Here is a 45,242-nt window from a genome sequence, read left to right as displayed (position 1 = left end):
CGTCGAGGGCCTGGAGAACGTCATCGTCATCGGCGCCTCCAACCGCGAGGACATGATCGACCCCGCGATCCTCCGGCCCGGCCGGCTGGACGTGAAGATCAAGATCGAGCGGCCGGACGCCGAGGCGGCGCAGGACATCTTCTCGAAGTACCTCACCGAGACGCTGCCCGTGCACGAGGACGACATGGCGGAGTTCGGCGGCAACCGCAAGGCCTGCATGGACGCGATGATCCAGCGGGTCGTCGAGCGGATGTACGACGAGTCCGAGGAGAACAGGTTCCTCGAGGTCACCTACGCCAACGGTGACAAGGAGACCCTGTACTTCAAGGACTTCAACTCCGGCGCGATGATCCAGAACATCGTCGACCGGGGGAAGAAGTCCGCGATCAAGTCGGTCCTGGAGACGGGGCAGGGCGGCCTGCGGGTCCAGCACCTGCTCACCGCCATCATCGACGAGTTCGCCGAGAACGAGGACCTGCCCAACACGACCAACCCGGACGACTGGGCACGGATCTCGGGCAAGAAGGGGGAGCGGATCGTCTACATCCGCACCCTGGTCACCGGCAAGAACGACGCCACCGGCCGCGCGATCGACACCGCGTCGAACACCGGCCAGTACCTGTAGGCACCCGCACCACCCCGGAAGGTCCCGCCGACACCGTCGGCGGGGCCTTCCGTCGTTCCGGAGACCCGGCGAGGGTGGCCGCCGGGACGCCCCTCCGTTTCGCCGTGTCGTCGCACCTACGCCGGGCGCAGCAGGTTCACGATCGCGAGCAGGCCGACCACGACGATGACCGCCCGCAGCACCGGTTGCGGGAGTCTGCGCCCGATCCTGGACCCGATCAGGCCACCCACGGTCGACCCCACCGCGATCAGCGCCACCACCCGCCAGTCCACCTGGCCCGGCGCCACCACGAGGAACGTCACGGCGGCCACGGTGTTCACCGCCGTGACGAGTCCGTTCTTGAGCGCGTTGAGCCGCTGCAGCGACTCGGTCATCAGCGTGCCCAGCACGCCGACGAGCAGGATGCCCTGCGCGCCACCGAAGTAGCCGCCGTAGACGCCGACCAGCGCGGTCGCGACCATCGCGCCGGGCCCGATGTCGGCGCGGGCCTGGCGTCCGTCGCGCCGCCGGGCCAGCCTTCGCTGGATCCACGGCTGCAGCGCGACCAGGACGACCGCCACCGCGATCAGCACCGGCACCACCGACCGGAACGCCGACGCAGGCAGTACGAGTAGCAGCACCGCGCCGACGACGCCACCGAGCACCGACATCGACCCGAGCACCAGCAGCCGTCGCCGCTGGTCGGCGAGCTCCCGGCGGTACCCCCATACGCTGGCGACCCCCCCGGGCACCAGCCCGATGTTGTTCGAGATGTTCGCCGTCACCGGCGGGATCCCGAACGCCAGCAGCGTCGGGAACGTGATGAGCGACCCGGAGCCGACCGCGGCGTTGATCGTGCCCGCCGCGGTACCGGCCACCAGGATCAGCGCAGCTTCGAGCGGATCCATCCCTGCACCCTCCCCCGCGGAGGGGGTGATCGGGCTATGGGGTGCGCCACGCGAGCAACCTTTCCGACGGGCCCGGGCGTCGTCGTCCCCACGCGATCGATTCGATGATCGGACGGCAGGAGCAGAAGATCCTGCGCCACGAGGGCGCCGTACAGCGGCTGAGTACGGCGTCAGGCCTGCTGCAACCCCGCCTTCCGGTCCTCGATCACGAAGCTCGCCCGCGTCTCGGCCGGGGCGCCGGGCGTCTTCACATAGGGCACGACGCGGAAGTCGGCCTTGACCTCCGACGCCGAGAACCGCGTGCGGACGTAGCCGCGGCGGTTGTTGTAGAAGCGGATGTGCGGGTTCTCGGCCAGGGTCGTGGCCGTGCCGGACTGGGTCTCCGAGCCGTCGCCGCCGGAGGTGATGGAGCTCGACACCAGTTCCGAGCCGACCACGGGTGATGCCGGGTCGTCGAAGCGCTGCTTGATGTCGGCGGCCCAGTGCGCGTGCACGTCACCGGTGAGGACGACGAGGTTGCGGGCCTCGGCCTCGACCCACGAGTCGACGACGCGGTTGCGCGAGCCGGGGTAGCCGTCCCACGCGTCAGGGTTGAAGCCCCGGCCCGCGCCCGGGGTGAAGTCGACCTGGGAGAAGAACACCTGCTGGCCCAGCACGTCCCAGCGGGCGCGGGAGCGTCGGAAGCCGTCGGCGACCCAGCGCTCCTGGTCCGAGCCGGGCAGCGACCGCTTCTCGTCCGAGCGGGCGGTGCAGTCGGTGTTGAACTTGTCGTCGCACGGCTGGTCGCCGCGGTACTGGCGAGTGTCGAGCATGTGGAAGGTGGTGAGCCGGCCCCAGCCGACGCGCCGGTAGAGCTGCATGTCCTGGCCCTTGGGACGCTGGGCACGGCGCAGCGGCATGTTCTCCCAGTACGCCTGCAGGCCCGCGGCGCGGCGGGTCGGGAAGTCGCCGGACGGGGCGAGCGGCACCTCGCGGACGTCGTCGGCCCAGTTGTTCTCGATCTCGTGGTCGTCGAACACCACGAGCCACGGCGCGGAGGCGTGCGCGGCCTGCAGGTCGGCGTCGGTCTTGTACTGGGCGTAGCGCTGCCGGTAGTTCGCCAGCGTCGTGGTCTCGGGGCCGACGTGGTCGCGCACGTTGCCGCCGGGCGCCACGTACTTCCCGGCCGCGTACTCGTACTGGTAGTCCCCGACGTGCAGGATCAGGTCGGACTCCTCCTCGGCCATCCGCTTGTAGGCCGTGAAGTAGCCGTGCTCGTACTGCGAGCAGGACGTGAAGCACATGGTGAACGGCGCCATCGAGGAGCCGCCGGGCGTGGTGCGGGTGCGCCCGACGGGCGAGACCTGGTTGCCGGCCCTGAACCGGTAGAAGTACTCCCGGCCCGAGGACAACCCGGCGAGCTCGGCGTGCACGCTGTGGCCCAGCTCGGGGCCGGTGGTCTCCCGGCCGCGGCGCACGATCTTGCGGAACCGCTCGTCGGACGCCAGTTCCCACTCGACCTCGGTCCTGCCCTTGCCCATACCGCCGAGACCGTCCTCGGCCAGCGGGTCGCGGGCCAGGCGGGTCCACAGGACCATGCCGTCCGGAGCGGGCTCGCCCGAGGCGACGCCGAGGGTGAAGGGGCTGCCCTTCGGGGCGGCCGGGGCGGCGGAGGCGGAACCGGTCAGGCCGAGCAGTGCGGGGCCGGGCACGGCGAGCAGGGCCGAGGCGGTGAGGCCGGCGCGCAGCACCGCGCGCCTGCTGTGGGCGGAGCTCAGCACGTCGGAGGTCACGCAGCGCAGCGTCCGTCACCCGTTGGAGCAGGATGTGGCGTCGGCGGCATTCACGGTGAACAGCGAGCGTCCGTTCGGACGTACTGACGTGCCCCGCGTGCGGGACTTCGCGGCGTTCTGGCCTGTCCGATTCGTTCACGACCGGTCGGCGGGCCCTGGCTACGGTCCGGGCATGGGAATCCGCGCATCGTCCACCGTGATCGAGACCGTCACCTCCGACCTGGCGAAGGCCCTCGCCTTCTACCGGACCCTGGGTCTCGACATCCCCGAGGGCGCCGACGGCGAGCCGCACGTCGAGGTGCCCCTGCCCGGCGGCGGGAAGCTCGCCTTCGACACCGAGGCGACCCTCCGCAGCTTCATGCCGGACTGGACCCCGCCCACCGGGTCCGGGCGGCTGGCACTGGCGTTCGGTTTCGACTCGCCCGCCGAGGTCGACGCCGCGTACTCCGCGATCGTCGGGGCGGGGCACCGCAGCGAGCTGAAGCCCTTCGACACGCCCTGGGGCCAGCGCTACGCGACGGTGCTGGATCCGGACGGCAACGGCGTCGACCTGTTCGCACCGCTGGCCTGAGGGCCGGCGAGCGGGGCCGGAGCGAGGCGCGAGGGGCTGAGCCCCGCGAAGGACCGGACCTCGCGGCTGAGGTGCGGCTGGTCCGCGTACCCGGCCCGGGCCGCCACCTCCGCCGGTGGGAGGCCCGCGCGTAGCAGGGCCACGGCCCGTCGGAACCTCAGGACCCGGCGGAGCACGGCCGGCCCGTACCCGAAGACGGCCCCGCTGTGCCGGTTCAGCGAGCGGGTGGTGACTCCGAGGGCGTCCGCCACCTCGGACACCGGCGCCCCCGCGGCGAGCCGCCGGGTGACCTGGTGGACGGCCGCAGGGGTCCACGGCGCGGTCTCCGCGGCCCGGTCCCCGGCGGCCATTCCGGCGGCGAGCCACCGGAGGGTCGGAAGAGGATCGGCGCCGCCGCCCAGCCGCGCGGCCGCCTCGCGCCCCGGCCCGGGCCGGAGATCCGCCAGCGGGACCCGGTCGCCGCGCAGCTCCGCGGCCGGCACGCCCAGCAGCCCGGGCAGCGTGCCGGGCCGGAAACGCAGGCCGCTCGCGGATCCCGCGTCGCTGGTGAACGCCTGGACGTCCGGCCCCGCGACCAGCAACTCCGTCCCCGTCCACACGAGGTCCATGCAGCCGTCGGGCAGGACCTGGCGCCGGTACCCGGCGGGGGCCGACGTCGTCCAGCCGCACTCCACCAGCTCGCCCAGCGACGGCGGGGGAGGGCACTCGCGGTACACGCCGGCCACGGTAGCGGCCGACCCCGACGGTTCCGGCGAACACGACGGAGCCCGAACACGACGGAGCCCCGTCCACGCGAGGTGGGCGGGGCTCCGGTGTCCGGTCCGCGAGGGAGGTCGGCTCCGCGGACCGTGCAGGATCAGGCCGCGCGCAGGACGCCCTCGATCTCGAGGGTGATCGCGATCTTCTCGGAGACGACCACGCCGCCGCCGTCGAGCGGCATGGCGATGTCGACGCCGAAGTCGTTGCGGTTGATCGTGGTGGTGGCGGTGAAGCCGCAGCGGGTGCCGCCCCACGCGTCCGGCCCGAAGCCGCCGAGCTCCAGGTTCAGGGAGACGGGCTTGGTGACACCCTTGATCGTGAGGTCGCCGTTGACCTTGTAGTCGGCGCCGTCGGCCTCGATGCCGGTGGAGACGAAGGTCCACTCCGGGTGGGTCTCGACCTCGAAGAAGTCCGCGGACTTGATGTGGCCGTCGCGCTGCTCGCTGTTGGTGTCGATCGAGGTGGCGTCGATCTTCGCGGTGACCGAGGAGCCCTCGAAGGTCTCACCGGTGACGATCTCGCCGGAGAAGTTCGCGAAGCGGCCCTTCACCTTGCTGACCATCATGTGCCGGACGGAGAAGGAGATGTCCGAGTGGGACAGGTCGATGTCCCACGTGCCCACGACGTAGCCGGGGATCTGGGTGGTGGTCATGCGGGTGCCTCCAGAAGATAGTTGAACTCTCAGGTGTTCGTTGACCAAGTTAGCTATAGTGGGTTGAGCGCTCAACCATAATGGAGGTGACATGGAGCACACTCGCTGGCTCGACGACGCCGAGCAGCGCACCTGGCGTGGCTTCCTCACCGCGAATCGTCTGCTGTTCGAGCGCGTCGAGCGCCAGCTGCAGAACGAGGCACGGATGCCGCACGCGTACTTCGAGATCCTCGTCCGGCTGTCCGAGGCTCCCGACCGCACCCTACGCATGAGCCGGCTGGCCGAGACGTCCCTGTCCTCCCGCAGCAGGCTCTCGCACGCCGTCGCCCGCCTGGAGCAGGCCGGATGGGTGCGCCGCATCGCGTGCCCGACCGATCGGCGCGGCTCCTTCGCGGAGCTGACGGACGCCGGGATGGCGGCCCTGGAGGAGGCGGCGCCGGGCCACGTCGAGACCGTCCGGTCGTTGCTCTTCGACGCCCTGACCCCGGAGCAGCAGGCCTCGCTGCGGGAGATCAGCGAGGCCGTCGTGGCCCACCTGACGGACTCGCCGGTGTGGCCCGCGGACGGCGACGAGGAGTGCGCGGGGGACACCCCCGCGGACGAGGCGGACGAGGCGGACTGCCCGGAACGATCCGGGTGACGCCGCGCCGGGTGAGGCTCGACACGCCCGGGGGTACTCCCGGGCGCCTGCGGGCGCCGGGTCCTCACCAGGCGCAACACGTGCCGGCGCGGCGTCCTAGGCTGAGCCCATGCCTCATTTCGACGTCGTCGTTCTCGGAGCCGGTCCCGGTGGTTACGTGGCAGCGATCCGCGCTGCTCAGCTCGGCAAGAGCGTGGCCGTCGTCGAGGAGAAGTACTGGGGCGGGGTGTGCCTGAACGTGGGCTGCATCCCGTCGAAGGCGCTCCTGCGCAACGCCGAGCTCGCCCACCTGGTGACCAAGGAGGCGAAGACCTTCGGCATCTCGGGAGACGTCTCCTTCGACTTCGGGGCGGCGTTCGACCGCAGCCGCACGGTCGCGGACGGCCGGGTCAAGGGCGTCCACTTCCTGATGAAGAAGAACAAGATCACCGAGTTCGACGGGCGGGGTTCCTTCACCGACCCGAACACCCTCGAGGTCGCGCTCACCAAGGGCGGCTCGGAGACCGTGACGTTCGACAACGCGATCATCGCGACCGGCGCCACGACCAAGCTGCTGCCCGGCACGTCCCTCTCGGAGCGGGTCGTGACCTACGAGGAGCAGATCACCACGCGGGACCTCCCCGGCAGCATCATCATCGCGGGCGCCGGGGCGATCGGCGTCGAGTTCGCGTACGTGCTGTCGAACTACGGCGTGAAGGTCACGATCGTCGAGTTCCTGGACCGGCTGCTGCCGCTCGAGGACGCCGACGTGTCCAAGGAGCTCGGCAAGCGCTACAAGAAGCTGGGTGTCGAGGTCCTGACCTCCACCCGCGTCGAGAAGATCGACGACTCGGGCGAGCAGGTCACCGTCACGGTCACCGACGCCAAGGGCACCCGGGACCTCAAGGCGGACAAGGTCATGCAGGCCATCGGCTTCCAGCCGCGGGTCGAGGGCTTCGGCCTGGACAAGACCGGTGTGGAGCTCACCGAGCGCGGCGCCATCGCGATCGACGACCGCATGCGCACGTCGGTCCCGCACATCTTCGCGATCGGCGACGTCACCGCGAAGCTGATGCTGGCGCACGTCGGCGAGGCGCAGGGTGTCGTGGCCGCGGAGACGATCGCGGACGCGGAGACCCAGGAGCTCGACTACGTGATGATGCCGCGGGCCACCTTCTGCCAGCCGCAGGTCGCGAGCTTCGGCTACACCGAGGCCCAGGCCAGGGAGCTCGCGGAGGACAAGGGCTGGAAGGTCAAGGTCGCCCAGTTCCCGTTCACCGCGAACGGCAAGGCGCAGGGGCTGGGCGAGCCCGGCGGGTTCGTCAAGCTGATCGCGGACGAGACCTACGGCGAGCTGCTCGGCGGGCACCTCATCGGCCCGGAGGTCACCGAGCTGCTGCCGGAGCTGACCCTGGCTCAGAAGTGGGACCTCACGGCCACGGAGCTGGCCCGCAACGTGCACGCCCACCCGACGCTGAGCGAGGCCCTGCAGGAGGCGATCCACGGCCTCGCCGGGCACATGATCAATTTCTGACCCTGCGGGGCCACTGACGCTGGAGTGGCTCAAGCAGCGTTGCGTGGCGCTTGAGCCACTCCAGCGGCGGTCCGGGGCTACGGCAGCTCCGCGAGGCGGCGCTCGGCCAGGACCCGGCTGTCCGGGGCGAAGGGGCGGCTCCGGTCCGCCAGGAGGGCGCGGAGCTCGTCGAGGGCCATCCATCTGCCCTCCGCCACCTCGCTCTCCTGCAGCGTCACCGGGCCGTCCCAGAACGCCTCGTAGGCGAACAGGTGCGCCCGCAGCCCGGCCGGCCCGGAGCCCAGCCCGGTGCCCGGGCCGGACTCCCAGGCCGTCGAGAACAGCGGCGTCAGCGCGACGCCCGTGACCCCGAGCTCCTCGGCGAGCTCGCGGCGCGCGGTCTCGGCGGGAGTCTCCCCGGGATCGACGACCCCGCCCGCCACGCAGTCCCACATCCCGGCCATGACGAGCTTGTCGTCCGAACGCCGGTGCACGAAGATCCGCTCGCCGTCGCCGCTGCGCAGCAGGACCCCCGCGCTCCCGTGCCACAGCGAACGCGCGTAGACCACCCGCCGGGACTCCGCGCCGATCTGCGCACCTGACGCGTCGTACAGGGCGATCCGCTCGTCTCCAGGCTCGGGCACGCCGCAATCCTCGCAACGTCGGCGTCGTCGGCGCGTGCCGGGCCGGGCCCGCGAGTTAGGCTCTGGCCATGTACTTCGATGGTGGGCACTCCCACGCCGGCGAGACGTCGTGACCGCTCGCAGGATCATGGGCACCGAGGTCGAGTACGGCATCTCCGTGCCCGGCGACTCGACCGCCAACCCGGTCATCACGTCCACACAGATCGTGCTGGCCTACGCGGCCGCGCAGGACATCCCCCGTTCCCGGCGCGCGCGCTGGGACTACGAGGTCGAGTCCCCGCTGCGCGACGCCCGCGGGTTCGACCTGTCCGCGCCCACCCTGGCCAGCCAGGGCGAGTCGGAGCTGGACGACCTCGGCGCCGCCAACGTGATCCTCACCAACGGCGCCCGGCTCTACGTCGACCACGCGCACCCCGAGTTCTCCACCCCCGAGGTCCTCACGCCGCGGGACGTCGTGATCTGGGACAAGGCGGGGGAGCGGGTGATGGAGGAGGCCGCGATGCGCGCCGCCACCGTCCCCGGCGCGCCGCGCATCCAGCTCTACAAGAACAACGTGGACGGCAAGGGGGCGAGCTACGGCTCGCACGAGAACTACCTGATGGCCCGGCAGACGACGTTCCCGTCGATCGTCGGCGGCCTCACGCCGTTCTTCGTGTCCCGCCAGGTCGTGACCGGTGCCGGCCGGGTCGGCATCGGCCCGCAGGGCGACGAGGAGGGCTACCAGCTCTCCCAGCGCGCGGACTACATCGAGGTCGAGGTCGGCCTGGAGACCACCCTCAAGCGCGGAATCATCAACACCCGCGACGAGCCGCACGCGGACGCGGACAAGTACCGCCGGCTGCACGTCATCATCGGCGACGCCAACATGAGCGAGTACTCCACGCTGCTCAAGGTCGGCACCGCCGCGCTGGTCCTGGACATGATCGAGGCCGGGGTCCGGTTCGACGAGCTGCGCCTGGCCGAGCCGGTCCGCGCGGTCCACCAGATCAGCCACGACCCGTCGCTGAAGCAGACCGTCGAGCTGGCGGACGGGCGCAAGCTGACGGGCGTCGAGCTGCAGTGGGCCTACCACGAGAAGGCCCTCAAGCACGTCGAGAACATTCAGGGCGCGGACGTGGACCCGGACACCGCCGAGGTCCTGCAGCTGTGGGGCGAGGTCCTCGACGACCTGTCCACGGACCCGATGAGGACCGCGGACCGCCTGGACTGGACGGCCAAGCTGCGCCTGCTCAACGGGTACCGGGAGCGGGACAACCTGGCCTGGAGCTCGGGCCGGCTCGCGCTCGTCGACCTGCAGTACACCGACGTCAGGCTGGCGAAGGGCCTGTACAACCGGCTCGTCACCCGCGGCTCGATGAAGCGGCTGATCAGCGAGGATCAGGTCGAGAACGCGATCCAGAACCCGCCGGAGGACACCCGCGCGTACTTCCGCGGCCGGTGTCTGGAGCGGTACCCGTCCGAGGTCGCCGCGGCGTCCTGGGACTCGGTGATCTTCGACCTGGGCCGGGAGTCCCTCGTCCGCATCCCGACGCTGGAGCCGCTGCGCGGGACCCGCCGGCACGTGGGCGAGCTGATCGACGCCTCGCGCACGGCCGAGGAGCTCGTCACCGCCCTCACCAAGGGCTGACGGGCCCGGCGAGGACCGAGGTAGTCGGGCTCACCCTGCCCGCGAGGTGGGGGAAGATCGCGACGCGCCCGCCGTAACCGTCGCGTTCGCGGGCGTGTCGGTCATCCGCTAGGTAGTGTCTGGTCACCGGACCCCATACCGGCGCGGCGCCGAGGTCACGACGCCGCGGTGGTGGGGCCTAGGCGCGAGGAGGAAGCGTCATGTCGCAGGAGCAGACGAAACGTCAGGGCGGTGGCGGCGGCGACGACGAGGACGGCGCGGACGCGTCGGCCGCGGGCCAGGAACGTCGGGAGAAGCTGGGCGAGGACGTGGACACGATCCTCGACGAGATCGACGACGTTCTCGAGGAGAACGCCGAGGACTTCGTCCGAGCCTACGTGCAGAAGGGCGGCGAATAGCCGCACCTGCTCCGGACGGGCCGGGTTCCGCTGGTGCACAGCGGGGCCCGGCCCGTCCCGGATGCACCGCCGTCTCCTTCCCGGAGCCCCTCATCCGAGAGCTACGCACGACGAAAGGCACCCAACCGACCATGGAGTTCCGCCAGCAGGGCACCCCCGGCCTGTTCTCCGGACAGCCGCCCGTCGGCCCCGGGCCCGTCGGCCACGAGAGTGCGTTCCGGGCGCTCGGTGAGACGTCCTTCACGAACTACCTCGCGGCCACCCAGCCGCACCTGCTCCCCGGCCGGCTGCCCGAGCACGCGACGCGCGCGCAGGCGTCCGGGCCCGAGGCGCTGGGCGTCCCGCACGGCACCACGATCGTCGCGCTGCAGTTCGCCGAGGGCGTGGTCATCGCCGGTGACCGCCGGGCCACCGCCGGGAACGTCATCGCGCAGCGGGACATCGAGAAGATCTTCATCACGGACTCGCACTCGGCCGTGGGCATCGCGGGCTCCGCGGGCATCGCGATCGAGATGGTGCGGCTCTACAGCGTCGAGCTGGAGCACTACGAGAAGATCGAGGGCGTCGTCATGTCCCTCGACGGCAAGGCCAACCGGCTCGCGGGGATGGTGCGCGGGAACCTCGGCGCGGCCATGCAGGGATTCGTCGTCGTCCCGCTGTTCGCCGGGTACGACCTGGACCAGCCGGACCCGGCCAAGGCCGGCCGGATCATCACCTACGACGCCACCGGCGGGCGGTACGAGGAGCACCTCGGCTACCACTCCGTCGGCTCGGGCTCGGTCTTCGCGAAGTCCTCGATGAAGAAGCTGCACAGCACCTCGGCGGACCTCGCGACGACGGTGCGGACCGCTATCGAGGCGCTCTACGACGCCGCGGACGACGACACCGCCACCGGCGGCCCGGACACGATCCGCAAGATCTACCCCATCGTCGTCAGCATCACCGGTCCCGAGGGCGCCGTGCGGCGGCCCAAGGACGAGATCGCCGCCGTCGTCGACCAGGTCGTCGCCGGGCGGACGGAGAAGCCGGCCGGCTGAGCCGCCCCGCTGACGAGCCGGCCGCATGATCATGATCAGGAGCGCTCCCCGATGACGATGCCGTTCTACTCCTCCGTCGACCAGCTGCTGCGCGACCGCTCGGAGCTCGCCCGCAAGGGCATCTCCCGCGGCCGCAGCGTCGTGGTCATGACCTATGCCGACGGCGTGCTGTTCGTCGCCGAGAACCACTCGACGGCCCTGCACAAGGTCTCCGAGATCTACGACCGGATCGGCTTCGCCGCGGTCGGACGCTACAACGAGTTCGAGGGGCTGCGCACCGCCGGCATCCGGCTCGCGGACTCCCGCGGCTACTCCTACGACCGGGTCGACGTGACCGGGCGCTGGCTCGCGAACACCTACGCCCAGTTCATGGGGACGGCGTTCATCGAGCAGCAGAAGCCGTTCGAGGCCGAGATCTGCGTGGCCGAGGTCGGCGACACGGCCGCGGGGGACCAGCTCTACCGGATCACCTACGACGGTTCGATCACCGACGAGCCCGAGTTCGTGGTCATGGGCGGGACGACCGAACCGATCAGCACGAAGCTCAAGGACACCTACTCGACGGGACTGGAGCTCGCCGCGGCGATCGGCGTCGCCGTCGAGGGGTTGCAGGCCGCACCCGCTCCCGGCAGCGGCAACGGGAGCGCCGGCGAGGCGCGCACCCTCGGGGTGAGCGCGCTGGAGATTGCGATCCTGGACCGGAGTCGTTCGCGGCGCACGTTCCGCCGGCTCGAGGGCCCGGTGCTCCGCGAGCTGCTGCCCGCGGCGAACCGCGCTTCGGACGAGCCGACCCCGGGCGGCGAGGTCGCGGGCGGGGACGAGGCACCGGCGGGCGGCGTCGCGAGCTGAGAGTCCGGCGCGGAACGGTGCGCAGCGCGCTCTGCGCACCGATACGCCCGGGTCACGGGTGGACGCAGGGTTTCACGGGTAGCTGCGCAGCTCCACGCCGTTCCCGTCCGGGTCCCGCAGATAGATGCCTCGGCCCTGGCCCCGGGCCCCGAACAGGTCCTTCGGGCCCGCCACGCCGTGTCCCGCGGCCAGCGCGGTAAGCCCCGCGTCGTCGAGGTCCACGACGAACGCCGTGTGCTCCAGGTTCGTCCCGGTCCGCTCGCCCCGCAGCACATCGATGATCGTGGTGGGGGAGACGCGCAGCGACGCGAACGGCACCTCGCCGCGCCGCCACTGCTCCAGCCGCTCGGGTCGCAGGCCGAGCACGGTGCGGTACCAGTCGATCAGCCGCTCCGGTTCGGGCGTGACGAGCACGATGTGGTCAAGGGCCTCGATGCGCACGCCCCGAGACTAGGGTCTGTCCTGCCGATCTTCGCCGAGCGCGCGGCGTTCCAGGTCCGTCAGGGCCGGCCACGAGCCGATCAGACCTCGATCCGCTGGGACCCCGTGTACACGTTCCCGGCCCCGTCCCGGAGGAAGCCGACCAGCGTCATCCCGGCCTCGGCGGCCAGCTCGGCCGCCAGCGACGACGGTGCGGACACCGCCGCGAGCACCGGCACCCCGGCCATCACGGCCTTCTGTACCAGCTCGAACGACGCCCTCCCGGACACCATCAGCACCGTTCCCGCGACGGGGACGCCGCCGGCGAGCAACGCGTGCCCGAGGACCTTGTCGACGGCGTTGTGCCGCCCGACGTCCTCCCGGGCGACGATCAGCTCGCCGTCCGCCCGGAACAGCCCGGCCGCGTGCAGTCCGCCGGTGGAGTCGAAGACCCGCTGGGCCTCGCGCAGCCGGTCCGGGAGCGTCCCGATCGTCGACCAGGGGACGCGGACGGGGTCCCCGGCGGGGGAGAAGCGGGACTTGAGCTTCACGGCGTCGAGCGAGGCCTTGCCGCACACGCCGCAGGACGACGTCGTGTAGAAGTTGCGCTCCAGCGAGCTGTCCGGGGGTTCGACGCCCGGGGCGAGCGCCACGTCGAGGACGTTGTAGGTGTTGCGGCCCTCGGCGTCGACGGAGTCGCAGTAGCGGGCCGCGGCGAGGTCCTCCGCGGAACCGATGACGCCCTCGGTGAGCAGGAAGCCGTGGGCGAGCTCGACGTCGTGGCCCGGGGTCCGCATCGTGACGCTCAGGGGCTTCCCGTCGACCCGCAGCTCCAGGGGTTCCTCGACGGCCAGGCTGTCCGGCCGCCGCCGCTGCGTCCCGTCCGCGCCCAGGCGGAGCACCGGTCGTCTCGCCGTCAGCCGTCCCATGGCCTCAAGCCTACGAGGTAAGGGCCCGTCCTCCGGACCCTAGCCATGGAAGGGCCGGTCGCGGCCGGTCCACTTGGACTCGTCGCGGCGGTAGACCGGGATCGGCTCCTTCGCGACCCGGAACGTGTACCGGCCCGCCTCCTCGACGACCTCGCCGTCCGTCGCGAGCGAGCTCGGCACCTGCAGCTCGACGTCCAGCTCGGGGGTCTCGAGCTGGGTGTAGACCCGGCTGTGCCCGAGCGCGCCGAGGATCAGCGCGCCGACGACCCGGAGCCGGGAGAACCGGACGTCCGCGCGCAGCCACCGGACGTCGAGCAGGCCCGAGTCCAGCGTCGGACGCCAGGCCGGGACGAAGCCGCGCGGGTGGTACGGGCCGTTGCCGACGAAGATGAACCAGACCTGGTGCCAGCGGCCCTCCACCTTGACGTCGACCTTCTCGGACCTGCGCAGCACCTGCACCAGCGCGACCGCGAACGCCGGCCACTTGCCCAGCCGCGGCTGCAGCTTCTCCCGCAGCCGGACGAGCTCGGGGTAGGAGCCGATCGAGGCGGTGTTGAGGAAGTAGCGGGTCCGGATGACCTCCTCGCTCGCCGGCTCGGCGCCCCGGCCGGGGTGCGCCTCCACGAGCGCGAGGTCCACGGCGACGGCCTCGCCCGCCTGCGTGGCGTCGACGGCCTCCTGCAGGTCGTAGATGCCGACGTCCCGGGCGAAGTGGTTCAGCGTCCCCGCCGGGATGACGACCAGCGGCAGGTGGTGGCGGAGCGCGACCGCGGCGACCGTGGCCACGGTGCCGTCGCCGCCCGCGGCGCCCAGGGCCTTGACCCAGCTGCAGCGCTCGGCGATCGCGGATTCGAGCTCCTCGATCAGGTCGACCCCCTCGCGCACGCGCAGCAGGTGGGCGGCGGGCAGCGCCTCGGCGATGTCGTCGGTGATGTCGTACTCGGGCGGGCCGGAGTACGGGTTGGCGACGATCACCAGGCCCTCGCCCTGCGGGAGCGCGGGAACGGAGTCGACGGGCCGGGCGCGCGCCTCGTCGGTGACCCGGGCCGGCCACCAGCGGCGGGTGGCCAGTGCGATCCCGGAGCCGACGGCCGCGCCCGCCAGCACGTCCGAGGTCCAGTGCACACCCACGTGCACCCGCGAGTACGCGACGGCCGCGGCCAGCGGGACCACCGCCGGGGCCAGCCGGGGGCTCTCGATGGCGACGGCCGTCGCGAACGCCGCCGCGGACGCCGCGTGCCCGGACGGGAACGACGAGGACGTCGGCGGGTTCGCGATCTTCTGGTAGGCGGGCAGCTCCGAGGCGGCCGGGCGGCGCCGGGGCAGCAGCGGCTTGAGGATCGCGTTGGCCGTGCCGCTGGCGCCGGCGATGGCGAGCACCCCGCGGAACGCGGCCTTGCGGGAGGCGCCGCGGCGCAGCGCCATGAGCGCGGCCAGGCCGAGCCAGAGCGTGCTGTGGTCCGCGGCCTTCGACAGGGTCTTCATGGCGTCGTCGAGGGAGCTCGGCGGGCGCTGGGCCACGGCCCGGGAGATCGCCAGGTCGAGCGCGTTGACGTCGACGGCGCGCCGGGACACGACACGCCCGACAGCGTGGACCGGACGGGTGATCCGGGCGGGCGTGTTGACACCGGCGACGCGCCGGATCCAGTCGGTCACAGGCCTGACAGTAGAGGCGTTCCTGCGCTTAGTCTGAACGGCATGCAGCGTCGGATCTTCGGGGTCGAGACCGAGTTCGGGGTCACGTGCACCTTCCACGGCCAGCGACGGTTGTCGCCGGACGAGGTGGCGCGATACCTGTTCCGCCGCGTCGTGTCGTGGGGGCGGTCGTCGAACGTCTTCCTGCGCAACGGTGCCCGCCTCTACCTGGACGTCGGTTCCCACCCGGAGTACGCGACCGCCGAGTGCGACTCCCTGAACCAGCTCGTCGCCCACGACAAGGCGGGCGAACGCATCCTCGAGGACCTCCTGGTCGACGCGGAGCGCAGGCTCGTCGACGAGGGGATCGGTGGGGACATCTACCTGTTCAAGAACAACACCGACTCCGCGGGGAACTCCTACGGCTGCCACGAGAACTACCTCGTGGCGCGGCAGGGCGAGTTCTCCCGGATCGCGGACGTGCTGCTGCCGTTCCTGGTGACGCGCCAGCTCATCTGCGGCGCGGGCAAGGTCCTGCAGACCCCGCGCGGCGCCGTGTACTGCCTCAGCCAGCGCGCCGAGCACATCTGGGAGGGCGTCTCGAGCGCCACCACCCGCTCACGCCCGATCATCAACACCCGCGACGAGCCGCACGCGGACGCCGAGCGGTACCGCCGGCTGCACGTCATCGTCGGCGACTCGAACATGAGCGAGGTGACGACCCTGCTCAAGGTCGGGTCGGCGCACCTCGTGCTCGAGATGATCGAGGCGGGCGTCCAGTTCCGGGACTTCACCCTGGACAACCCGATCCGCGCGATCCGGGAGATCAGCCACGACCTCACCGGCCGGCGCGCCGTGCGTCTGGCCGGAGGCCGCGAGGCCAGCGCGTTGGACATCCAGCGCGAGTACCACGCGCGTGCGGTCGAGCACCTGCAGGCGCGGGGCAGCGAGGACCGGACGATGGAGCGCGTCGTCGAGCTGTGGGGGCGCACGCTCGACGCGGTCGAGTCGCAGAACCTGTCGCTGATCGACCGCGAGATCGACTGGGCGATCAAGCACCGGCTCGTCGAGCGCTACCAGGCCAAGCACGACATGGACCTGGCCAGCGCCCGGGTCGCCCAGCTGGACCTCGCCTACCACGACATCCGGCGCGGCCGCGGGCTGTTCGACCTGCTGCAGCGCAAGGGCCTGGTCGAGCGGGTGACGGACGACGGCGAGATCGAGGTCGCGAAGGACACCCCGCCGCAGACCACGCGGGCCAAGCTGCGCGGGGACTTCATCGCCGCCGCGCAGGCCGCCGGCCGGGACTTCACCGTGGACTGGGTGCACCTCAAGCTGAACGACCAGGCGCAGCGCACCGTGCTGTGCAAGGACCCGTTCCGCGCGGTCGACGAGCGGGTGGACCGGCTCATCGCCTCGCTGTAGGTCGGCTCGTGCGCGGAAATCGTCGCCTGGCCACGATTTCCGCGCACGGCCTTCATTCGATCCCGGGCATCATCTGCTTCCGCAGTTCGGCGAGCATGTCCTGCACCGGCGCGGCGGCGGGCCCCGCGTGGTCCGGGGCGGAGGCGATCCCCAGAGCCGTGAGCAGGGCGGACGCGGCCTCCGCCGGGTCTCCGGTCTCGCCGAGCACCGGGTGCAGACCCTGCTCGGCGAGGTGGTGGAAGACCAGGTTGACGACACTCCACGGGTTGAAGGTCTCGACGGTGCTGTCGACCTCGCTCATGGCCCCTGCCTTCCGTTCGTTTCGCGTACCAGCCGTGTCCGGCGTCACAACCGAGCCTTGATCCGGAGCGGGTGCGCGTCAAGGTGGGCGGGCGTCCCAGGATGAGACACCGGCCCGCCCGCGGTTCAGGGTTCGGTATCGCGGCGCGTTACCCCGGTCGGCCCCGCACGCTCAGGTGTCGGCCGTACGATGCCCGCGTGTCGTCCGCTCGCGCCGAGAGACTGGTCAACCTGGTCCTCTGCCTGCTGTCGACCCGCCAGTTCCTGACGGCGGAGCGGATCCGCGCCACCGTCCCCGGTTACGCGGACGCGACGAGCGACGAGGCCTTCTTCCGGATGTTCGAGCGGGACAAGACCGAGCTGCGCGAGCTGGGCGTCCCGCTGGAGACCGGCCGGCGCTCGGCCTTCGACACCGTGGAGGGCTACCGGATCGCCCGCGGCGACTACGAGCTCGGCGACGTGGACCTCGACGCCGAGGAGGCCGCCGCCGTGGCGCTGGCCGGAAGCCTGTGGGACTCCCCGGAGCTCTCGGGCGCCGCCCACGGCGCCCTGGTCAAGCTGCGGGCCGCCGGCGTCGAGGTCGACGAGACCCGCGGCTCCGTGCAGCCCCGGGTCCGGGCGGCCGAGCCCGCGTTCGCGCCCCTGCTGGCCGCGGTCCAGGCCGGTCAGGTGGTCCGGTTCGACCACCGCCGCGGCGGGCCGACCGGGGACGTCGTGCGCCGGACCGTCGAGCCGTGGGGGGTCGTCTCGTGGCGGGGCCGCTGGTACCTCGTCGGGCACGACCGGGACCGGGCGGACGTCCGGTCGTTCCGGCTGTCGCGGGTCATCCCGCCGGTCACGGCGCTGGGGGAGCCGGGTGCGGTCACGGTCCCGCCCGGCACGGACCTCATGGCCTACGTCCGCAGCACCTTCGAGTCCGGACCGGTCACCGGGACCGCGCGGCTCTGGGTGGCCGAGGGGCAGGCGCACGGGCTGCGCCGGCTCGGCCGGGTCGTCGGGCCCCGGGAGCACGGCGGGCATCCCGGCGACGAGCTGGAGATCGACCTGCGCAGCGAGCGCACGGTGGCGCGCTGGCTGGCCGGTCACGGCCCGGACGTCGTCGTGCTGCGGCCGCCGGAGCTCGCGAAGCTCGTCCGGGACAACTGGATCGGCGTCCTCGCCGCCCACACCCCGCCGGACGGGGCGGCGCCGTGACCGGGGGCGGCGTCACGGACCGGCTGCCACGGCTGCTCAACCTCGTGCCCTACCTGCTGGCCCGCCCGGGCATCCCGATCACGGAGGCCGCCGCGGACTTCGGCATCAGCGAGCGCCAGCTGCGCCGGGACCTCGAACTGTTGTGGATGTGCGGGCTGCCCGGCTACGGGCCCGGTGACCTGGTCGACCTCTCCTTCGCCGGGGACACCGTCACCGTCACCGAGGACGCGGGGATGCGCCGGCCGCTGCGGCTCACCACGGCGGAGGCAACGGCGTTGCTGGTCGCCCTGCGCACGCTCGGCGAGGCTCCGGGCATCGTCGACACGGCCGCGGTCCGGCGCGCCACCGCCAAGATCGAGCGGGCGGTCGGGGACGCGGGACTGACGACCGTCGCCGTCGACCTGACGCGGGAGGAGGAGGCCACCACGGCCGCCGTCCGCACCGCGCTCGAGCAGCGCCGCGCCCTGCGCATCCGCTACTACACTGCGGGCCGGGACGCGGTCTCGCAGCGCGTCATCGACCCGATGCGGCTGCTGCTCGTCGAGGGCCGGGGGTACCTCGAGGCGTGGTGCCGCCGCGCCGAGGGCGTCCGGCTGTTCCGGCTGGACCGGGTGGAGGACGTCGAGAGGCTCGACGAGCCGGCCGCCCCGCCCCCGGACGCGGAACCCACCGACGTCTCGGCCGGGCTGTTCCGGCCCAGAGCGGAGCACCGGACCGCCGTGCTCGAGGTGGCCCCGGAGGCGCGGTGGATCGCCGAGTACTACCCGGTGGACGAGGTCGTCGAGCTGGACGGCGCCGCGAACGCCCCCGGGACGGCCCGGGTGCTGCTGCGCTACGCGGATCCGGGTTGGCTGGTCAGGCTCGTGCTGGGGCTCGGCGGTGGGGCCCGGGTGCTGGAACCGCCGGAGGTCGCGGCCGCGGTGGCCGAGCGGGCGCGCACCGCGCTCGCCGGACTGGACGAGGCGGCATCGCCTCAGGTGGGGAGTACGACGTGAGCGGGTTCGTGGCACCGATCCTCGTGGCGGCGGTCGGGCTGCTGGCCCTGCTGCTGCTCCTGGTGTTGCTGCTGGGGCATCTGAGGCGGCTCACCCGCAGCCTGGGTCGCCTCCGCCGCTCGACGATGTCCGGAATCGCCCCGCTTGCGGCGTCCGCGGCCGCGATCAGGGCCCGCGGGGAGCGCTGACCTCACCGTTCGAGCCGGGCTCCCTGGCGCGCCGAACACCGATGCGTACTATCGGCAACGTCTCTTGCTCCGTCGGAAGGATCAGGTCATGCCGAACCTCGGTGGCTGGGAGTTCGTCATCCTGGTGGTGGTGGTGCTCTTGCTCTTTGGCGCCAAGAAGCTTCCGGACATGGCGCGCTCGGTCGGTCAGTCCGCCCGCATCTTCAAGGGCGAGATGAAGGGCATGAAGGACGACCCGAAGAAGGACCAGGCCGAGGGCGCCGTCCCGCCGCCGTCGGCCCTGCCGACGTCGGACAAGGTGCCCCCGGCCCACACCGATGCCCCGACGGCCCAGCCGGGTCGTACCGACACGCCGCAGTAGGCGTCCGCGCACGTGGTCAAGCTCAAGCTGGGGCGCCGTCGGCCGAAGAGTCCCGACGGCACGATGACGCTGATCGAGCATCTCTACGAGCTGCGGAACCGGCTCGGGATCGCGTTGCTCGCCATCCTGGTCACGACGATCGTCGGCTACATCTGGTTCGAGGTCGGGTACTTCGGCGGGCCCAGCCTCGGCGCGCTGCTGAAGGAGCCCTACTGCTCGCTGCCGGCGTCGGCGCGGGCCCAGTTCACCGCGGACGGCTCCTGCACGTTGCTCGGCACGGGCCCCTTCGACCAGTTCACGCTGCGGCTCAAGGTGGGCACCACCGCGGGCGTGGTGCTGGCCTGCCCGGTGTGGCTCTACCAGCTCTGGGCGTTCATCGTGCCCGGGCTGTACGCGAAGGAACGCCGCTTCGCGATGATCTTCGTGTCCGTGGCCGCGGTGCTCTTCGTCGCCGGCGCGGTGCTCGCGTACTTCGTCGTCTCGCAGGGCCTGGCCTTCCTGCTGACGATCGGCAGCGAGGTCCAGACGACGGCGCTCTCCGGGGACAGCTACTTCGGCTTCGTCATCGCGCTGCTGCTCATCTTCGGGGTGAGCTTCGAGATCCCGCTGCTGGTGGTGATGCTCAACCAGATCGGCATCCTCAGCTACGAGCGGCTGCGCAGGTCCCGCCGCGGGCTGATCTTCGGGCTGTTCGTGTTCGCCGCGATCGCCACGCCCGGCCAGGACCCCATCTCCATGACGGCCCTCGCCGCCGCGCTGACGATCCTCTTCGAACTGGCGATCCAGATATCCCGGGTGCACGACCGGCGCAAGGACAAGCGCCGCGTCGCCGAGGGTTGGGACGACTGGAACCCGGACGAGCCCTCGCCGATCGACACCACGCCCAGCGCCGTCGAGGCGCCTTCACCGGTCGTGACCACACCGGTGGAGCCACCGGGCCCCCGGGATCCCGACCACTACCGCGGCGGCGGTCTCAACGACGTCACCTGACCCCGCGCTGACGCACCAGGTCGCGTGCCGACGCACGGGTCGGAGCATGTGCGCGGGCCGCGAGGGACTGCGTGAGCGGGCCCACCCCTGTTCTCGACGGCGAACAGTCGGTGAGGTGTGACAGCCTGGTGAGGTGGCCAGAAGCACACCGGCTCTGCCGGCCTCCCCCGCCGCGGCGTACGCCTCGGCCAAGGCCCGCACGGCCCGCCCCCGGCTGACCGAGTTCGCCGGCACGCTCCCGTTCGAGCTCGACGGGTTCCAGCGCGCGGCGTGCGGTGCGCTGGAGGACGGGCACGGGGTCCTCCTCTGCGCTCCCACGGGCGCCGGCAAGACGGTCGTCGGCGAGTTCGCCGTGCACCTCGCGCTCGCCCAGGGCCTCAAGTGCTTCTACACGACGCCGATCAAGGCGCTGTCGAACCAGAAGTACGCGGACCTCGCCGCCCGGCACGGGCAGGCCGCCGTCGGCCTGCTCACCGGGGACACCAGCGTGAACCCGGACGCGCAGGTGGTCGTGATGACCACCGAGGTGCTCCGGAACATGATCTACGCGGGCTCCCGGTCCCTGGAGCACCTCGGCTACGTCGTCATGGACGAGGTGCACTACCTGGCGGACCGCTTCCGCGGCGCCGTGTGGGAGGAGGTCATCCTCCAGCTGCCCGAGCACGTCGCGCTGGTCAGCCTGTCCGCCACGGTCAGCAACGCCGAGGAGTTCGGGGACTGGCTGGTCACTGTGCGCGGCGACACCACGGTCGTCGTGGACGAGATCCGGCCGGTGCCGCTGTGGCAGCACATGATCGTCGGGAACCGGATGTTCGACCTGTTCGCGGAGAGTTCCTCCGGGGAGCTGACGGTCGACCCCGAGCTGGTGCGGCAGACCCGCGAGCTCGAGCGGCGGGACTCGATCTCGGGCTGGGACCGCGGTCGTGGCCGCGGCGGCCGGGCGGGGCGGCCCGGTCCCGGGCAGCGCTCCGGGTACAGGCCGCCGTCCCGGGTCACGGTGATCGACCGGCTGGACCGCAACGGCCTGCTGCCGGCCATCACGTTCGTGTTCAGCCGCGCGGGCTGCGACGCCGCCGTCGGGCAGTGCGTGCGCGCCGGGTTGCGGCTGACCAGCGAGGACGAGGTCGACGAGATCCGCCGCATCGTCGAGAAGCACACCGGGGACCTGCCGCAGGCCGATCTCGCGGTGCTGGGCTACTGGGAGTGGCGCGACGCGCTGGAGCGGGGCATCGCCGCGCACCACGCCGGGATGCTGCCGGCGTTCAAGGAAACCGTCGAGGAGCTGTTCGTCGAGGGGCTCGTGCGGTGCGTGTTCGCCACCGAGACCCTTGCGCTGGGCATCAACATGCCCGCCCGCACGGTAGTGCTGGAGAAGCTCGTCAAGTACAACGGCGAGGCTCACGTCGAGCTGACCCCCGGGGAGTACACGCAGCTCACCGGCCGGGCCGGGCGTCGCGGGATCGACGTCGAGGGGCACGCCGTCGTCATCTGGGCGCCGGGAATGGATCCCGAGCAGGTCGCCGGGCTGGCGTCGACGCGCACGTACCCGCTGCGCAGCTCGTTCCGCGCCGGCTACAACATGGCGGTCAACCTGGTCGGACGCCTCGGCGTCGACGCGGGGCGGGACCTGCTGGAGCAGTCGTTCGGCCAGTTCCAGGCGGACCGCTCGGTCGTCGGGATGGCCCGGCGGATCGAGCGCAACCAGGAGACGCTCGACGCCTACGCCGAGTCGATGCAGTGCCATCTCGGGGACTTCAACGAGTACGCGCGGCTGCGCCGTCAGGTCTCGGACCGCGAGAAGTCGCTGAGCCGGCAGGGCAGCGCGGACCGCCGGGACGCCGCCGTGGAGGCACTGCGGGCCCTGAAGCCGGGTGACGTCATCGCCGTGCCCGGCGGGAAGCGGTCCGGCCTCGCCGTCGTCCTGGACCCGGGGGTCGAGCCGGACGGGGACGTGCGGCCGCTGGTGCTGTCGGAGGACCGGTGGGCCGGGCGGCTCTCCGCGGCGGACTTCCCCACGCCCGTCGAGGCGCTGGGCCGGATGCGTCTGCCCAAGCACGTGGACCACCGCTCGCCGCAGGTGCGCCGGGATCTGGCCTCGTCGCTGCGGAACACCGGCATCGAGCCGCCGGTACCGCAGCGCCGGCGCGGCCGCAGCGCGGCGGCGGACGACCCGGAGCTCGCCACCCTGCGCCGGGCGCTGCGCTCGCACCCGTGCCACGGCTGTGCGGACCGCGAGGCCCACGCCAGGTGGGGCGAGCGGTACGCCCGGCTCGAGCGGGAGACCGACCAGATCCGGCAGAAGGTCCGGGCCACCACACACTCGCTGGCCAGGGGCTTCGATCGGATCCGCGCGCTGCTCACCGAGCGCGGCTACCTCGACGGCGACGACGTCACGGACAACGGGCGCAGGCTCGCCCGGCTCTGGGGCGAGTCGGACCTGCTCGCCGCGGAATGCCTGCGCCACGAGGTCTGGGAGGGGCTGGACCCGGCCGAGCTCGCCGCGGTGGTGTCCGCGCTGGTCTACGAGACCCGCCGGGACAACGCGCCCGTGCCGCGGGTCCCGGCCGGTGCGGTGTCCGAGGCGTTGGAGAAGACCGTCCGGATCTGGGACGACCTGGAGTCGGACGAGCGCCGCCACAAGATCGACCGCACCCGCGAGCCCGATCTCGGCTTCGCCTGGCCGATGCACCGCTGGGCGAGGGGGGAGTCCCTCGGGCAGGTGCTCGCCGCGGCGGAGCGCAACGGGCAGGAGCTCTCCGCCGGAGACTTCGTGCGGTGGACCCGGCAGGTGCTGGACCTGCTGGAGCAGATCGCCGGGGTCGCCGGGCGCGGGACACCGGTCGGGAGGACGGCGGCCCTCGCCGCGGGCGCGGTGCGTCGCGGGGTCGTGGCGGCCGGGGTCGCCTGATCGGTGGAAGGTCGACGAGGACCCGCGGTGACCTTCTGGGCACCGCGGGTACCTGCCGCGCAGGCCGGCCGGCACGCTCGGCGGTGCAGGCGTCCCGCTCGGCGGGGGCGGTCCCCCGAACCGCTGCCACGCGGCCGGGGCCTGTGCTTTGATCGCCGGACCGTCCGCGGTGAGCACCACCGGTGCCCGCCGGACGGTGCACGTCGCACAGGCCGCGGACGGCCGGACACGGAAGGTTCTCGATGAGCACGCCACAGGGACCGCACGGCACGCCCCGCCGCGGGGACGATGCCGACACCCCGCAGGCTCCCGACGGGCCGGACTGGGGCACGCCGCCCGCAGGTGGCTGGGGAGGTGGCTGGTCGGCGGAGCCGCAGGCCGGGCAGGGCTGGGGCTCGGCCGGCCGGGACCAGGGTGCGCAGATCGGGTACGGGTCGCCGCAGCACGGCGCGCAGTACGGCGGCGAGCAGTACGAGCAGGCTCGCTACGACCAGCTGCGGTACGACCGGCCGCGGCAGCCCGGATACGGGTCGCACCCGGGCGACCAGCAGTACGGCGGACAGGAGTACGGCGCGCAGCAGTACGGGGACCAGCCGTACGGGGACCGACGGCAGGGCGACCCCGATCAGGGCCGGTCCGGTCACCGACCGGGTGCCGACCAGGGCTGGTCGCCGTCAGGTGGCGCGAAGCAGAACCGGTCGTCTTCGGGCACCGACCGGGGCTGGGATCCCGCCGGCACCGACCAGGGCGGCACGGCGTCGTCGACCGGCGGGTGGCACGAGGACCAGGCCCAAGCCGACCGCGGCCGGGACGCGGGACCCGCCCGCTACGCGGACCGTGCCCCCGAGGACGGTGGCGACCCGGCCCGGGAGCAGCCGCGAGGCAGCCACCGGGACCCGGAGCAGCAGTGGGACCCGGAGCAGCAGTGGGACAGCGCCGGCGGCGGCGAGACCGGGCAGGGCCGGGGCGGCGACCGGCAGGGTCGGCCCGACGGCTCCGTCGACCACGGGCGCCAGCCGGCGTGGTCGGGTGAGCAGGGCTGGTCCCCGGAACACGGCACGCAGGGCCCGCCCGACGAGCAGGCGTGGGCCGGGCACCAGGGCCGACCCGGACAGCAGGGTGGCGAAGCCCCCACGCCGCCGGCCTGGGACCCGCGCGAGGCGCAGGGCGGGTCTCGCCGTTCGCCGGGCCGGCCGGGGCGTTCGCCGCTCCCGTTCGTCATCGGCGGCGTGGTGCTCGTGCTGCTCGTCGCGGCCGCCGTCGTCCTGTTCGTGACGCCGGGCTACCTGACCACCCGCACCCTCGACCAGGGCGCGCTCGACCAGGGCGTCACCCGGATCCTGCAGCAGGACTACAAGCTCGGCGCCACGGACGTGAGCTGCCCGAGCGGGGTCGAGGTCGCGCCCGGGGACGCGTTCACCTGCGACGCGAAGGTCGACGGCGAGGCAGTGAAGGTGCCTGTCACGATCCTGGACGAGGACGGGACGTACCAGGTCGGCCGCGTCTGACCCCGGAACCCGCCGGCCGCTCTCGCGCGCAGGGACGCCGTTCCGCCACCGCCCGGGTAGCGGAGCGACGTCCTTGCATACCTAGGACGCCGCCTTGTGCAGCGCCGTCACCAGCCGCTCCATGGACGACGTCAGGCCCCACCGCTCCGCCAGCGCCACGAGCGCGTCGGGGTCCACGGGCGTCGCGGGCAGGGTGTCCGGCCGGTCCAGGTGCACGGGCGCGTCCTGCACCACCCGCACCACCGGCTCGACGACCTCCAGGTACGGCGCCGCGGCCGCGAGCTTGGACCGCACCGTGGACGCCAGCCGCGTGTCCCCGGCGTCGGTGATCGCGGCGCGCAGCTCCGCCCACGAGCCGAAGCGGCTCACCAGCGTCGCCGCCGTCTTCGCCCCGACACCCGGGACGCCCGGCAGGCCGTCCGAGGGGTCCCCGCGGAGCATCGCCATCTCCGCGTAGGCCTCGCCGGCCCGGCCCACGGGCACCGCGTACTTCTCGGCGACCTCCGCCGGGCCCAGCAGCTCCGCCTTCGCCAGCCCACGGCCGACGTAGAGCAGCCGCACCGGCGTGGGCTCCTCGCGGACGATCTGCATGAGGTCCCGGTCCCCGCTCACCGCGAGCACCGGGTCCACCGACTCGGTGTGCGCGAGCGTCCCGATCACGTCGTCCGCCTCGTGGCCCTCGGCCCCGCCGGTCGCGATCCCCGCCGCGGCGAGGACCTCCAGCAGGATCGGGACCTGCGGGCCGAGCGTGTCCGGGACCTCCTCGGGGATCCCGGCCGGGTTGGTGTCCGCCGCCTGCTCGGCCACCACCCGGTGCGCCTTGTAGGAGGGCAGCGCGGCCACCCGGAACGCGGGCCGCCAGTCCAGGTCCAGGCAGGCGACGAGCCGCGCCGGTCGCTGCTCGCTCACCAGCCGGGAGACCATGTCGCAGAACCCGCGGACCGCGTTCACCGGCGTCCCGTCCGGGGCCGTGATCGACTCCGGGACGCCGTAGTAGGCGCGGAAGTACATGCTGGCGGCGTCGAGCAGCATCACGGGACGGTCGTCGGTCACGGTGAGGGAATATGCCAGTCCCGATCCCGGCGCCACCCGACGACCCGCCCGGAATATCCTCGTCGGCATGACTGCTGCCGTCCCCACCGAGCTGCTCGCCGACCGCCTGCGCCGCGCCGGTGAGGTCGCCGCCGCCCAGGACTCGGACGTCGTGCTGATCACCCCGGGCACCGATCTCCGGTACCTGCTGGGTCACGAGGGCGAGTCCCACGAGCGGCTGACCTGCCTGGTGCTCCCCGCCGCCGGCCACCTGGCCCCGCCGGCGCTGGTGGTGCCGAAGCTGGAGGCTCCCGGGTTCGCCGGGGTGCCGCTGGAGGAGCTCGGCGTCGAGGTGTTGACGTGGACGGACGGCGAGGACCCCTATCTGCTGGTCAGCGACCTGGCGGGCGGTCCGTCCCGGATGGCCGTCGCGGATGGGATGCCCGCCCGGCACGTCCTGCGGCTGCGTGACGCGTTCCCGGAGGTCGGCCAGACGCTCGCGGACCCGATCCTGCGCGAGCTGCGGATGCGTAAGGACGCGGCCGAGGTGGCGCAGCTGCGCGAGGCCGGCGCGGCCATCGACCGGGTGCACGCGCGGATGGCGGAGTTCCTCAAGCCCGGGCGGACCGAGGCGCAGGTCGGCGCGGACATCGCCGGCGCCATCCTCGAGGAGGGGCACGCCGCCGCCGCTTTCGTGATCGTCGGGTCCGGGCCGAACGGCGCCAGCCCGCATCACGACGTGTCCGACCGGGTGATCGAGGGCGGCGACGTCGTCGTCATCGACATCGGCGGGCCGCTGCCCGGCGGCTACAACTCGGACTCCACCCGCACCTACGCGGTCGGCGCCGAGCCGTCCGCCGAGATCCGGGACACCTACGCGGTGCTGCAGGAGGCCCAGGACCGTGCGGTGCGGTTCGTTCGCCCCGGCGTGACGGCCGAGCAGGTCGACGACGCGGCCCGGGCCCCGATCGCCGAGGCGGGCTTCGGCGCGCAGTTCGTGCACCGCACCGGGCACGGCATCGGGCTCGACGTGCACGAGGAGCCCTACATCGTCGGCGGCAACGCACTGCCGCTCGAGCCCGGGATGGCCTTCAGCATCGAGCCGGGGATCTACCAGGAAGGACGCTGGGGCGCCCGCATCGAGGACATCGTCGTGGTCACCGAGGACGGCTGCGAGCAGCTCAACAAGCGCCCCCGGGACCTGGTCGTCCTCTAGGGCCTGTCTCCCGGATCTCCCGCCGGCGTGGATCCGGGAGACAGGCCCTTGGGCCTTCACGCCGCTGCCGACATCATCGGCCGCAGGCCCGGGTTCGCCCGCAGGCCGCCCTGCGGGGTGACCTCGCAGGCGCCCTGCAGCGCCCCGGCCTTCACGAATTCGCCGAGGCACCCGCCCAGGAGGGCGTGCGCCTCGGCGTTCGGGTGGAAGGACTCCTGGAAGAGGTGCTGGCCGAGGGCGTCGAGCCGGCCATGGACAAGCGCCTGCGGGTCCACCGTGATCCGCCGCTGCCACTCGCCGGCCGTCGTGCCGTGGCTGCACGCCTCGTGCCCCTGCGCGGCGCGGGAGAGGTCCAGGAACCGCACGCCGGTCCGCTCCGCGACCCCGCGCAGCGCCTCGGCGAGCTGTGGGAACGCGACCGTACGACCCCAGCCCGCGTCCGGGCGGCTGAGCGGGCAGCCCTCCACCCCGTGCAGCGGCCCCATGGCCTCGGTGACCGGGGACGCGTAGGACGCCAGGACGAACGCGTAGCCGTCGTCGGCGTACCCGGCGTCCCGCATGGCCTGCTGGACGTCCCGCACCGCCGTCTCGACGTGCGGGGCCATCGCCGCGAGCCGTCCGGCCCACTGCGGCCCGACGGTGTCCCGGCACGGCGCGACGGTCGGGTCCACGAAGGTCCGGATGCACGCCACCGCGGTGCGGGTCAGCGCCGGTTCGTCGTTCGCGCCGACCTGCAGCGTGACGGCCACGACCCGGTGGGTCCGGGCGACCTCCCGCAGCCGCGCGGCCTGCGATCCCTCGCCGTTCCGCCCGGCCGCGCCGAACCCGACGTCCGCCGAGTCCGCTCCCGAGCACGCCAGGTTGATCCCGGCGTCCGCCAGCCCCGTCCGGTGCACGAACGCGTTCGACGAGCGGTGGCACCAGTTCCCGTTCTCGCCGCGGGTGCCGGGCTCGTAGGCGTCCGCCCCCTCTCCGGAGGCGGTGCTGTCCCCGAGCGCGACGACGGCGGTCGGCAGGGGCGCCTCCGCCCACGCGGGCGGGCCGACGGCGGGGAGCAGCAGGAACGTCGTCAGCACGACCAGGGGAGCGGCACGGAGGCGGCGGAAGCGGGGCACGGACCGGACGTTATGGCGATCATGGAACCCGGACCAGCACCTCGTCGGGTGCCTGTGGACGAGATCGGGTGATCCGTCGTCCGGCGCAGTCGTCTGACACCCGAACAGATGCTGCATACCCCCGAACAGCCCTGTGGTTGTCCACAGCCGCGCCTCCGGGGGAACTCGGGGGGCGTATCGGGGCGTTCCCGGAGGAGAAACCACCCCGGTACCGGCACCGTGGTTCCTGCAGCGACGAGATCCGCCGCTGATGCGAAGAAGGAGTCCTCGTGGCGACCACCCTCACCCGTCCCCGCCAGGGAGCGATCATCGCCGGCGTCTGCGCCGGCCTCGCGGAGCGCTTCGGCTGGAACGTCTCCGTCGTCCGCCTGCTGTTCCTGCTGTCGCTCATCCTTCCCGGCTCGCAGGTGATCGTGTACGCGATCCTGTGGCTGCTCATGCCGCGGCGCCCGTACTGACGGGCCGGCGGGGCTGATAGACCTGCGGGTGTGCCCCGCACCCTGCTGACCGGACTCCGGACACCCGGAGCGTGCCCCACGGCGTTGGAGGTCGCGGACGGCCGGATCACCTGGGTCGGCCCGGCCGCCGACGCCGCGGACCGCGCCGCCGGTGCGGCGGTGCAGGACTGGCACGGCGCCACCGTCACGCCGCCCTTCGTCGACGCGCACGTGCACGCCACGGCGTCCGGGCTGCTGATCGACGGCCTGGACCTCACCGAATGCCGGACCCCCGGGCAGCTGCTCGACGCGGTGGCCGCGGCCCCGCCCGCCGCGGTCCTCTGGGGCCACGGGTGGGAGGAGAACCGCTGGTCACCGGTCCGGGTGCCCACCCGCGCCGAGCTCGACCGCGCCGCGAGCGGACGGCCCGTCTACCTCAGCCGGATCGACGTCCACTCCGCGCTGGTCTCCACCGCCCTGGTGGACCGCGCACCCGGGACCGTCGGCGCCGAGGGCTGGAGCCCGGACGGCCCGCTCGCCGCGGCCGCCCACCATCACGTCCGCCGGGCCGCGCTCGCCGCCCTCGACTCCGGCCAGCGCCGCGCCGCGCAGCGGGCCTTCCTGGACCTGGCGGCGAGCCGCGGCGTCGGCACCGTCCACGAGTGCGCGGGCCCGGACGTCTCCGGCCGGGACGACCTCGCAGACCTCCTCGGCGCGGACCTCCTCGGCGCGGACAGCGGCGTGGAGGTCGTCGGCTACTGGGGTGAGGCGGTCGGCACTGCGGACGAGGCGCGCGACCTCGTGGCGCGGACCGGCGCCGCGGGCCTCGCCGGAGACCTGTTCGTGGACGGCTCGATCGGCTCCCGCACGGCGGCTCTCCGCGAGCCCTACACGGACGCCCCCGGCTGCCGCGGCAACCGCTACCTCGACGCCGACGCCGTCGCCGCCCACCTCGTCGCCTGCACCCGCGCCGGCATCCGGGCAGGCTTCCACGTCATCGGCGACAGGGGAGCGGACCTCGTCCTCGCCGGGCTCGACGCCGCGGCCGCCGCGACGTCACCGGAGGCCGTCCGGGCCGCCCGGCACCGGCTCGAGCATCTGGAGATGGTCGACGCCCGACAGATCGCCCGGCTCGCCGAGCTCGGTGTCGTCGCGAGCGTCCAACCCGCCTTCGACGCCGCCTGGGGCGGGCCGGCGGGCATGTACGCCACCCGGCTCGGCCCGGCCCGGGCCGCCACGATGAACCCGTTCGCGCAGCTCCACGCCGCGGGTGTCCCCCTCGAGTTCGGCTCGGACTCGCCCGTGACGCCCGTCGACCCGTGGGCGGGCGTCCGTGCGGCCGTCGAGCACACCAACCCCGACCTCGCCGTGGATCCCGGCACCGCCCTCGCCGCGCACACCGGCGGCGCACAGCTGCGCGAGGGAGCGCCCGCGAGCTACGCCCTCTGGGACGGCGCCACGTGCCTGCGCCTGGTCCGTGCCGGCCGCACGCTGCACGAGACACGCCGCTGAGCCCCGACGCGCCGGGATCCGGGGCGGCTGTGGCATCATCTGCCCCGTGATTCGCCGGACCAGCTGCCGCCCCGTCACCGGGCTCTGCTGTCCGGGGTCCTGTCGCACCTCGCGCTGAACCCCCGGAACCGTCCGCCCGGCCGCTCGAGCGGCCCCGCACGTCTGCGAACACCCTTCATGCTTCCTGCAGTCGACCTGTCCGGTCACACCGTCCTCGCCCTGCACCCGCACCCGGACGACGAGGCGATCTTCACCGGGCTCACCCTGCGCCGCCTCGCGGACGCCGGCGCCCGCGTCGTCCTCGTCATGGCCACGTCCGGGGACCTCGGCGAGGCGCTCGTCCCGCTCGCGGCCGGCGAGTCCGTCGCCCAACGCCGCATCCGTGAGCTCGAGGACGCGGCCGAGATCCTGGGCGTCGCCCGCCTCGTGATGTTGAACCGCCGGGACTCCGGCCTCCCCGGGGACCCGAGCAACCACCACCCGCTCGCCCTGGCCGCCGCCGAGCCGCTCGCGCTGGCCAGCCGGATCGCCGAGCTGGCGGATGCCGAGGGCGCCGGCACCCTGATCGTCGACGACGAGCTGGGCGTCTACGGCCACCCGGACCACCGGATGTCCGGGGTCGTCGGGTCCATCGCAGGCGAGCTGACCGGCGCCACCGTCTACCGGACGACCGTCGACCGCGAACACCTGCACGTCACCGCCCCGGGCGGGCACCTGGTGCACGGCGCGGCCCGCGCCGCGGACGTCGACTTCGGGCGGGTCACCGCGGAGATCGGCCTGGCCGTGACCGGCGACGAGCGGCACCTCGCCGCCAAGCGCGCGGCCATCCTCGCCCACGCCAGCCAGGTCACCCCGGACGACGTCCCGGAGACCGGTTTCGCCGCCGCCTACGGCTACGAGTGGTTCCGCCGGACCGCCGGCGCCGCCGGCGCGCTCGACCTGCTCGGCAACGCGCACCTCATCGGGCCCGCGGTCCGGGCGCACGCCCTCACACCCGCCGCCGGCTGAGCGCCGTACGCTCGTCCGGTGGCCGCCCCGACCCTCGACCCACCCGCGGACGCCGCCCCGACCCCGCTCCGCTCGCGGCTGCTCGCGCCGACGCTCGCCCGGGTCCTGGTCGCCGTCGGCGCGGGCCTGCTCCTCTACGCGACGTTCCCGCCCCGCCCCCTCTGGTGGCTCGCGCCCGTGGCCTACGGCCTGCTGTTCGCCGTCGTGCGGCACGTCCGGGCCCGCCGCGGGTTCCTCCTCGGGTTCCTCTTCGGACTCGCGTTCCTGCTGCCGCTGCTCAGCTGGACCGGCGGGATGGTCGGGGCGCTGCCCTGGATGGCGCTGTGCGTGTTCGAGGCGCTCTTCCTCGGCCTGGCCGGTGCGGGGACGGCCGTGGTCTCCCGGCTGCGCGGGGCCGCGCTCTGGGCCGCCGCGGTGTGGGTCGGGATCGAGGCGGTCCGGGGTCGGGTGCCGTTCGGGGGGCTGCCGTGGGGGCGCGCCGGGTTCGGGCAGCCGGAGGGCCTCTTCCTCCCGACGGCGTCGATCGGCGGCGTCCCGCTGCTCTCGTTCGTCACGGTGCTCGCCGGGTTCGCGCTGGCCGAGATCGTCCGCCGGCTGGTCCGTCGGGAGATCCGCGGCGCCGCCGTCCCGGCGGTGCTCCTGGTCCTCGCCCTGGCCGCCGGGCCCGTCGCATCCCTGGTCCCCGCCACCGTCGACGGTCCGGAGCGCACGGTGACCATCGCCGCGGTCCAGGGCAACGTGCCGCGGCTGGGCCTGGAGTTCAACGCGCAGCGCCGCGCGGTGCTGGACAACCACGTCCGCGTCACCGAGCAGCTCGCCGCGGACATCGCCGCCGGCCGGCAGGCCCAGCCGGACGTCGTGATCTGGCCGGAGAACTCCTCGGACATCGACCCGTTCCGCAACGCGGACGCCGCCGCCGAGATCAGCCGGGCCGCCGCGCTGGTGAAGGCCCCGATCCTGGTCGGCAGCGTGCTCGTGAACGCGGACCGGACCACCAGCAACTCCGTGCTCCTGTGGGACCCCGTCTCGGGGCCCGTCGCCCGCAACGACAAGCGGCGCATCCAGCCCTTCGGCGAGTACATGCCGTGGCGCTCGTTCTTCCGGCTGTTCTCCAGCTGGGTCGACCGGGCGGGCAACTTCGTGCCCGGGCCGGGCCCCGGGGTCTTGGACGCGGCCGGGATCCCGGTGGGCATCACCATCTGCTGGGAGGTCGCGTTCGACGACCTCGTCGCGGACAGTGTCGACGCCGGCGCGACCGTCCTCGCGGTGCCGAGCAACAACGCGACGTTCGGGCTGAGCGAGATGACCTACCAGCAACTGGCCATGTCGAAGATCCGTTCCGTGGAACACGATCGGTCCTCGATCGTCGTCACGACCAGTGGCGTGTCCGCGGCGATCACGCCGGACGGTACGGTGACCGCCAGTACCGGGCAGTTCGTGCCCGGAACTCTGGTCGATTCAACGGTGCTGCGCGACACCACTACCCTGGCATCGCGGTTGCGGTCGGTACCCGAGTGGATGCTGACCGTCGTCGGCGTGGTGGCGATCGGCACGGCGGTCCTGGCTGGCCGTCGCCGGCGCACGGACCCCGCCGTCGTCGGGGCACCGGCGGCCAGGGGAGCCCATGGTGAGAGTGGGCCCACGGTGAGAGAGGACGAGGATGGCTGAGCCCCCGGGCCCGGTACTGGTGGTGATCCCCACGTACGAGGAGCGGGAGAACCTCGGACCGATCGTGACGCGGCTGCACGCCGCCGTACCGGCGGCGGACGTCCTCGTGGTCGACGACGCGAGCCCGGACGGCACGGGCGAGCTCGCCGAGGAGATGGCGGCGGCGGACCCACGGATCCGCGTGCTGCACCGCCCGGGCAAGGCCGGCCTCGGCGCCGCGTACCTCGCCGGTTTCCGGCACGCCCTGTCCGGCGAGCACCAGGTCGTCGTCGAGATGGACGCGGACGGCTCGCACGCCCCCGAGGACCTGCCCTCCCTGCTCGCCGCGCTGACCGACCCGGGGGCGGACCTCGTGCTCGGGTCCCGGTACGTCGACGGCGGCGAGGTCGTGAACTGGCCCACGCACCGCGAGTGGATCTCGCGCAGCGGCAACATCTACTCCCGGCTCGCGCTCGGCGTGCCGATCCGGGACATCACCGGCGGCTATCGCGTGTTCCGGCGCCAGGTGCTCGAGGAGCTCGACCTCGAGAACGTCTCGTCGCAGGGGTACTGCTTCCAGGTGGACATGGCCTGGCGCGCCTACCAGGCCGGGTTCCGCGTCCGCGAGGTGCCGATCACCTTCGCCGAGCGCGAGCGCGGCTCGTCGAAGATGAGCAGCGCGATCGTGGGGGAGGCGCTGCTGCGCGTCACGCAGTGGGGCCTCGCGCACCGCCTGCGCAGACTCCGCCGCAAGCCCGAGGAGACGACGAACGAGGGCTCCGTCCCGGCCTGACCCGGTCTGCCCCGATCCGTGGCCCGTGGAAGGCTCTCCGCCATGGCGGAGGAGCGCGAGACGCTGACCTGGGACCTGTTCGGGACGGCGTCGCGTGAGCTGGCGGTGCAGGTCGCGGACAGCGGTTACCGGCCGGACATCATCCTGTCGATCGCCCGCGGCGGGCTCTTCGTCGCGGGCGCCCTCGGCTACGCCCTCGGTGTGAAGAACCTGCACGTCATGAACGTCGAGTTCTACACCGGCGTGGGCGAGCGCCTCCCGATGCCGGTCGTGCTGCCGCCGGTGCCGAACGTCGTCGACCTGTCCGGTGCGAACGTCCTCGTGGCGGACGACGTCGCGGACACCGGCGCCACGCTGAAGCTGGTCCGGGACTTCTGCGGGGACAAGGTCGCCGAGGTCCGCACCGCCGTCGTCTACGAGAAGCCGCACAGCGAGGTGGCCTGCGAGTACGTGTGGCGCCGGACGGGCCGGTGGATCAACTTCCCCTGGTCGACCCTGCCGCCCCTGGTCGACGAGCCCGGCCAGGTCGTGGACGCCTAGGTCGGGCTAGAGCGCCGCCAGCTCGGCGACCAGGTCGTCGAGGCCCAGCGAGCCCTGGGACAGCGCCGCCATGTGCCAGCGCTTCGGGTCGAAGTCCGCGCCCTGTCGCGTGCGGGCGGCCTCCCGGCCCGCCAGCCAGGCCCGTTCGCCGAGCTTGTAGCTGATGGCCTGCCCCGGGCCGCCGAGGTAGCGCAGCAGCTCGCTGTCCAGGAACTCCGGGTCCCGCCCGCTGTGCGCGCCGAAGAACGCCCGCGCCAGGTCGTGGGTCCACGTCTCGCCGGCCCCGATCGGGGAGTCCGCCGGGACGGCCAGCTCGAGGTGCATGCCGATGTCGACGACGACGCGGATCGCCCGCATCATCTGCGCGTCGAGGTAGCCGAGCCGCTCACCGGGGTCGGTGACGTAGCCGAGCTCGTCCATCAGACGCTCGGCGTAGAGCGCCCAGCCCTCGACGTTCGCGCTGACCATGCCGACCTCGGTGGTCTGCAGCGTGGACAGCTCGCCCGAGCGGTGGGCCCACTGCGCGAGCTGCAGGTGATGGCCCGGGACGCCCTCGTGGTACCAGGTGCTGACCAGGTCCCACATCGGGAACCGGGTGCGGCCGAGCGTCGGCAGCCAGGTGCGGCCCGGGCGGGCGAAGTCGAGCGACGGCTGGGTGTAGTACGGGGCGGCCGCGCTGCCTGCGGGCGCGATCCGCGCCTCGACCCGCTTCAGCGGCGGGGCCAGGTCGAAGTGGGTGCCGTCGAGCACGGTGATCGCCTTGTCCATGAGCGCCTGCAGGTGCTCCCGGACGGCCTCGACACCCTCGATCGCCGGACCATCCGTGTTCAGGTACGCCATCGCCTCGCTCGCGGTGAGCCCCGGCCGCACCCGCTCCGCCTCGGCCGCCATCTCGCCGCGCAGCCGCAGGAACTCCGACCAGCCCCACTCGTAGGCCTCGCGGGCGTCGATGTCCGCGCCGTTCCAGCGGCGGGCGGCGATCCGATAGCGCTCCTCGCCGACGGCGTCCGGAGTGCCCTCGGCGGCGGGCCGGTACTCCCGGGCGAGGACGTTGCGCAGCGCCGCGACGGCCTCGGCCGCCGAGCGCGCGCCGGCGTTCAGCTCGGACCGCAGGGCGGCGGGGACGTCCGCGTCGTCGGTGAAGGTGGCGAACCAGCCGCGGCCGTCCCCGGCCGCGACCCAGGTCTCCAGCTGCGCGACGACGGCGTCGACCTGCCGGGGCGCGGCGAGCAGCTCGTGCCGGGCGCCCTCCCGCAGGGACTCGACGTAGCCCCCGAACGCCGCCGGGACGGCCGCGAGCCGGCGCGCGACCGCCTGCCAGTCGTCCTCGGTGGCGGTGGGCATCAGGGTGAACGCCATCCGCACCTCCTGGACCGGGCCGAACAGCGTCTGCACGTTGCGGAGCCGTTCACCGGCGGCGCTCGAGGCGAGCTGGGCGCCGAGGCGCTCCCGGAGCAGCCGGGCGCAACGCCGCTCGTCGTCCCCGTCGACGCCGGCGGCCTCGACGGCGTCGAGCGAGGTCAGGGTGTCCAGGGCGAGGGCGTCGAGCGCCTCGCCGCCCGCGGGGGAGAGGTCGGGCAGCCGGTCAGCACCCTCGGCCAGGCCGATCGAGGTGGCCAGCAGCGGGTCCAGGGTGGCCTGCGCGGTGACATGGGCGTCGGCGAGGTCACGGATCCGCCTGGAGGCCGCGGGGGTGTCGGGCATGGCCCCATCCTGGTGACCTGCCCCGGACACGACGAAGCCGGGCCCCACGGGAGGTGGCCCGGCTTCGTGGTGTCTGCGCGCGCGTCAGCGGTGCATCGGGGAGGTCACGCGATCTCGGCGCGACGCTCCCGCAGCAGCTCCAGGCGCTCCGAGAGGAGCTCCTCGAGCTCGGCGATCGAACGCCGCTCCAGGAGCATGTCCCAGTGCGTACGCGGCGGCTTGGTCTTCTTCTGCTCGGGCTCGACACCGTCCACCCGGCGTCCGAGCCCGCCCTGCGGGGACTCCCACGTGGCGGGGGCCTCCGCGTCGTTCGCGAACGGCACCTCGAACTCGTGTCCGTTGGACAACGCGTAGCGCACCATCTGTCGCGGCGCCAGGTCGTGGTTACGGTCGGTCTCGTAGCTGACAGCCCCGAGCCGGCTGCCACGAAGCACGCGGTCGGCCATGCGTCATCCTCCCCATCTCAAAGCCGAGAGGGCGGCACCCCTCGACGGTCACGTCGTCGCCACCCGGTGTAACGTCTGCTGCCAGGCGTCCATTCCCGAGCGGGGCGCATTCACTCACCGTGCCGTCGGCGTGTACCCGACGGCGGTTCATGGCTGCCCGAGGTGAGAGTGTCCACCATCCGGCCCTCTGACACACGCTGATGTGACCTGTCAGCCAACTGTGACTTAGGTCACCGGTTCTCGCGCGTTATTAACATTGACGCCCGTTTCTCGTTACCCATTGCTTGCCGGGGATCGCTCTATCGTCGAGTTGTCGCAGGTCAGATGGTCCGTGACGGCAGGGACGCGGGGGATCAGGCGGCCGGCGCGAGGGCAGGTGCGGGTGCCCGGACCTTCCAGAGCGCCAGCACGCCGAGCGCGAGGACGAGGAGGATCCCGGCCATCCCCGCCCGGTCGGTCGCGAACAGGTACGTGAAGAGCCCGACGAGCGTCGGTGCGATGAAGGACACGGCCCGGCCGGTCGTGGCGTACAGGCCGAAGAGCTGGCCCTCCTGGCCCGCCGGGGTGAGCCGGGCGAGGTAGGTGCGCGACGACGACTGGGCCGGCCCGACGAACAGGCACAGCGCGAGCCCGAAGATCCAGAACGCGGTCGGCCCGGACAGGAACAGCAGCACGACGCCGGCGGCGATCATCCCGATCAGCGACCCCGCGACGACGATCTTCGGACCGCGCCGGTCGTCGAGCCAGCCACCGGCGAGTGCCCCGGCCGCGGAGACCACGTTCGCCGCCACCCCGAAGATCAGGACGTCGTCCGCGGCGATGCCGTAGACCGTCACCGCGAGGACCCCGCCGAAGGTGAAGACCGCGGCGAGGCCGTCCCGGTAGAGCGCGCTCGCGGCGAGGAAGTAGACGGTGTGCGGGCTGGCGCGGTAAAGGTCCCGCAGGTCCCGGAAGAGCTTGCGATAGCTGGCGGCCACCCCGAGCCGCGGCGGCCGCTCGAGGGCCGCCGGGGCCTCCGGGACCATCCGGAACAGCGGGATCGCGAACACCGCGAACCAGATGCCGGAGAGCAGCGCGACGAGCCGGATGTTGAAGCCGTCCTCGGTGCTGACTCCGAGCAGGCCCCCGTCGTTCGCGATCAGCAGGACGTACGCCGCCAGCAGGGCGACGATCCCCCCGAAGTAGCCCATCGACCAGCCGAAACCGGAGACGCGCCCGATCGTCTCGGGCGTGGAGATCTGCCGGAGGATCGCGTTGTAGCTGACGACGGCGAGCTCGTAGAACAGCGACGCGCCACCGAGCAGGAGCAAGCCGAGCCACAGGTAGTGGTGGTCCGCCCGGACGGCGATCATCGCAAGCAGGCACAGGACGCAGGCGGCGGTCCAGAGGCCCGTCGAGCGCAGGCGGCGGCCGGCACGGTCCGCGGACTGGCCGATGACCGGCGCCATCAGGGCGACGACCAGGCCGGACGCCCCGATCGCCCAGCCGAGCCAGCTGTTGGCGCTGATCGGGCCGGGGAGCTCCTTGCCGACCGAGTCCGTCAGGTAGACCGAGAAGACGAAGGTCAGCACGATGACGTTGAAGCCCGAGGAGCCCCAGTCCCAGAGACCCCAGGCGACGATCCGACGTCGCGTGCCCGCGTCCTTCTCCGGCGCCTGGCTGTTCATCCGCGCACCTTATCCGCAGGATGGATCAACCGGGCCATTCGCCGCGGGACCTCAGCACGTCCCGCAGCACGTCGGGGCGGTCGCTGAGCAGGCCGTCGACGCCGAGGTCCAGCAGCTGTCGCATCTCCGCCTCGTCGTTCACGGTCCACACGTGCACCTCGATGTCCCGCCGGTGCGCCTCGCGAAGCAGCTCCCGGTCCACCACCCGCAGCGTCCCGAGTGCGCGGGGCAGCTGCGCCAGCCCGCCGGCGACCCTCGGCAGCAGCGGGCTGACCACGCCGGTCGGCCCCGGGACGGCCTTCAGCCACGCCCGGCCGCGCAGCCCGATCGCGGCGCTCTGCCCCATCGAGGTCAGCAACCGGCCGCCACCGGCGGCGCGGGCCCGGCGCAGCCGCGCCTCGTAGAAGGCGCCGAGGCACACGCGGTCCCAGGCGTCGAGGTGCTCCAGGACGGCGAGGGTCGGCAGGACGACCGCGTCCGACTTCAGCTCGATGGTGAACCGGGTGGTCGGGAGCGTGCTCAGGACGGTCTCCAGGCGCGAGATCGGCTCCCGGCCCGCGACCAGGGCGGACCCGATCTCCGCCGCGGGCAGCCGGGACAGCGCGCCGTGGCCGTCGGTGGTGCGGTCCAGCGTCGGATCGTGATGGACCATCGCGACGCCGTCGGCGCTCGCATGCACGTCCATCTCGATGTAGGAGAAGCCCTCGTCCACCGCCCGGACGAACCCGGCGAGGGTGTTCTCGCACCCGGCGAGCTCGCCGATGTGCCAGCCGCGGTGCGCGTAGGCCCGCGGATAGGGTCCGTCGAGGTACGGATGCCGGTCTCCCACGCGTGAACCCTGCCACCCCGGCCCGGTCACCTGCGCCGGGGGAGTCGTTGACGATCGGTGAACAACAGGGGTCCGAGCAGGTCACCGTGCTCGTCGAGACGGCCGGGCAGGTCGTCCAGGGTGAAGATCAGGTTCTCCGGCCGGCGGCACGCCCGGACCTCCTCCCACGTCACCGGGGTGGCGACGGTCGGGAGGGGCCGCCCGCGCAGCGAGTAGCTGGCGACGGTGGTCTTCGCGGTGTCGTTCTGGCTCCAGTCCACGAACACCCGCCCCCGGCGCCTCGCCTTGGCCATCACGGCGACGACGCGCCGTGGCTCCTGTCTCGCGAGCCGTTCGGCGACGTCCTTCGCGAACTCGACCGTCCTCTCCGGTTTCGACACGGTGACGGGCAGGTAGAGGTGGAGTCCCTTCCCGCCGGACGTGCGCGGGTAGGCCTGCAGGTCGTCCTCGGCGAGGAGGTCCGCGATGAGCTCGGCGACGCGGCAGCAGTCGACGACCGTCGTCCCCTCGCCCGGGTCGAGGTCGAAGACGACCAGGTCCGGGTTGCGCCGCCCACCCCGCGGGCCCACCTTCCACTGCGGGACGTGCAGCTCCAGCGCCGCGAGGTTCGCGGCCCACGCGAGCCCCTCCACACTCTCGATCAGCGGGAACTCCGCGTTCTCCGACCGCCCGCCCGGCGTGCCGACCCGGACGGTCCGGATCCAGGGCGGCGCGTGCCGGGACACGTCCTTCTCGAAGAACGACGGCTTCTCGACGCCGTCCGGCCAGCGGACCATCGTCACCGGCCGGCCCTCGAGGTGCGGCAGCATCACGTCGGCGACGGTCAGGTAGTACGCCAGGACGTCCGCCTTCGTCGTGCCGATGAGCGGGTAGAGCACCTTGTCCGGGTTCGTCAGCTTCGCCCGCCCGACCTTGGTCGGGACCGGCGGCCGCGGCGGCGGCGCGCGCACGCCGGCCTCGATCCAGTTCCCGCTGGGCCCGGCCTCGTACGGGGCGTCGACGCGCTTCGCGACGACGCCCGGCAGCCCCTGGTCCCGCGCGGCGGCGAGCACCGCGTCCGGGTCGGTCGCCGGGAAGACGGGTGCGACCCGCCAGTGCGGCCCGGTGAGCGGCAGCTCCTCGAGCAGCCTCCGGCGTTCGCGGAACGGCAGGCAGCGGGTGTCCCGCCCGTCGAGGTACAACAGATCCGAGAGCCACAGCTCGCCGGCCTTCGTCAGCTCGGCGTCGAGCAGCATCGACGTGGCGCCCAGCGACGGGCCGAGCTCCCGCAGGGTCGGGGCCGTGATCTCCTCGCCGTCCGCGGTCACGACGGCCCGGCCGCCGTCGACGCGCACCATCACCCGGCGGCCGCCGAAGCGGATCTGCAGCACCCACTCGTCGCCCGTGGGGAGCTCGCCGGGAACGGCCTCCATCGGCGTGACGTCCCGGGGGAGAGGGGAGTGGCCGCTGACGGGCTCCGAGCGGCGCAGTATCCAGCCGTCCCGGCGCTGCCGGTTGCTGCGGATCAGCACGAACCGGCCCTGCGTGCGTTCGCCGTGCAGCCGGAAGGCGACCTCGCGGTCCGACCACTTCTCCGCCTCGTACGTGCCGCGGTCCCAGATGGTCATCCGGCCGCCGCCGTACTCACCCTTCGGGATCTCCCCGGAGAACTCGAGGTACTCCAGCGGGTGGTCCTCGGTGCGGACGGCGAGCCGGACGGTCTCGGTGTCCGCCGGAAGGCCCTTCGGGACGGCCCAGGAGGCCAGGACGCCGTCGTGCTCGAGGCGCAGGTCCCAGTGCAGGGCGCGGGCGTGGTGCTCCTGGACGACGAACCGGTCGCCGCTTCCCGCGGCGGGCTCCTCGTCCGGGATCGGCTCCGGGGTCCGGTGCCGGTCACGCTTGCGGCGGTACTCGTCGAGCGGCACATGAACGAGCCTAACCAGGCAGCGCGGGTGAAGCGGGTCTTGTCAGCAGGGGATGCCGAATGGCAGCATAGGCTTACCTGACTGAAGGGTGGCCTGCATGTACGTGTGCATCTGCGCGGCGGTGACGGACGTCGAGCTGCGTGACTGCATCGGCGAGGGCGCCCGGACCGTGGAGGAGATCGGCGAGGCCTGCGGCGCCGGCACGGGGTGCGGTTCGTGCCTGAACGCCGTGGACGTCCTGCTGGCCACGGAGCTCGCACCGTCGGAGATCGCAGGCCTCCCGCTCACGGCGTGACGCACCGTAGGATCCGATTCCCCAGCGTCACCTCCGCAGAGGGATGCCTACCCGATGCCCAGTCCGCCCTGCATGGTCCCGGCAGGTCAGAAGCCACTAGCGTCGGCGTCGCCCTTCGAGTGCGACGACCGTGAGGACCTTTCATGCGTGGCGACCCCGAGATCATCTCGTTGCTCAACGACCAGCTCACGAGCGAGCTGACCGCGATCAACCAGTACTTCCTGCACGCGAAGATGCAGCAGAACTGGGGCCTCACGAAGCTCGCCGCGTACACCCGGGCCGAGTCCATCGACGAGATGAAGCACGCGGAGATCATCACCGACCGCATCCTCTTCCTCGAGGGCCTGCCGAACTACCAGCGCCTCGGGACGCTGCGGATCGGGCAGACCGTCAAGGAGCAGCTGGAGGCGGACCTGCAGATCGAGCTCGCCGTCGTCGAGCGCCTGCGCCCGGGAATCACGATGTGCCGCTCCAAGGCGGACCACACGACGGCCAACCTGTTCGAGGAGATCCTCGCCGACGAGGAGCACCACATCGACTACATCGAGACGAACCTCGAGCTCATCGAGCGCCTCGGCGAGCAGCTCTACCTGGCGCAGCTGGTGGACCAGCCGCCGACCCCCGGCTGAGTCGGCGACGCACGGTCCCTGCGCCGCAGGGGTTCCGGGCCGGGACTGTCATAACATCCGTGCCGGATACCGGTTCGCCGCGCGAGAGCGGGCGATCGAAGATATGTTCGATCCCATGACGGATCAGAACAGCGCTCCGCAGCAGACCGGGCCGGCCGAGAAGGACCCGGACGACTGGACGACCGGCGACGAGCCGATGACCGGCCCGCAGCGCTCGTACCTCGAGACGCTGACCCAGCAGGCCGGCGAGGACGCGGCGGAGGATCTCGACGGCCTCAGCAAGGCGGACGCGTCCAAGCGGATCGACGACCTCCAGGCGAAGACCGGTCGCGGCAACTAGACCCACGGGGCGCCTGCCGCGCGACGGGACATCGGCCGCGCGGCAGGGCCCTGAGCGGCGCTTTCGCCCCGTCCCACGGCCTTCTACATTGAGCCGATAATCGACGTTATGACAATTCGAGGCATTCCCGCCCCAGCCACGTCCGTGGGTGACCTCGTCGCTAGCGGGCGAGTACCGCGGCGTCCTGACCCTCCAGCACCGCCTTCACGGCGCTCGCGTGCCACTTCGTCCCGCCCCGGCCGGTGAGGACGCCGTCCGCTTCCAGGCCGGCGCCGATCTTCCGGAGGGACGCGCCGTCCCGGTGCTCCTGCACGATGCGCGCGATGGTCTCGGTGGACAGTCCCGACGGACGGCCGAGACGGACACCGGTGGCCTTCTTCGCCGCCAGGGCCTCGCGGGTGCGCTGCCCGGTGAGGCGACGCTCGTACTGCGCGCTGTTCGCGATGGTGTTCGCGACGAACTCCCCCGCCGGGGTGGAGGTGTCGACTCCGAGGTCCAGGAGGACCAGTCGCCACTTCTTCTCCGTGGCCCGCTCGAGGAGCTCCGCGAAGTCCGTGACCGACCGGGACACGCGGTCGAGCTTCGAGGCCATGAGGACGTCCGCGTCTCCACGGTCCAGGCGGGCCAGGGCCTCGATCAGGGCGGGGCGCTTCAGGGTTCCGCCGGACAGCCCCTCGTCCGCGACGATGGTCAGGTCCCACCCCCGCCGGGCGGCATCTGTCATAAGGGCTTCGCGCTGAGCGTCCAGGCCGGCGCCGGACTCCACCTGTCCCCCGGTGCTCACCCGGACGTACCCGATGGCCCGGACGATCTCCTTCTTCGCGCTGCCCATGCCTCGACTGTACAGTAAAGGGTCGTCTACTGAACAGGCGGATCCTGTACGCCGCCCGGCCGGTCCGTGGGCAGGGACTCCAGGGTGTCCACGGCACCGAGGAGGTAAGCCCTCTGCACCTCGTCGGCGGCGATCTCGCCCGAATCGATCTCATGGATGAGCGCGCGCAAGGCTTCCGCTGGATCGGTCACGGCTCCCCACTCCCCTCCTCGGCGACGTCTGACTCCGAGAGACTGTGAACGTAGCCGACCCGAGCATCAGGTCTTCCCCGAACGAGCAGTCCGCGCAGGGTGCGGCGAGTCCCGCTCGCGATGTCGATCACCCGCACCGGGGCCCGGATCCGGGTGCGGCGAAGGTGAGGGACGTGCCCACGGCGTTCGGCACGAACGCCTCGGGCAGCGCCGCCGCCAACCGGTGCTGCGCCTTCCAGCCCGTGCAGTGGGCGATGTTCACCGCACCGGCGTGCCCGCAGCCGGTGAGCACGACGAGTCCCCGTCCGCGGACGTGGACCACCAGCGCCTGCGGCCGATCCGTTGATCCTCGACCTCGCTCAGCGTCGGCAGCTCCCACGGCGGCTGGTCGGGCAGGGCGAAGCGGCGCCGGCTCCACACCAGCGGATGGAATCGACGACGCGCTCCTCCCCTACCGTTCGGCTGACCAGCTTCAACGCCAGATCAGGCGGCTCCTTCGCCGATGAACTCCTCGGCGTAGAACCGCCGCACGCCCTCCTGCCCCTGCGCACCGATCAGCGTGGGCAGGTGGACGACAGAGGGCTCCGGCACCATCGTCGCCATGGTCGCGTCGACGTCGCGCAGCGCGAACTCCCCCGCGGTGTGCTCGTCCCACAACCGCGCCATCTCCTCGGGCCCCATGCCGACCACCGTGCCCGGGACGCCGACGGCGCACCAGGGGCGCACGGCTCAGCCTGATGGCTTCAGCGCGCGCCGGCCACGAGCGCCCGCACCTCCGGCGCTCCGTCCGCGTCGAGCGCGGCGGCGGCGAGGGCCCGGGCAGTGGGCAGGTGCACCGCCCGCACGGCGTCCTTCACGACGGCGACCGCGGGCGCGGCGACGCTGAGCTCCCGTACCCCGAGCCCGACGAGCAGGGGCACCGCCGCCTCGTCGGCGGCACTCTCGCCGCACACCGCGACCAGCGCGCGATCCCCTGCCCCCCGGCACACCGCGTCGACGAGCCGCAGCACGCCGGGGTCGAGCGGGTCCGCCAACGCCGCCAACGCCGGGTTGCCGCGCTCGGCCGCCAGCGCGTACTGGGTGAGGTCGTTGGTGCCGATCGAGAGGAAGTCGAGGTGCCGGGCGAGGACGCGGGCCTTCAGCGCGGCCGCCGGCACCTCGACCATGATCCCGACCTGGAGCTCGGCCGGGCGGCCGCGGCCCTCGCGGGCGATCGCGTCGTCCAGCGCCGCCAGCGCGGCCTGCACCTCGGGGAGGGTGCTGACCATCGGGAACATCACGCTGACCGGGGTCTCGTGCGCGACGCGCACCGCGGCGAGCAGCTGGTCGGCGAGGAGCCCGGGCGTCGCGAGTGCCAGCCGCAGCCCGCGCACGCCGAGGAACGGGTTGGCCTCCGCGGGGGTCGGCAGGTACGGCAGCGGCTTGTCACCGCCGACGTCGAGGGTGCGCAGCGTGATCCGCCGCCCGCCCAGCGCCTCGGCGACGGCGCGGTAGGCCGCCACCTGCTCGTCGACGCCGGGTGCGGTGTCCCGGCCGAGGAACAGGAACTCCGTGCGGACCAGCCCGGCGAGGTCGGCACCCGGCGCGGGCGTCGGGTCCGCGCCGACGTTGACGCCGACCAGGACCCGCGTGCCGTCGACCGTCTCGGCAGGGGCGGAGGCCCGCGCCGCGGCGGCGCTCCGGCGGGCGGCCTCGGCCTCGGCGCGCTCCTCGTAGGCGGCGCGGACCTCCGTTGCCGGATCGACGACGACCTCGCCGCGGCCGCCGTCCAGGGCCACCACGACGCCGTCGGCGACCCCGAGGGGGCCGGTCCCGACCACGGCCGGGATCCCGCGGGCGCGCAGCAGCACCGCCGAGTGGGCGGTCGGGCTGCCGCCCTCCAGCGCGACCCCGGCGACGCGGTCCGCGTCGAGCGCCGCCGCCGCGGCCGGCGTCAGGTCCGTCGCGACGAGGACCACCCGCTGCCCGGGCGGCGGCTCGGGCAGGGCGGACGCCCCGACGAGGACGCGCAGCACCTGCTCGCCGACCGCCTCGACGTCGGCGGCCCGCGCCGCCTGGTAGGCGTCCGGCAGAGCGCGCAGGGTTGCGGCGTTGCGGTCGGCGGCCGCCGCCCAGGCGCGCGCCGCCGACTCCCCGGCGTCGACCTCCACGTACGCCTCGGTGAGCAGGTCGTCGAGCAGCAGCGCGTGGGCGTCGAAGATGCCGGCCTGCGCCGGAGCCGCGGCCCGGCTGCGGGTGATCTCCTCGCGCACCGCGGTGCGGGCCCGGCCGAGGGCGGCCCTCTCGGCCGCAGGCTCGC

Annotated in this window: 47 protein-coding genes; 26 read left to right on the top strand and 21 right to left on the bottom strand. The window is 73.0% G+C overall.

The window, feature by feature from the left end:
- Positions 1-625: AAA family ATPase (locus JWP64_RS20635; protein ID WP_297499635.1), on the top strand; the 625-nt coding region annotated here is incomplete at its 5' end.
- 116 nt (positions 626-741) lie between these two features.
- On the opposite strand, the gene JWP64_RS20630 is transcribed toward JWP64_RS20635, so the two are convergent.
- Positions 742-1,512 carry a sulfite exporter TauE/SafE family protein gene (locus tag JWP64_RS20630; protein WP_297499633.1) on the bottom strand — a complete coding sequence of 257 codons (771 nt, stop codon included), beginning with the start codon at positions 1,510-1,512 and terminating at the stop codon, positions 742-744.
- Between the two features lie 170 nt (positions 1,513-1,682).
- Positions 1,683-3,284, bottom strand: a complete 1,602-nt coding sequence (locus JWP64_RS20625; RefSeq protein ID WP_297499631.1) for an alkaline phosphatase D family protein — start codon at positions 3,282-3,284, stop codon at positions 1,683-1,685.
- A gap of 172 nt (positions 3,285-3,456) precedes the next feature.
- On the opposite strand from JWP64_RS20625, the gene JWP64_RS20620 reads away from it, so the two are divergent.
- Positions 3,457-3,855, top strand: a complete 399-nt coding sequence (locus JWP64_RS20620) for a VOC family protein (RefSeq protein ID WP_297499629.1) — start codon at positions 3,457-3,459, stop codon at positions 3,853-3,855.
- On the opposite strand, the gene JWP64_RS20615 is transcribed toward JWP64_RS20620, so the two are convergent.
- Entirely contained in the window at positions 3,795-4,571 is a 777-nt protein-coding gene (locus tag JWP64_RS20615) for an AraC family transcriptional regulator (RefSeq protein WP_297499627.1), read from the bottom strand. The genes JWP64_RS20620 and JWP64_RS20615 overlap by 61 nt on opposite strands.
- 140 nt (positions 4,572-4,711) lie before the next feature.
- Positions 4,712-5,266 carry a YceI family protein gene (locus JWP64_RS20610; protein WP_297499625.1) on the bottom strand — a complete coding sequence of 185 codons (555 nt, stop codon included), beginning with the start codon at positions 5,264-5,266 and terminating at the stop codon, positions 4,712-4,714.
- A 91-nt stretch (positions 5,267-5,357) separates the two neighbouring features.
- On the opposite strand from JWP64_RS20610, the gene JWP64_RS20605 reads away from it, so the two are divergent.
- Positions 5,358-5,906, top strand: a complete 549-nt coding sequence (locus JWP64_RS20605) for a MarR family transcriptional regulator (protein WP_297499623.1) — start codon at positions 5,358-5,360, stop codon at positions 5,904-5,906.
- 109 nt (positions 5,907-6,015) lie between these two features.
- Positions 6,016-7,419 carry a dihydrolipoyl dehydrogenase gene (lpdA, locus tag JWP64_RS20600; protein ID WP_297499621.1) on the top strand — a complete coding sequence of 468 codons (1,404 nt, stop codon included), beginning with the start codon at positions 6,016-6,018 and terminating at the stop codon, positions 7,417-7,419.
- Positions 7,420-7,496: 77 nt separating this feature from the next.
- Here the strand turns inward: lpdA and JWP64_RS20595 are convergent, their stop codons facing one another.
- The gene (locus tag JWP64_RS20595) at positions 7,497-8,042 is read right to left on the bottom strand and encodes an NUDIX domain-containing protein (protein ID WP_297499619.1); all 546 of its coding nucleotides are present in this window, start codon (positions 8,040-8,042) and stop codon (positions 7,497-7,499) included.
- 127 nt (positions 8,043-8,169) lie between these two features.
- Here JWP64_RS20595 and dop point away from each other — a divergent pair, with 127 nt between their 5' ends.
- From dop to prcA, 4 genes are all read left to right on the top strand, one after another.
- Entirely contained in the window at positions 8,170-9,669 is a 1,500-nt protein-coding gene (dop, locus tag JWP64_RS20590) for a depupylase/deamidase Dop (protein WP_297499641.1), read from the top strand.
- A 200-nt stretch (positions 9,670-9,869) separates the two neighbouring features.
- Entirely contained in the window at positions 9,870-10,067 is a 198-nt protein-coding gene (locus tag JWP64_RS20585; protein ID WP_297499617.1) for a ubiquitin-like protein Pup, read from the top strand.
- A 131-nt stretch (positions 10,068-10,198) separates the two neighbouring features.
- Positions 10,199-11,104: a proteasome subunit beta gene (gene prcB, locus JWP64_RS20580; protein ID WP_297499615.1), complete on the top strand. Its 906-nt coding sequence runs from the start codon at positions 10,199-10,201 to the stop codon at positions 11,102-11,104.
- 51 nt (positions 11,105-11,155) lie between these two features.
- The gene (prcA, locus tag JWP64_RS20575) at positions 11,156-11,953 is read left to right on the top strand and encodes a proteasome subunit alpha (RefSeq protein ID WP_297499613.1); all 798 of its coding nucleotides are present in this window, start codon (positions 11,156-11,158) and stop codon (positions 11,951-11,953) included.
- 72 nt (positions 11,954-12,025) lie between these two features.
- Here the strand turns inward: prcA and JWP64_RS20570 are convergent, their stop codons facing one another.
- The 3 genes from JWP64_RS20570 to JWP64_RS20560 all read right to left on the bottom strand — a co-directional run bounded on the left by JWP64_RS20570 (position 12,026) and on the right by JWP64_RS20560 (position 14,958).
- Complete coding sequence (locus JWP64_RS20570) at positions 12,026-12,394, bottom strand: VOC family protein (protein WP_297499612.1); 369 nt, start codon at positions 12,392-12,394, stop codon at positions 12,026-12,028.
- Between the two features lie 80 nt (positions 12,395-12,474).
- Positions 12,475-13,302, bottom strand: coding sequence for a formate dehydrogenase accessory sulfurtransferase FdhD (gene fdhD / locus JWP64_RS20565; RefSeq protein ID WP_297499610.1), 828 nt, complete (start codon positions 13,300-13,302; stop codon positions 12,475-12,477).
- A 39-nt stretch (positions 13,303-13,341) separates the two neighbouring features.
- Positions 13,342-14,958, bottom strand: coding sequence for a phosphatase PAP2 family protein (locus JWP64_RS20560; protein WP_297499608.1), 1,617 nt, complete (start codon positions 14,956-14,958; stop codon positions 13,342-13,344).
- A gap of 42 nt (positions 14,959-15,000) precedes the next feature.
- On the opposite strand from JWP64_RS20560, the gene pafA reads away from it, so the two are divergent.
- On the top strand, positions 15,001-16,362 hold the full coding sequence (gene pafA / locus JWP64_RS20555) for a Pup--protein ligase (protein WP_297499606.1): 1,362 nt from the start codon (positions 15,001-15,003) through the stop codon (positions 16,360-16,362).
- Positions 16,363-16,414: 52 nt separating this feature from the next.
- On the opposite strand, the gene JWP64_RS20550 is transcribed toward pafA, so the two are convergent.
- Positions 16,415-16,663, bottom strand: coding sequence for a hypothetical protein (locus tag JWP64_RS20550; protein WP_297499604.1), 249 nt, complete (start codon positions 16,661-16,663; stop codon positions 16,415-16,417).
- Between the two features lie 197 nt (positions 16,664-16,860).
- Here JWP64_RS20550 and JWP64_RS20545 point away from each other — a divergent pair, with 197 nt between their 5' ends.
- The 7 genes from JWP64_RS20545 (at position 16,861) to JWP64_RS20515 (ending at position 24,806) form a co-directional block, all read left to right on the top strand.
- Positions 16,861-17,856, top strand: coding sequence for a WYL domain-containing protein (locus JWP64_RS20545; RefSeq protein WP_297499602.1), 996 nt, complete (start codon positions 16,861-16,863; stop codon positions 17,854-17,856).
- Complete coding sequence (locus JWP64_RS20540; RefSeq protein ID WP_297499600.1) at positions 17,853-18,851, top strand: YafY family protein; 999 nt, start codon at positions 17,853-17,855, stop codon at positions 18,849-18,851. Before JWP64_RS20545 ends, JWP64_RS20540 begins: the two co-directional genes overlap by 4 nt.
- A complete protein-coding gene (locus JWP64_RS20535) occupies positions 18,848-19,039 on the top strand; it encodes a hypothetical protein (protein ID WP_297499598.1) in 192 nt (63 codons plus the stop codon). Before JWP64_RS20540 ends, JWP64_RS20535 begins: the two co-directional genes overlap by 4 nt.
- A gap of 88 nt (positions 19,040-19,127) precedes the next feature.
- Positions 19,128-19,400, top strand: a complete 273-nt coding sequence (tatA, locus tag JWP64_RS20530; RefSeq protein WP_297499596.1) for a Sec-independent protein translocase subunit TatA — start codon at positions 19,128-19,130, stop codon at positions 19,398-19,400.
- A gap of 63 nt (positions 19,401-19,463) precedes the next feature.
- Entirely contained in the window at positions 19,464-20,390 is a 927-nt protein-coding gene (tatC, locus tag JWP64_RS20525) for a twin-arginine translocase subunit TatC (protein WP_297499594.1), read from the top strand.
- A gap of 133 nt (positions 20,391-20,523) precedes the next feature.
- Positions 20,524-23,298 (top strand): DEAD/DEAH box helicase, encoded by a 2,775-nt coding sequence (locus JWP64_RS20520; protein ID WP_297499593.1) that lies wholly within the window; start codon positions 20,524-20,526, stop codon positions 23,296-23,298.
- A gap of 242 nt (positions 23,299-23,540) precedes the next feature.
- On the top strand, positions 23,541-24,806 hold the full coding sequence (locus JWP64_RS20515; RefSeq protein ID WP_297499591.1) for a DUF4333 domain-containing protein: 1,266 nt from the start codon (positions 23,541-23,543) through the stop codon (positions 24,804-24,806).
- 81 nt (positions 24,807-24,887) lie between these two features.
- Here JWP64_RS20515 and JWP64_RS20510 read toward each other — a convergent pair whose 3' ends face one another.
- Positions 24,888-25,838, bottom strand: coding sequence for a 5'-3' exonuclease H3TH domain-containing protein (locus tag JWP64_RS20510; protein ID WP_297499639.1), 951 nt, complete (start codon positions 25,836-25,838; stop codon positions 24,888-24,890).
- Between the two features lie 88 nt (positions 25,839-25,926).
- Between JWP64_RS20510 and JWP64_RS20505 the strand changes: the two genes are divergently transcribed.
- Complete coding sequence (locus tag JWP64_RS20505; RefSeq protein ID WP_297499589.1) at positions 25,927-27,054, top strand: Xaa-Pro peptidase family protein; 1,128 nt, start codon at positions 25,927-25,929, stop codon at positions 27,052-27,054.
- A gap of 56 nt (positions 27,055-27,110) precedes the next feature.
- Here the strand turns inward: JWP64_RS20505 and JWP64_RS20500 are convergent, their stop codons facing one another.
- Positions 27,111-28,169, bottom strand: coding sequence for a GDSL-type esterase/lipase family protein (locus JWP64_RS20500; RefSeq protein ID WP_297499587.1), 1,059 nt, complete (start codon positions 28,167-28,169; stop codon positions 27,111-27,113).
- A 269-nt stretch (positions 28,170-28,438) separates the two neighbouring features.
- On the opposite strand from JWP64_RS20500, the gene JWP64_RS20495 reads away from it, so the two are divergent.
- From JWP64_RS20495 to JWP64_RS20470, 6 genes are all read left to right on the top strand, one after another.
- Positions 28,439-28,627 (top strand): PspC domain-containing protein, encoded by a 189-nt coding sequence (locus JWP64_RS20495; RefSeq protein ID WP_297499585.1) that lies wholly within the window; start codon positions 28,439-28,441, stop codon positions 28,625-28,627.
- Positions 28,628-28,657: 30 nt separating this feature from the next.
- Entirely contained in the window at positions 28,658-30,118 is a 1,461-nt protein-coding gene (locus JWP64_RS20490; protein ID WP_297499583.1) for an amidohydrolase family protein, read from the top strand.
- Positions 30,119-30,295: 177 nt separating this feature from the next.
- Positions 30,296-31,126, top strand: a complete 831-nt coding sequence (locus JWP64_RS20485) for a PIG-L deacetylase family protein (protein ID WP_297499581.1) — start codon at positions 30,296-30,298, stop codon at positions 31,124-31,126.
- Positions 31,127-31,144: 18 nt separating this feature from the next.
- Positions 31,145-32,794, top strand: coding sequence for an apolipoprotein N-acyltransferase (gene lnt, locus JWP64_RS20480; RefSeq protein ID WP_297499579.1), 1,650 nt, complete (start codon positions 31,145-31,147; stop codon positions 32,792-32,794).
- Entirely contained in the window at positions 32,787-33,566 is a 780-nt protein-coding gene (locus tag JWP64_RS20475) for a polyprenol monophosphomannose synthase (protein WP_297499577.1), read from the top strand. Before lnt ends, JWP64_RS20475 begins: the two co-directional genes overlap by 8 nt.
- A 42-nt stretch (positions 33,567-33,608) precedes the next feature.
- The gene (locus JWP64_RS20470) at positions 33,609-34,106 is read left to right on the top strand and encodes a phosphoribosyltransferase (protein WP_297499575.1); all 498 of its coding nucleotides are present in this window, start codon (positions 33,609-33,611) and stop codon (positions 34,104-34,106) included.
- 6 nt (positions 34,107-34,112) lie between these two features.
- Here JWP64_RS20470 and JWP64_RS20465 read toward each other — a convergent pair whose 3' ends face one another.
- The 5 genes from JWP64_RS20465 to ligD all read right to left on the bottom strand — a co-directional run bounded on the left by JWP64_RS20465 (position 34,113) and on the right by ligD (position 40,656).
- The gene (locus JWP64_RS20465) at positions 34,113-35,810 is read right to left on the bottom strand and encodes a DUF885 domain-containing protein (protein WP_297499573.1); all 1,698 of its coding nucleotides are present in this window, start codon (positions 35,808-35,810) and stop codon (positions 34,113-34,115) included.
- 104 nt (positions 35,811-35,914) lie between these two features.
- Positions 35,915-36,256: an RNA polymerase-binding protein RbpA gene (locus tag JWP64_RS20460; protein ID WP_297499571.1), complete on the bottom strand. Its 342-nt coding sequence runs from the start codon at positions 36,254-36,256 to the stop codon at positions 35,915-35,917.
- Positions 36,257-36,609: 353 nt separating this feature from the next.
- The gene (locus JWP64_RS20455) at positions 36,610-37,923 is read right to left on the bottom strand and encodes an MFS transporter (protein WP_297499569.1); all 1,314 of its coding nucleotides are present in this window, start codon (positions 37,921-37,923) and stop codon (positions 36,610-36,612) included.
- Positions 37,924-37,948: 25 nt separating this feature from the next.
- Positions 37,949-38,752, bottom strand: coding sequence for a glycerophosphodiester phosphodiesterase family protein (locus JWP64_RS20450; protein WP_297499567.1), 804 nt, complete (start codon positions 38,750-38,752; stop codon positions 37,949-37,951).
- Positions 38,753-38,778: 26 nt separating this feature from the next.
- Positions 38,779-40,656, bottom strand: coding sequence for a non-homologous end-joining DNA ligase (gene ligD / locus JWP64_RS31625; RefSeq protein WP_366890305.1), 1,878 nt, complete (start codon positions 40,654-40,656; stop codon positions 38,779-38,781).
- A gap of 97 nt (positions 40,657-40,753) precedes the next feature.
- On the opposite strand from ligD, the gene JWP64_RS20435 reads away from it, so the two are divergent.
- From JWP64_RS20435 to JWP64_RS20425, 3 genes are all read left to right on the top strand, one after another.
- Complete coding sequence (locus JWP64_RS20435; RefSeq protein ID WP_297499565.1) at positions 40,754-40,951, top strand: bacterioferritin-associated ferredoxin; 198 nt, start codon at positions 40,754-40,756, stop codon at positions 40,949-40,951.
- A gap of 143 nt (positions 40,952-41,094) precedes the next feature.
- Positions 41,095-41,580, top strand: coding sequence for a bacterioferritin (gene bfr / locus JWP64_RS20430; RefSeq protein ID WP_297499563.1), 486 nt, complete (start codon positions 41,095-41,097; stop codon positions 41,578-41,580).
- A gap of 115 nt (positions 41,581-41,695) precedes the next feature.
- Positions 41,696-41,920, top strand: a complete 225-nt coding sequence (locus JWP64_RS20425; protein WP_297499561.1) for a DUF3072 domain-containing protein — start codon at positions 41,696-41,698, stop codon at positions 41,918-41,920.
- A gap of 160 nt (positions 41,921-42,080) precedes the next feature.
- On the opposite strand, the gene JWP64_RS20420 is transcribed toward JWP64_RS20425, so the two are convergent.
- The 5 genes from JWP64_RS20420 to ptsP all read right to left on the bottom strand — a co-directional run.
- Complete coding sequence (locus JWP64_RS20420) at positions 42,081-42,752, bottom strand: recombinase family protein (RefSeq protein ID WP_297499559.1); 672 nt, start codon at positions 42,750-42,752, stop codon at positions 42,081-42,083.
- A gap of 26 nt (positions 42,753-42,778) precedes the next feature.
- Positions 42,779-42,943, bottom strand: coding sequence for a hypothetical protein (locus JWP64_RS20415; protein ID WP_297499557.1), 165 nt, complete (start codon positions 42,941-42,943; stop codon positions 42,779-42,781).
- 127 nt (positions 42,944-43,070) lie between these two features.
- Positions 43,071-43,235, bottom strand: coding sequence for a hypothetical protein (locus tag JWP64_RS20410; RefSeq protein WP_297499555.1), 165 nt, complete (start codon positions 43,233-43,235; stop codon positions 43,071-43,073).
- A gap of 191 nt (positions 43,236-43,426) precedes the next feature.
- Positions 43,427-43,624 carry a hypothetical protein gene (locus JWP64_RS20405; protein WP_297499553.1) on the bottom strand — a complete coding sequence of 66 codons (198 nt, stop codon included), beginning with the start codon at positions 43,622-43,624 and terminating at the stop codon, positions 43,427-43,429.
- A 62-nt stretch (positions 43,625-43,686) separates the two neighbouring features.
- Positions 43,687-45,242: phosphoenolpyruvate--protein phosphotransferase (gene ptsP, locus JWP64_RS20400; RefSeq protein WP_297499551.1), on the bottom strand; the 1,556-nt coding region annotated here is incomplete at its 5' end.

The sequence above is a fragment of the Pseudonocardia sp. genome (genome assembly GCF_025465255.1).
Taxonomy (GTDB): Bacteria; Actinomycetota; Actinomycetes; order Mycobacteriales; family Pseudonocardiaceae; genus Pseudonocardia.
This window is presented reverse-complemented; position numbering and strand designations above follow the sequence as displayed.

Bases quoted from the DNA above. Each gene is read 5' to 3' on its own strand.
- JWP64_RS20585 (WP_297499617.1), top strand. From the start codon at position 9,870: ATGTCGCAGGAGCAGACGAAACGTCAGGGCGGTGGCGGCGGCGACGAC.
- JWP64_RS20630 (WP_297499633.1), bottom strand. From the start codon at position 1,512: ATGGATCCGCTCGAAGCTGCGCTGATCCTGGTGGCCGGTACCGCGGCG.
- JWP64_RS20620 (WP_297499629.1), top strand. From the start codon at position 3,457: ATGGGAATCCGCGCATCGTCCACCGTGATCGAGACCGTCACCTCCGAC.
- JWP64_RS20460 (WP_297499571.1), bottom strand. From the start codon at position 36,256: ATGGCCGACCGCGTGCTTCGTGGCAGCCGGCTCGGGGCTGTCAGCTAC.
- JWP64_RS20605 (WP_297499623.1), top strand. From the start codon at position 5,358: ATGGAGCACACTCGCTGGCTCGACGACGCCGAGCAGCGCACCTGGCGT.
- JWP64_RS20510 (WP_297499639.1), bottom strand. From the start codon at position 25,838: ATGCTGCTCGACGCCGCCAGCATGTACTTCCGCGCCTACTACGGCGTC.
- prcA (WP_297499613.1), top strand. From the start codon at position 11,156: ATGACGATGCCGTTCTACTCCTCCGTCGACCAGCTGCTGCGCGACCGC.
- JWP64_RS20420 (WP_297499559.1), bottom strand. From the start codon at position 42,752: ATGGGCAGCGCGAAGAAGGAGATCGTCCGGGCCATCGGGTACGTCCGG.
- dop (WP_297499641.1), top strand. From the start codon at position 8,170: ATGGGCACCGAGGTCGAGTACGGCATCTCCGTGCCCGGCGACTCGACC.
- tatC (WP_297499594.1), top strand. From the start codon at position 19,464: ATGACGCTGATCGAGCATCTCTACGAGCTGCGGAACCGGCTCGGGATC.
- JWP64_RS20550 (WP_297499604.1), bottom strand. From the start codon at position 16,663: ATGAGCGAGGTCGACAGCACCGTCGAGACCTTCAACCCGTGGAGTGTC.
- JWP64_RS20405 (WP_297499553.1), bottom strand. From the start codon at position 43,624: ATGGGGCCCGAGGAGATGGCGCGGTTGTGGGACGAGCACACCGCGGGG.
- JWP64_RS20425 (WP_297499561.1), top strand. From the start codon at position 41,696: ATGACGGATCAGAACAGCGCTCCGCAGCAGACCGGGCCGGCCGAGAAG.
- prcB (WP_297499615.1), top strand. From the start codon at position 10,199: ATGGAGTTCCGCCAGCAGGGCACCCCCGGCCTGTTCTCCGGACAGCCG.
- fdhD (WP_297499610.1), bottom strand. From the start codon at position 13,302: ATGGGACGGCTGACGGCGAGACGACCGGTGCTCCGCCTGGGCGCGGAC.
- JWP64_RS20435 (WP_297499565.1), top strand. From the start codon at position 40,754: ATGTACGTGTGCATCTGCGCGGCGGTGACGGACGTCGAGCTGCGTGAC.
- JWP64_RS20485 (WP_297499581.1), top strand. From the start codon at position 30,296: ATGCTTCCTGCAGTCGACCTGTCCGGTCACACCGTCCTCGCCCTGCAC.
- JWP64_RS20515 (WP_297499591.1), top strand. From the start codon at position 23,541: ATGAGCACGCCACAGGGACCGCACGGCACGCCCCGCCGCGGGGACGAT.
- bfr (WP_297499563.1), top strand. From the start codon at position 41,095: ATGCGTGGCGACCCCGAGATCATCTCGTTGCTCAACGACCAGCTCACG.
- pafA (WP_297499606.1), top strand. From the start codon at position 15,001: ATGCAGCGTCGGATCTTCGGGGTCGAGACCGAGTTCGGGGTCACGTGC.
- JWP64_RS20505 (WP_297499589.1), top strand. From the start codon at position 25,927: ATGACTGCTGCCGTCCCCACCGAGCTGCTCGCCGACCGCCTGCGCCGC.
- JWP64_RS20465 (WP_297499573.1), bottom strand. From the start codon at position 35,810: ATGCCCGACACCCCCGCGGCCTCCAGGCGGATCCGTGACCTCGCCGAC.
- JWP64_RS20470 (WP_297499575.1), top strand. From the start codon at position 33,609: ATGGCGGAGGAGCGCGAGACGCTGACCTGGGACCTGTTCGGGACGGCG.
- tatA (WP_297499596.1), top strand. From the start codon at position 19,128: ATGCCGAACCTCGGTGGCTGGGAGTTCGTCATCCTGGTGGTGGTGGTG.
- JWP64_RS20475 (WP_297499577.1), top strand. From the start codon at position 32,787: ATGGCTGAGCCCCCGGGCCCGGTACTGGTGGTGATCCCCACGTACGAG.
- lpdA (WP_297499621.1), top strand. From the start codon at position 6,016: ATGCCTCATTTCGACGTCGTCGTTCTCGGAGCCGGTCCCGGTGGTTAC.
- JWP64_RS20610 (WP_297499625.1), bottom strand. From the start codon at position 5,266: ATGACCACCACCCAGATCCCCGGCTACGTCGTGGGCACGTGGGACATC.
- JWP64_RS20455 (WP_297499569.1), bottom strand. From the start codon at position 37,923: ATGAACAGCCAGGCGCCGGAGAAGGACGCGGGCACGCGACGTCGGATC.